The organism is Boudabousia liubingyangii, assembly GCF_001907245.1.
GTDB lineage: Bacteria > Actinomycetota > Actinomycetes > Actinomycetales > Actinomycetaceae > Boudabousia > Boudabousia liubingyangii.
Genome location: NZ_MQSU01000003.1, coordinates 287,713 through 344,455, shown reverse-complemented (window position 1 = coordinate 344,455; position 56,743 = coordinate 287,713). Strand labels below are relative to the sequence as shown.

Annotated in this window: 57 protein-coding genes, 1 tRNA gene and 1 pseudogene (2 of these 59 running past the window's edge); 6 read left to right on the top strand and 53 right to left on the bottom strand. The window is 56.0% G+C overall.

The annotated features are described in order from the left end of the window. From BSR28_RS06220 to BSR28_RS06200, 5 genes are all read right to left on the bottom strand, one after another. A protein-coding gene (locus BSR28_RS06220) for a phage head completion protein (protein WP_125899174.1) crosses the window boundary here: on the bottom strand, positions 1 to 279 show its 5' portion. It extends 54 nt beyond the left edge of the window; only the first 279 of its 333 coding nucleotides appear in the window; the start codon lies at positions 277 to 279; its stop codon lies beyond the left edge, outside the window. Positions 280 to 300: 21 nt separating this feature from the next. Continuing rightward, complete coding sequence (locus BSR28_RS06215; protein ID WP_083379139.1) at positions 301 to 630, bottom strand: head-tail connector protein; 330 nt, start codon at positions 628 to 630, stop codon at positions 301 to 303. 38 nt (positions 631 to 668) lie between these two features. Continuing rightward, complete coding sequence (locus BSR28_RS06210) at positions 669 to 1,886, bottom strand: phage major capsid protein (protein ID WP_073713655.1); 1,218 nt, start codon at positions 1,884 to 1,886, stop codon at positions 669 to 671. Positions 1,887 to 1,950: 64 nt separating this feature from the next. Continuing rightward, entirely contained in the window at positions 1,951 to 2,748 is a 798-nt protein-coding gene (locus BSR28_RS06205) for a head maturation protease, ClpP-related (RefSeq protein WP_407922461.1), read from the bottom strand. Beyond that, complete coding sequence (locus BSR28_RS06200) at positions 2,702 to 3,985, bottom strand: phage portal protein (RefSeq protein WP_233120620.1); 1,284 nt, start codon at positions 3,983 to 3,985, stop codon at positions 2,702 to 2,704. Before BSR28_RS06200 ends, BSR28_RS06205 begins: the two co-directional genes overlap by 47 nt. Before the next feature lie 389 nt (positions 3,986 to 4,374). Between BSR28_RS06200 and BSR28_RS08965 the strand changes: the two genes are divergently transcribed. Next, positions 4,375 to 4,575, top strand: a complete 201-nt coding sequence (locus BSR28_RS08965) for a hypothetical protein (RefSeq protein ID WP_125899173.1) — start codon at positions 4,375 to 4,377, stop codon at positions 4,573 to 4,575. On the opposite strand, the pseudogene BSR28_RS09285 reads toward BSR28_RS08965, so the two are convergent. The 22 genes and pseudogenes from BSR28_RS09285 to BSR28_RS08960 all read right to left on the bottom strand — a co-directional run. Then, positions 4,561 to 4,713: pseudogene (locus BSR28_RS09285) on the bottom strand (terminase); the annotation flags it as partial. The gene BSR28_RS08965 and the pseudogene BSR28_RS09285 sit on opposite strands and share 15 nt — an antisense overlap. A gap of 100 nt (positions 4,714 to 4,813) precedes the next feature. Beyond that, positions 4,814 to 5,485, bottom strand: coding sequence for a hypothetical protein (locus tag BSR28_RS06190; protein ID WP_073708840.1), 672 nt, complete (start codon positions 5,483 to 5,485; stop codon positions 4,814 to 4,816). Positions 5,486 to 5,497: 12 nt separating this feature from the next. Next, a complete protein-coding gene (locus BSR28_RS06185; RefSeq protein ID WP_073708839.1) occupies positions 5,498 to 6,832 on the bottom strand; it encodes a hypothetical protein in 1,335 nt (444 codons plus the stop codon). Positions 6,833 to 6,849: 17 nt separating this feature from the next. After that, positions 6,850 to 7,593 carry an ABC transporter ATP-binding protein gene (locus BSR28_RS06180; RefSeq protein ID WP_073708838.1) on the bottom strand — a complete coding sequence of 248 codons (744 nt, stop codon included), beginning with the start codon at positions 7,591 to 7,593 and terminating at the stop codon, positions 6,850 to 6,852. 13 nt (positions 7,594 to 7,606) lie between these two features. Then, on the bottom strand, positions 7,607 to 8,008 hold the full coding sequence (locus BSR28_RS06175) for a hypothetical protein (protein WP_071164557.1): 402 nt from the start codon (positions 8,006 to 8,008) through the stop codon (positions 7,607 to 7,609). A 102-nt stretch (positions 8,009 to 8,110) separates the two neighbouring features. After that, entirely contained in the window at positions 8,111 to 9,715 is a 1,605-nt protein-coding gene (locus BSR28_RS06170) for a terminase large subunit (protein WP_073713741.1), read from the bottom strand. Positions 9,716 to 9,897: 182 nt separating this feature from the next. Further along, a complete protein-coding gene (locus BSR28_RS06165; RefSeq protein WP_073713653.1) occupies positions 9,898 to 10,461 on the bottom strand; it encodes a DUF6900 domain-containing protein in 564 nt (187 codons plus the stop codon). A 231-nt stretch (positions 10,462 to 10,692) separates the two neighbouring features. After that, a complete protein-coding gene (locus BSR28_RS06160; protein WP_073713652.1) occupies positions 10,693 to 10,971 on the bottom strand; it encodes an Nmad4 family putative nucleotide modification protein in 279 nt (92 codons plus the stop codon). Between the two features lie 122 nt (positions 10,972 to 11,093). Next, positions 11,094 to 11,417, bottom strand: a complete 324-nt coding sequence (locus tag BSR28_RS06155; protein ID WP_073713651.1) for a hypothetical protein — start codon at positions 11,415 to 11,417, stop codon at positions 11,094 to 11,096. A gap of 185 nt (positions 11,418 to 11,602) precedes the next feature. Beyond that, positions 11,603 to 12,535 carry a DUF4314 domain-containing protein gene (locus BSR28_RS09190; RefSeq protein ID WP_073713650.1) on the bottom strand — a complete coding sequence of 311 codons (933 nt, stop codon included), beginning with the start codon at positions 12,533 to 12,535 and terminating at the stop codon, positions 11,603 to 11,605. A 208-nt stretch (positions 12,536 to 12,743) separates the two neighbouring features. Then, positions 12,744 to 14,000 (bottom strand): site-specific DNA-methyltransferase, encoded by a 1,257-nt coding sequence (locus tag BSR28_RS06145; RefSeq protein WP_456236387.1) that lies wholly within the window; start codon positions 13,998 to 14,000, stop codon positions 12,744 to 12,746. Then, positions 13,997 to 15,265, bottom strand: coding sequence for a methionine adenosyltransferase (gene metK / locus BSR28_RS06140; protein WP_073713649.1), 1,269 nt, complete (start codon positions 15,263 to 15,265; stop codon positions 13,997 to 13,999). The genes BSR28_RS06145 and metK overlap by 4 nt, the downstream gene beginning before the upstream one ends. An 88-nt stretch (positions 15,266 to 15,353) precedes the next feature. Then, complete coding sequence (locus tag BSR28_RS06135; protein ID WP_073713648.1) at positions 15,354 to 15,920, bottom strand: P27 family phage terminase small subunit; 567 nt, start codon at positions 15,918 to 15,920, stop codon at positions 15,354 to 15,356. A gap of 237 nt (positions 15,921 to 16,157) precedes the next feature. Beyond that, complete coding sequence (locus BSR28_RS06130) at positions 16,158 to 16,547, bottom strand: HNH endonuclease (protein WP_073713647.1); 390 nt, start codon at positions 16,545 to 16,547, stop codon at positions 16,158 to 16,160. Positions 16,548 to 16,688: 141 nt separating this feature from the next. Next, on the bottom strand, positions 16,689 to 17,150 hold the full coding sequence (locus BSR28_RS09040) for a Panacea domain-containing protein (protein WP_073713646.1): 462 nt from the start codon (positions 17,148 to 17,150) through the stop codon (positions 16,689 to 16,691). Further along, complete coding sequence (locus BSR28_RS09035; RefSeq protein ID WP_073713645.1) at positions 17,143 to 17,922, bottom strand: hypothetical protein; 780 nt, start codon at positions 17,920 to 17,922, stop codon at positions 17,143 to 17,145. Before BSR28_RS09035 ends, BSR28_RS09040 begins: the two co-directional genes overlap by 8 nt. 177 nt (positions 17,923 to 18,099) lie before the next feature. Further along, a complete protein-coding gene (locus BSR28_RS06115; RefSeq protein ID WP_073713644.1) occupies positions 18,100 to 18,579 on the bottom strand; it encodes a hypothetical protein in 480 nt (159 codons plus the stop codon). Then, positions 18,576 to 19,940, bottom strand: a complete 1,365-nt coding sequence (locus tag BSR28_RS06110) for a DEAD/DEAH box helicase (RefSeq protein ID WP_073713643.1) — start codon at positions 19,938 to 19,940, stop codon at positions 18,576 to 18,578. The genes BSR28_RS06115 and BSR28_RS06110 overlap by 4 nt, the downstream gene beginning before the upstream one ends. After that, positions 19,921 to 20,199 (bottom strand): VRR-NUC domain-containing protein, encoded by a 279-nt coding sequence (locus BSR28_RS06105; RefSeq protein ID WP_073713642.1) that lies wholly within the window; start codon positions 20,197 to 20,199, stop codon positions 19,921 to 19,923. Before BSR28_RS06105 ends, BSR28_RS06110 begins: the two co-directional genes overlap by 20 nt. A 237-nt stretch (positions 20,200 to 20,436) precedes the next feature. After that, positions 20,437 to 20,982, bottom strand: coding sequence for a YozE family protein (locus tag BSR28_RS06100; RefSeq protein WP_073713641.1), 546 nt, complete (start codon positions 20,980 to 20,982; stop codon positions 20,437 to 20,439). After that, positions 20,979 to 23,273 (bottom strand): phage/plasmid primase, P4 family, encoded by a 2,295-nt coding sequence (locus tag BSR28_RS06095; RefSeq protein WP_073713640.1) that lies wholly within the window; start codon positions 23,271 to 23,273, stop codon positions 20,979 to 20,981. Before BSR28_RS06095 ends, BSR28_RS06100 begins: the two co-directional genes overlap by 4 nt. Continuing rightward, positions 23,270 to 23,782 (bottom strand): DUF7768 domain-containing protein, encoded by a 513-nt coding sequence (locus BSR28_RS08960; protein ID WP_073713639.1) that lies wholly within the window; start codon positions 23,780 to 23,782, stop codon positions 23,270 to 23,272. Before BSR28_RS08960 ends, BSR28_RS06095 begins: the two co-directional genes overlap by 4 nt. A gap of 293 nt (positions 23,783 to 24,075) precedes the next feature. On the opposite strand from BSR28_RS08960, the gene BSR28_RS06085 reads away from it, so the two are divergent. After that, positions 24,076 to 24,921, top strand: a complete 846-nt coding sequence (locus tag BSR28_RS06085; RefSeq protein ID WP_073713638.1) for a DUF3800 domain-containing protein — start codon at positions 24,076 to 24,078, stop codon at positions 24,919 to 24,921. Here BSR28_RS06085 and BSR28_RS06080 read toward each other — a convergent pair. From BSR28_RS06080 to BSR28_RS06010, 15 genes are all read right to left on the bottom strand, one after another. Beyond that, positions 24,918 to 26,873 (bottom strand): DNA polymerase, encoded by a 1,956-nt coding sequence (locus BSR28_RS06080; protein ID WP_073713637.1) that lies wholly within the window; start codon positions 26,871 to 26,873, stop codon positions 24,918 to 24,920. The two genes, BSR28_RS06085 and BSR28_RS06080, sit on opposite strands and share 4 nt — an antisense overlap. A gap of 91 nt (positions 26,874 to 26,964) precedes the next feature. Beyond that, a complete protein-coding gene (locus BSR28_RS06075) occupies positions 26,965 to 27,534 on the bottom strand; it encodes a DUF2815 family protein (protein ID WP_073713636.1) in 570 nt (189 codons plus the stop codon). Between the two features lie 11 nt (positions 27,535 to 27,545). Beyond that, positions 27,546 to 28,700, bottom strand: coding sequence for a DUF2800 domain-containing protein (locus tag BSR28_RS06070; RefSeq protein ID WP_073713635.1), 1,155 nt, complete (start codon positions 28,698 to 28,700; stop codon positions 27,546 to 27,548). After that, entirely contained in the window at positions 28,687 to 29,088 is a 402-nt protein-coding gene (locus tag BSR28_RS08840; protein ID WP_073713634.1) for a hypothetical protein, read from the bottom strand. Before BSR28_RS08840 ends, BSR28_RS06070 begins: the two co-directional genes overlap by 14 nt. Beyond that, a complete protein-coding gene (locus BSR28_RS06060) occupies positions 29,085 to 29,354 on the bottom strand; it encodes a hypothetical protein (RefSeq protein ID WP_073713633.1) in 270 nt (89 codons plus the stop codon). The genes BSR28_RS08840 and BSR28_RS06060 overlap by 4 nt, the downstream gene beginning before the upstream one ends. Positions 29,355 to 29,464: 110 nt before the next feature. Beyond that, a complete protein-coding gene (locus BSR28_RS06055; RefSeq protein WP_073713632.1) occupies positions 29,465 to 30,052 on the bottom strand; it encodes an RNA polymerase sigma factor in 588 nt (195 codons plus the stop codon). A gap of 310 nt (positions 30,053 to 30,362) precedes the next feature. Next, a complete protein-coding gene (locus tag BSR28_RS06050) occupies positions 30,363 to 30,608 on the bottom strand; it encodes a hypothetical protein (protein ID WP_071164579.1) in 246 nt (81 codons plus the stop codon). Positions 30,609 to 30,800: 192 nt separating this feature from the next. Then, positions 30,801 to 31,481 carry an ImmA/IrrE family metallo-endopeptidase gene (locus BSR28_RS06045; protein ID WP_071164580.1) on the bottom strand — a complete coding sequence of 227 codons (681 nt, stop codon included), beginning with the start codon at positions 31,479 to 31,481 and terminating at the stop codon, positions 30,801 to 30,803. Further along, positions 31,482 to 31,883 (bottom strand): helix-turn-helix domain-containing protein, encoded by a 402-nt coding sequence (locus BSR28_RS06040; protein WP_071164581.1) that lies wholly within the window; start codon positions 31,881 to 31,883, stop codon positions 31,482 to 31,484. It abuts the gene before it with no gap. Between the two features lie 312 nt (positions 31,884 to 32,195). Beyond that, positions 32,196 to 33,503 carry a radical SAM/SPASM domain-containing protein gene (locus BSR28_RS06035; protein ID WP_071164582.1) on the bottom strand — a complete coding sequence of 436 codons (1,308 nt, stop codon included), beginning with the start codon at positions 33,501 to 33,503 and terminating at the stop codon, positions 32,196 to 32,198. Continuing rightward, the gene (locus tag BSR28_RS06030; RefSeq protein ID WP_073713631.1) at positions 33,469 to 34,146 is read right to left on the bottom strand and encodes a hypothetical protein; all 678 of its coding nucleotides are present in this window, start codon (positions 34,144 to 34,146) and stop codon (positions 33,469 to 33,471) included. Before BSR28_RS06030 ends, BSR28_RS06035 begins: the two co-directional genes overlap by 35 nt. Positions 34,147 to 34,280: 134 nt before the next feature. Then, positions 34,281 to 36,062, bottom strand: a complete 1,782-nt coding sequence (locus BSR28_RS06025) for an ATP-binding cassette domain-containing protein (RefSeq protein ID WP_083563130.1) — start codon at positions 36,060 to 36,062, stop codon at positions 34,281 to 34,283. A gap of 424 nt (positions 36,063 to 36,486) precedes the next feature. Next, positions 36,487 to 36,562, bottom strand: a tRNA-Thr gene (locus tag BSR28_RS06020). 154 nt (positions 36,563 to 36,716) lie between these two features. Further along, on the bottom strand, positions 36,717 to 37,544 hold the full coding sequence (locus tag BSR28_RS06015) for a DsbA family protein (protein ID WP_073713629.1): 828 nt from the start codon (positions 37,542 to 37,544) through the stop codon (positions 36,717 to 36,719). A gap of 34 nt (positions 37,545 to 37,578) precedes the next feature. Beyond that, positions 37,579 to 39,417: a serine/threonine-protein kinase gene (locus BSR28_RS06010; RefSeq protein WP_073713628.1), complete on the bottom strand. Its 1,839-nt coding sequence runs from the start codon at positions 39,415 to 39,417 to the stop codon at positions 37,579 to 37,581. 182 nt (positions 39,418 to 39,599) lie between these two features. On the opposite strand from BSR28_RS06010, the gene BSR28_RS06005 reads away from it, so the two are divergent. The 4 genes from BSR28_RS06005 (at position 39,600) to BSR28_RS05990 (ending at position 44,504) form a co-directional block, all read left to right on the top strand. Then, entirely contained in the window at positions 39,600 to 40,691 is a 1,092-nt protein-coding gene (locus BSR28_RS06005; RefSeq protein ID WP_073709282.1) for an ABC transporter ATP-binding protein, read from the top strand. Positions 40,692 to 40,770: 79 nt separating this feature from the next. Continuing rightward, positions 40,771 to 42,114: a DUF4032 domain-containing protein gene (locus BSR28_RS06000; RefSeq protein WP_073709283.1), complete on the top strand. Its 1,344-nt coding sequence runs from the start codon at positions 40,771 to 40,773 to the stop codon at positions 42,112 to 42,114. A gap of 186 nt (positions 42,115 to 42,300) precedes the next feature. Next, positions 42,301 to 43,059, top strand: coding sequence for a glycerophosphodiester phosphodiesterase family protein (locus BSR28_RS05995; protein ID WP_073713627.1), 759 nt, complete (start codon positions 42,301 to 42,303; stop codon positions 43,057 to 43,059). A gap of 59 nt (positions 43,060 to 43,118) precedes the next feature. Continuing rightward, positions 43,119 to 44,504: an MFS transporter gene (locus BSR28_RS05990; RefSeq protein WP_073709285.1), complete on the top strand. Its 1,386-nt coding sequence runs from the start codon at positions 43,119 to 43,121 to the stop codon at positions 44,502 to 44,504. 291 nt (positions 44,505 to 44,795) lie between these two features. Here BSR28_RS05990 and fbaA read toward each other — a convergent pair whose 3' ends face one another. The 11 genes from fbaA to BSR28_RS05935 all read right to left on the bottom strand — a co-directional run. Further along, positions 44,796 to 45,818: a class II fructose-bisphosphate aldolase gene (fbaA, locus tag BSR28_RS05985; protein ID WP_073709286.1), complete on the bottom strand. Its 1,023-nt coding sequence runs from the start codon at positions 45,816 to 45,818 to the stop codon at positions 44,796 to 44,798. A gap of 204 nt (positions 45,819 to 46,022) precedes the next feature. Then, positions 46,023 to 46,796, bottom strand: coding sequence for a TrmH family RNA methyltransferase (locus BSR28_RS05980; protein ID WP_233120619.1), 774 nt, complete (start codon positions 46,794 to 46,796; stop codon positions 46,023 to 46,025). Next, positions 46,789 to 47,361 carry an orotate phosphoribosyltransferase gene (gene pyrE, locus BSR28_RS05975; RefSeq protein ID WP_073709287.1) on the bottom strand — a complete coding sequence of 191 codons (573 nt, stop codon included), beginning with the start codon at positions 47,359 to 47,361 and terminating at the stop codon, positions 46,789 to 46,791. The genes BSR28_RS05980 and pyrE overlap by 8 nt, the downstream gene beginning before the upstream one ends. A gap of 196 nt (positions 47,362 to 47,557) precedes the next feature. Then, positions 47,558 to 48,334, bottom strand: a complete 777-nt coding sequence (locus tag BSR28_RS05970; RefSeq protein WP_073709288.1) for an SDR family NAD(P)-dependent oxidoreductase — start codon at positions 48,332 to 48,334, stop codon at positions 47,558 to 47,560. A gap of 23 nt (positions 48,335 to 48,357) precedes the next feature. Further along, a complete protein-coding gene (locus BSR28_RS05965; RefSeq protein ID WP_083563127.1) occupies positions 48,358 to 50,367 on the bottom strand; it encodes a dipeptide ABC transporter ATP-binding protein in 2,010 nt (669 codons plus the stop codon). Between the two features lie 23 nt (positions 50,368 to 50,390). Beyond that, complete coding sequence (locus tag BSR28_RS05960; RefSeq protein ID WP_073709289.1) at positions 50,391 to 52,085, bottom strand: ABC transporter substrate-binding protein; 1,695 nt, start codon at positions 52,083 to 52,085, stop codon at positions 50,391 to 50,393. An 8-nt stretch (positions 52,086 to 52,093) separates the two neighbouring features. Beyond that, positions 52,094 to 53,086 (bottom strand): ABC transporter permease, encoded by a 993-nt coding sequence (locus BSR28_RS05955; RefSeq protein WP_073709290.1) that lies wholly within the window; start codon positions 53,084 to 53,086, stop codon positions 52,094 to 52,096. Further along, a complete protein-coding gene (locus tag BSR28_RS05950; protein WP_073713626.1) occupies positions 53,083 to 54,207 on the bottom strand; it encodes an ABC transporter permease in 1,125 nt (374 codons plus the stop codon). Before BSR28_RS05950 ends, BSR28_RS05955 begins: the two co-directional genes overlap by 4 nt. Before the next feature lie 238 nt (positions 54,208 to 54,445). Continuing rightward, positions 54,446 to 55,363: a carbohydrate ABC transporter permease gene (locus BSR28_RS05945; protein ID WP_073709292.1), complete on the bottom strand. Its 918-nt coding sequence runs from the start codon at positions 55,361 to 55,363 to the stop codon at positions 54,446 to 54,448. Between the two features lies 1 nt (position 55,364). After that, a complete protein-coding gene (locus BSR28_RS05940) occupies positions 55,365 to 56,321 on the bottom strand; it encodes a carbohydrate ABC transporter permease (protein WP_073713625.1) in 957 nt (318 codons plus the stop codon). 124 nt (positions 56,322 to 56,445) lie between these two features. Next, positions 56,446 to 56,743, bottom strand: partial view of an ABC transporter substrate-binding protein gene (locus BSR28_RS05935; RefSeq protein ID WP_073713624.1) — the 3' end only. Its footprint extends 1,067 nt past the window's final position; the window shows 298 of its 1,365 coding nt (coding positions 1,068–1,365); its start codon lies off the right edge, out of view — the gene reads right to left on this strand; the stop codon is at positions 56,446 to 56,448.

Here is a 56,743-nt window from a genome sequence, read left to right as displayed (position 1 = left end):
TTTCACGTTCTCAATCCCCATGATCGTGAACGTGTTTCGTTCGATGAACACCTGCCCTCCGACCACTGGGGTGAACCCCTTGGGGGTGCGGATGGTTGCCATGGCATCGACTTGGTGAAAACCAGCAAGGTTCGCCCACCTAGTCGTAGCAGAACGCTCCTCAAACGCCCCACGCCACTCATGACCACTGCGCGAAGCCGGGCGGGCAAACCCCTCCCTATCGGCAATCATCTGCGAATCCAAGAAAAGCATGCGCGTACTTAAACGACCAACACCCATCACCACTCACCTCCCTCTTTTTTAGACTTTCCAATCGCGATCCAGAATCAGTAGCCGGTTGACGGTCTCCCACACCCGGGCGGCGGCATGCGTGTTATCAGCGAAAAACCCGCCGGTCGAGCCGTCCCTGGATTCGTAGAAGTGGGTGGCCAGCATGATCACCGCACGGTATGTCGACTCCGACAACGGGTGATGCTCGTAGTGGCCTGGGGGCAGGTGCTGGTAGGAGGTGGCGTAATCCAATCCCGCCTGAATCAGTTCACCCAGCAACTCATCATCCTGGGAATGCTCAAGCACCAGATTGGCCTTGAGCGCCGACAGGAACTCGCCTTGGTTAAACATGCGTGACATGGCTTTACGCCACCTCCCCTCCAACAACTGGCAGTGGGTTACTGCTTCTGAACAAGGACCTTGACGGCTTCAGGCAGAATCAACTTGCCGTCGACGCGTTGGGTTGCCATGAACCCCACCTGACCAGTGGTCGCAAACAGTTCATTGAGGCGCTTGAAAGAGCGGCCCGCACGGTCAGCAATCCAGTAGTAGGACAGGTCACCGAAGGCCACGGTCTTTGCCCCGGCCTTAATCTCCGGCACAAAGCTGGAGGTATAAATGGGGCGGCCTAGAATCATGTCCGGGGAACCTGCAGTCAAAGCGGGCTGCCACAGGTACTGGCCCTGATTGTCCTTCAGCTTGCGAATCGCCTTGACCGTGGAGTCGTTGGTCAGCCACACGGCGTTCTTCCGATACGGGCTACGCAGCGCATAGAACAAATCGATGAGTTCGTCTGCGGTGATCGCGGTCTGGCCGGCAGCCTTCAGGCCCTCCTGTGCACCATCAGTCTTGTGGAAGATACCGGTGGGCTTATTAGACCCATCCCCAACAAGGAACGCCTCTTCTTCAGCAGCGCCGATCCTGCGCCCGAACTCGTTTGCCAGGTAGGCCTCGATGTTGAACGCAGAGTCAGCCAAGAGCTCTTCACTGACCTTGATGAAGGTGGAGAGTTTATAAGCCCCCAGCGTGACTTGCTTGAAAGCCTCATCAGACTCGGTGACTGCTGCCCCTTCATCGAGCCAGTTAGCCTTCCCGTGGGTCGCCACGACAGGGATCTTACGATCACCCGATGTGGTGGTAATCCGCTTAGCCAGAGAACGAATAATGTTCTCCTCGTTGAGCGCTTCGACCAAAGTGCGTTCGAACTCGTCCGGTACTAGGTAGCCGCCTTCAGTGTCAGCACCTTCCTTCAAGTCGTTGCGTACTTCGAAGGGGTTGGTGGCCATGCGCATGGCGTTCCAAAAGTTCTCGCGGTATTCATCCGTAGCCCGGAACGGCACATGTTTATGCCCCTCAGGAGCCACGGACCCAGGGGTCATCGCCAAAGGCGCGGCCACCGGCTTAGAGAGCTGTGCGTCAAGCTCGGCGGCGCGTTCAGCGCGCGCGATCTCGCGACCGAAGGCTTCGATTTCGGCTTCCATACGAGCGTAAGTCTCATCATCCTCAGCCGTCAGGATCCCGTTATTGGCGCTTTGGCGTTCAGTGAGGAAGGCCTTGGCTTTCTCCCAGGTCTCGGCACGGCGGGTTCGCAGGTCATTAATCATCGTTGTAGTCATGATGTGTCCTTTCAAAACACAAAGGGGTGGATTGGGTATGAGAAAAGCCCCGGCGCATCGGGCGCTAGGGCTTCAAGTGATCGAGGGCGGATAACAGGTCGCTGACCGCGCGGCCAGCAGGTGGCGGTGGATCAGGCTCCGCTACTAGTGGGAGTGGTTCTTGGCCACCAGTGAGGTCTGCGTTGATGGCATCCAACAGTGAGTTGGTGACAGCGCGACGGGAAAACACCATCGCGGACACGGGCTTATCGGGCTGTGCGGCCGGGAACGGCGAGCCAGGAGTGATCAGTCCGTCTGCGAAACCAAGCTCAATAGCTTTGTTCACGTCCATCCAAGTCTCCGCATCCATCAACTCACTGAGCTCCGCGCGGCTAAGGTGGCTGCGCAGTTCGTAGGCGTTGAGGATGGATTCCTTGACCTCGGCCAACATGGACACCGCGCGGAGCATCTCCTCGCTGTCGCCGATGGCGGCGGTCATGGGGTTGTGAATCATCAACATCGCAACCGGCGACATGAGCACCTCGCTGCCTGCCATCGCGATGACGGATGCGGCTGATGCGGCGAGGCCGTCGATTTTGACGGTGACGTGTCCTGGGTAGTCCATGAGCATCGAATAAATCTCGGCAGCCGCCACTACATCCCCACCAGGGCTATTGATCCACACGATAATGTCACCATTACCGCTCATGAGTTCGTCGCGAAATTGCTGGGGTGTGGTTTCGTCCCCGAACCAAGACTCCGGCGCAATCGGCCCACGCAGTTCTAGTACGCGCTTGCCATCCGGGCTGGTGGTGTAATCCCAAAATCGCCTGGTGCTAGTGGGTGTCTTCATGTTCGGGTCGGCTCGTGTTGTCGCCGTCATCTGCATCCTCCTCGCTTTCACTATTGATGTCGTTTTCTTGTGCTGGTTGGCTATCCCGCATCTGGCGGTGGGTGTAGTAGCTACCCGCTTGGTTGAGTGGGAGCATGTTGCCGTTAACCAGGTAAAGGTCCCCGCCATCCTCGGTTGAGATGAGGTCGAGGTTCTCTAACTGGCGGATGTCGTTGGCGCTCATCCACCCGTTCTGGCGAGCAACCGCATACCCCTGCATCCGCGACGCGTAATCCCCACGCAACAGGCCCTCAAGATTGAAGGCGATTGAGTACTTCTCCCGGTCAGCCCCGGTGAGCAGGGTTTTGGTGAGGGCTTGTTCCCACCTGATCACCCAAGGGTCAAGCGTGTATTTCACGAACTCGAGGCTTTGTTGCTCAATGTTGGAAAAGCTGCTCTTTTCGAGGTCGCCGACCATGTGTGGTGGGATGCGGAAGATACGGGCGATTTCGTTGATCTGGAACTTGCGGGTCTCCAAGAACTGCGCCTGCTCCGGCGAAATGCCGATAGGCGTGTACTTCATCCCCTCCTCGAGCACCGCGATCTTGCCCGCATTCTCGCTGCCGCCGAAGGTGGACTGCCATGATTCGCGTACCCTTGCTGGGTCACGAATCGTGCCCGGATGCTCAAGCACCCCACCGGGCGCGGCACCGTTGGCAAAGAACCTAGCCCCGTATTCTTCACAGGCCAGCCCCATGCCAATCGCGTTACGGGCCATCTGAATCGGGCTGTAACCAACCAGCCCATCAAAACCGAGCCCGGGAATATGGAGGACGTCGGCTGGGGATAAAACAACCACCGGCGGCTTACCGGTGGTTTGAGGACGATAGGTGTAACGCAATAGGCCCGTGTCCGGATCCCTATCGACAATCATCTGCGATGGTAGTAGCGGGTATAGGCCGATGACCTCACCGCGCCCGTTCCTGATGACTTGGGCATAAGCGTTACCCCACAGCAGCAGGTGGGTCATGAGGGTCTCGCGGAACACAAACGAGGTCATCTCCGCGTTCGGCTCATCATGGAGCACCCGATACAACGGATGGGTGGTCGCTCGTTCGTTGCCACCCGTGCTGCCTTCGCGCTGCTGGTACAAGTGCAGCGGTAGGGATGCGACGGCCTCAGCCAAAATACGGACACAGGCGTAGACGGCAGTCATCTGCATAGCCGAGCGCTCCGTCACCGTCTTACCGCTACTAGTTGGAGATGCGAAGAACTCAGTATTGGTCAACGACCAACTGTTTGTCGGTTCGGGTGGTTTGAGGCCGAGCCAGGATAGGAAGCCCATGCGTTTGTTCCTTTCAGGGAGGACAATGGAAAAAGGAAGCAGCGTGTTTTAGAGAGGTGGTAAGTCTGCTGTGGTGGCTGGTAGGAGCCGTACTTGTGTTGTTCCTTTGGCATGAGGTCGAGGAATAACGAGTTTTGCTGCCATGGCTACACCGCAACCGTGAACACCTGCTCGCACTGATGAAGAATCTGAGGCTCCAACCGGTAGCGTTCACACGGATCGCCCTTGAAGAGTTGACACTCTTGAGCGTGATCGCACTGTTTTTGCCGCCGGTGTGGTTTACAGCCGCCACGATTGCTTACGGATTTCACCTAGCCGTTCATTGCGTCCAGATGCTTGTGACCTACCAGCGTGGCTGCTTCCTGCCTCAGTGGTCAGCCCCCATCCAGTTGCCGATCGTGGCACTACTGATATGGGGCATGTCCCATCACCACAGCAGCGGTCTGCTGACCGCCAGCCTCATCATGATCGGCGTCATGGTACTGAACCTGGTGCTCATGCATGCTCTGACCGTCCGCCTACAACAGCAGTAGCCCGCGCCTGTCGTAGACCGACTCGCTGGCTGGGCCTACTCCGCATCTGATGGCTCTGTCTAGGCCCATGATGGTGACGACAACGCCGTCAATCTTCTCAGTGGATTTTTCTTTGTCGGGTTTGATGTTGCCAGCTGGGCGTCAGTGCATACATAAAAATTTACAACAGATATTATTGCTATAAGGGTAGTTATTTCACTAGCAGTGTTCAGCGTAAGTATTAGAAGATTTACTCCCATTAGACGCTGGTCAAGATAGGTTTAATACCGCGGACAGTATACACATATGTGAATACGCAAACAGTCCACAAACAGGCCGTAAAAATAGCGGCATAGATTAGGGTTGATTCGAAATAATGTAGCGCGCCACTTGGCATCCAATACAACATACCGCTCGACTGTCCCAGCCAATAAAGTACCACCCACACCGGCAAACTTAGCCGCCCGTATTTGTGCCCAATTAGGGCTATGGTAAGCATCGTCAAGCTTAGGATAATAATCCCTTGTAGGCCGCTAAACATCTGAAACCCGACGCCATGTGAGAAGAATTCTTTATCAAATACCACCTGGCCGGGACGAAATTTAAATCTGGGAGCACTCCAGATACTCCACATCACCCCGAGCGGAGATACCAACAAAATCAGAACAGAAATAAACAAAATTTCGGTGAAAGCTCGCAGTCGCATTGGGCGAGGGCTATTCAACTCCACCCAGGGCATTCGCGGCAAAAAACAAAGCAAAGCTACCCATGTGAACACCAATACTGCGATGGTAGACGGCTTCACGGCAACAACAAAACCTGATGAGGGCAGATAAAATATAACCCCTACTAGGTGCGCCACGTAAACAGCTAATACCCATGCGCATACACTAACAATCACCGGATAGAGAAAGCCAGGTCTTGGTTTCATCTACTCAATCCCTTACCTGAAATTTTCCTTACTTAACTTGCAGGTGGCGATGGAGTCTCGATGCTTAAGTAACCATTGCTGATATTCGGCTGTGGACAATTTAGTCAGGAAGGCCAGTTGAGGGCTTGCATCAGCCGAAATCGTGTGTTCGCTTTCCTGCCCAGTTTCCTCGTTGACACCATAAACGAGATCCATCGGCAGCTTCGCACGCAACAGCAGGGAATTTCGCAAATCGTCATAAAACTGAGCTTGATTTGAGCAAGCATCGCTATGCCCGCCACTTGCGAAAATGTTGTAGGCAATATTGCTAAAAGTCACCTGCTCCCATTCTTGGCGAGTTTTGAAGTTACCAGGATTTTGCAGAGTAAGCGGGCCAATAATCGCACCTTCAGCAAAACCGATTGGGGTTTTAGGGTCAACCCAAGCGTTGGGTAACTGTGCAAATAATTGCTGGAAATGCTCCTTCAAACTAGGTATTAGTGTTGCTTGGGCAATAGGCAAGCACAAACGATACTCGCCTATTACCTCACACTTTTGACGATCGTCCTCGTACTTGGTTAGTACCGGAGACATCAAAATGCTGGACGCAAACACAAGCGCAGGCGCCAGAAGATATACTAAACCGACAATGGCAAAGCTCCTCCGCCCCGTAAGCGCATAAGAATTGAAACGCATCAGCGCATACACCCCGCAAACACTTAGCAGAACGAAGTAAACCAAACGAATCAGCTCAGTGGACATCACAAAATCAGTGGGGTAACTTACTAGGCTAGTACCCCACATAAACGCTAGCGAGAGGCTCGACTTACCGGTTCCTGCCAATAAAAATACGTTCATAATAACCGGCACAAAAACCACTAACGCAGACAAAAGTGGGGTAAGCACGAGCTTCCACTTCGGCGGCAACAGGTTAGCTAAAACCATCGCCAATGTTGCCGCAGCAAACAACGAGATTATCAAAACAAGAAAAGCTATCAAGTCTATGAGCCTAAACCTCACTGCTGCGCTGCGTACTAACATATAGCCCCAGCCGAGTATAGGTCCAACTACTGCTGCGCCCCATATCGTAAATGCAAAAGGAAGGATTCGACGGGTAGGCGAGAGCACTGTGAGCGGCCCAATCACCACTGACTTTTTACCTTGCGGGTCAAAAAATATGGCAGCTGCCAACCCGATAATCACCACAGGTACGATTAGCTGCTCTTGCAGCTGAGGAATTACCACTCGTAAATCTGGGTTCGGCCAGGTGGGAATGAGTGCCACCGATTGCACCAGACACACCAGAGCTAAAAAGGCAGTCAGACCCAATAGCCACCAGGTTTTTATAGGGAAAATCAGTCCACGCATCAGCCTTAGCCTTTCCCCTACTGCCTATTCGGAATACGCGCCAAAGCCGCCTGATACCCACATTCGAGGATGTTCAACCCTGGTGAAGGGTTGCGCTCGCCCAAAGCATTAAGGTCATCCACTGTACCGTCAAAAGTAATCAGTCCTGAGTTCATCACCAACACACGGCTGGCCACTGCCGCTAAATCCTCTACTAAATGCGTAGAAATCAAAATCACAGATTCACGCGACAATTCAAGCAGAAGGTTACGGATACCGGCCCGTTGTAGCGGATCTAAACCCACCGTCGGCTCGTCCAACAGAGCAACGCGAGGGCGATGCACCAACGCACAGGCAATACCTAGGCGCTGGCGCATCCCACCCGAAAGTGAACGAGCTAACACGTTAGCTTTCCCACCCAAATGGGTAATCTCAAGAATCTCACTAATGGCTCTACCGGCTTCATTCCTATCGATACCATGCGCCCACGCTGCATAAATGAGGTTGCGCTCGACTGTAACAAAATCCATCAAATCGAAATGCTGTGGTAAATAGCCTAGCCGCCGTTTTTCTGAGCGATCCATTCGAGTTAGAGACTTACCATTGATAAGGATTTCGCCTTTCTGCAAAGGTAACATTCCCACCACAGATTTCATCAACGTTGATTTGCCCGCACCGTTAGGTCCCAAAAGCCCGTAAACACCAGGCTCGGCGCGTAGCGAAACCCCTTTTAGTGCATGAAAATTGCGATAGGAAAAATGCAGATTGCGAATTTCAATCATGCGAAATCACGGCCTACAGTTGAATGTCAGGCGAATACTTCACTGCTCCAGTTGAAGACTCAACATAAGTATACACATATGCGCCTTTACCAGCAGTTGAAGTTTTCGCAGAGACATCGAGTTGAATCGTATTTACCGGGCCCTTCTGATTAACTGCCAAGCGAGTGTCTGGCCCCCAGTTGTTAGTCCACATGCTAACCCGGACCCAGTCCACCGTATTGATACACCCATGCCGTCCACCAATACCTTTTACGTAACTACCTGAAATGGTAGGACGGTAACTGTAAAGTTCACAAGGCACATGCGCCCTGCTGCGCTCGGCAGCATTAGCTATTGAAATACCACCCACAGTACCTATAGTCAACGCAGTAATCAATGCAAGTCCCGAGAACTTCCTAATTGCTGAATACTTCATTGTTAGCTCCTTTGCTATTCAAATTAATTGGAAGTATTTGCATTTTCATCATACTTTACATCATCTAATAAATCAATCATGATTAAATACTTTTCATGTTTTCTATATAACCAGCAATCCTCGCTTATCGTAGACGCTCTCGCTGGCTGGCCCGACCCCGCATCTGATTGCTCGGTCTAGCCCCATGATGGTGGCCACGACACCGTCGATTTTCTCGGTGGATTTTTCTTTGTCGGGTTTGATGTTCCCAGCCGGATCTTGGCGGATGAAGATGTTGTCCATCATCCACCGCAAAACCGGATGCCCATCATGAGCCAACTTGCCCTCCAGCACCAGCTTCATTAGCTCTTTGGTTGGTGGGGACATGTCTTTGAAGCCTTGGCCGAACGGGACGACGGTCAGACCCATGGCATCGAGGTTTTGGGTCATTTGGACAGCGCCCCACCTATCGAACGCCACCTCCCGCAAATCAAACTCCTCACTGATTTGCTCGATGGCTTGTTCAATCGCCGCGTAGTGGACGACGTTGCCCTCGGTGAGGTTGAGGTGGCCTTGGCGTGCCCAGAGGTCGTATGGAACCCGATCACGCAAGACACGGCGGTCAATGTTGTCCTCGGGAATCCAAAAGTGCGGGAGGACAAAGTATGGCTCATCAACGTCTTCTGGCGGGAAGACTTGGACGAACGCCGTGATATCCGTGGTGGATGAGAGGTCAAGCCCGCCGTAACAGACCCGGCCCCGCAGTTGGTCTGGGGTGAAATGGCGTTGGCAGTTATCCCAGGCGTGCATGGGCATCCACCGCACGGACTGTTTCACCCACTGGTTCAATCTGAGTTGGCGGAAGGAGTTTTCTTCGGCCGGGTTTTGCTTCGCACTCTCACAGGCGGCCCTCACTTTGTCGATGCCGACCGTGATGCCTAGGGATGGGTTGGCTTTCGCCCAAACGGTTTCGTCGGTCCAGTCATCGTCTTGGTCTGCTCCGTAAATGACTGGGTAGAAGGTGGGGTCGATCTTCCTGCCCTCAAGGATGTCTTGGGCTTTTTGGTGCGTCTCATAGCAAATGCTGTTCGTGTCTGACCCTGCCGTCGTAATCAAGAAGTAGAGGGGCTGGGTGCGGGCATCGCCGGAGCCTTTGGTCATGACGTCGAAGAGGCGGCGGTCGGGTTGGGTGTGCAGCTCGTCAAAGACCACGCCGTGAATGTTGAACCCATGCTTGGAATACGCCTCAGCCGAGAGAACTTGGTAGAAGCTGTTGGTGGGCTGGAACACGATGCGCTTCTGGGAGGCAAGAATCTTCACCCGGCGGGACAGTGCCGGTGAGTTGCGGACCATGTCGGCTGCGACCTCGAACACGATGGATGCTTGCTGTCGGTCTGCTGCGCACCCGTAGACCTCGGCCCGCTCTTCACCATCCCCACACGTGAGCAACAGTGCCACGGCGGCAGCGAGCTCGCTCTTGCCCATCTTTTTGGGGATTTCAACGTAGGCGGTGTTGAACTGCCGGAACCCATCCGCCTTGAGGGTGCCGAACAGGTCACGGATGATCTGCTCTTGCCAATCAATCAGTTCGAAGGGTTTACCGGCCCAGCGGCCTTTGGTGTGGGTTAGGGCCTGGATGAACGCAACCGCATAATCAGCAGCATTACGGTCGTAGTGGGAGCCGTCTGCCATGAAACGAGTCGGCTCATAACTACTCAGGCGACGCATCATGGTTTGCTCCCTTCCTGGTTTGGTGGTTTGCGGCAGTTCTCTGTACGGGAACCGACTGGACTGATGACGGCCGGTAAGTGATTGCGGGGCATAGAAAAGGCCCCACCGACTTGGCGGAGCATCAGCGTTGAAAAAGGCCAGGCCCCGGCGGTCGGCTCGGGGTGGCTTGCCTAGGAGGCCTAAGCGTTGTTGATTGCCCAGGTCAAGGCTTCTGGGTAGCCTTCGGCGCGCATGTAGTTGTTGTCGAAGCCTTCTTCGTTCCAGGTGGCTAGCTGGTAGGTGCCACCGGGTTGTTTGGTGTAGATGGCGGGGACTTTGCGCCACCCGGTCGCATTCGCCCAGGTGGTGTAGATCAGCGCGTATTTGCCTTCTCCGATTGGGATCCAGACGTTGTCGATGCCGTGGCTTCCCACCCGGGCTGCCTCATCCTCATCGTTGATGATTTGTGGGGCTGGGTGGATGACCTTGGTGTCGGCCTCGGTGTAGACCTCGTCCTCGGTCTTGACTACCTGGGTGATGCCTTCGGTGTGTGCGGCGTCTAGGCCGGCTTGGAAGGCCTGCTCCATCAGGCGGCGAAGCGACCCGATGGTCATTTCGGCCCAGTCGAAGCCATCGGAGCCCCTCGATAAGAGAGTGTCGATGCCGGCGTATTCGTCAGCCTTGGCAATGGCCTCGAGGCGGATGCGAAGCGCCCCGGTGGTGATGACTTCGGTTTCTTCCTTGGTGGTATTCTTGGTGTTCATTGTCGTTGTTCCTTTCGGCTTGCTGTGTTCCTGTGTTCCAGGTGTTACAAGTAAGCCTTAGAAACACACCTTTATCCAGTCATTTCCCCTTGAAAACAGAGGGAAAAGTAGCGGTGTACATCTCTAACCCAGCACCCCGGACAGGCTCTGGTTTTGGTGGTAAAAAAAAACCGCAGCCACCAAGCATTGGGTGGTGCGGTTTGGTCTCGCGGTTCTGCCTGTCTAGGCGGGTTAGTGGGTGATGGCCCAGGCGATCGCGCTGCCATTGTCCGCGAAGTACTCATCCGAGGAGGCTTCGAGGCTCAGGGCGCATTCGCTTACCGGTCTGGCGTCCTTGCCCCAGCCGGGGATCGGGACCTCGGCCAGGCGGTAGGTTTCGGCCTGCCAGCCGTTGTCCTTTCCGCTCAGGTAGCGGTAAGTGGCTACCAGGATGCGGTCCCCGTGTTGGAGGATGATGCGCTGTGCGGTGGTCTCGGCCAGGGTCTCCATCGTGGTCTTCGTGGTGTTCATTGTGCTTGCCCTTCCTTGCGGTGTAGGTGCTTTGTTCTTGTGTAACTATTAGTCACTTACACCGGCGGTTTTATCCAGTCGTTTCCCGCTTATTTGCAGGGGTTTTCTAGAGGTGTACATCTCTAGTTCACGGCCTGTGCGTGGGCGAAGCCGATACGGTAGGCATCAATGAGTATGGCACGCAACTCAACCGTGTCGATTTCGAACGGCCCGAGCTCCTCACACCTAGTTGGGGTCAGGGTGATGAAGTCTGGTTCGTAGTCCTCACAGACCACTTCTAGGGCGCGAATTACTTCAACGGGTGCTTGGCCCTGCTCGGCGGCGTACCAGGCGGTTGCCCACTCGGGCACTCCCAGGCAGGCCAGCCCCTCAGGCAGCCCACTGTCGGCCTGCATCGGGGTGTATTCCGTGGTCAGGGTGGGGGCGGGGATGGTTGCGGTGGTCATTGTTGTCTCCAGATTTCTCGGTGGTCAGCGGGTGCTGGCCGGTTACTTGTGTCAACAACAATCAACGCTTACTTCCACAGTTATATCCAGCCCAAAAGCCGCTTATTCACCGGTTAATAGTAGCGGTGTGCATCTCTTGCAAAACACCAACCAGCACCCCGGGGTGGGCGCTGGCCAGCGGTGCTTTAGAGGAGCGTGTAGGAGTCCTCCCCAGGCACCAGCCCCAAGGTGGAGCCGTTATCCCAGTTGACGTGGATGGTCCCTAGGTCGTCAACATTGTTGATAGTGCCCTCCGCACCTGGGGTGAGGCTGGTGTAAGGGTCACTCGTGTCATCGAGGCGGATCCTGCGCCCCACCAGCGAGCCTTCTTTTGTGTCTGCTTCTTTTGGTGGGGTTCGCCAGGCCGCCGACCCAGACAGGTCACCCATCAGCGTCTTGCGTAGCGCTTTGTGTTCGGGGCCGATGAAGCCCAGACGTAGCAGGAAGCAGCGCATCGCATACCTCGGGTTACTTTCCTCCTTAGGCTTGGCGGTCACACGTTTGGCCTCCATAGCCATGGTGAGCATCGCACCAATCAACTCGGTGAGGGCATGAGCCTGAGCTGGGGTGCAGGGGCGGGCAGTCCAGGGCATCCGCACTTCATCGTCAGTGACCTCGATAGGCAGGGCCTCAAGGTCCAGTGCAGCCTGAATCAGCGGACCCTTCGCACCCACCAGCGCCTGGAACCGCTCCAAGGCAGCGTCAGTGAGGGCGCTGCGTGGGATGGTGACAGTCACGCCGTCAGCCACCAGCTCCTCTGGCTCCGCCTCGCCGGGTGTGGCTTGGGGTTTGGTGGTGCGGGGTTGTTTGGTTTCGAGCCAGTGGCGTAGGTCGAAGAGGTTGTCTGGGTAGAAGTCATCCTCCCCAAGCAGCCCCAGCAGGTCGCGCACATCCTTCTTAGAAGGCCCCTTACCCTCCCACCTGATCGTGCCGTTACGGGCGACGGTGGCGGGGCCGACCTGGTACTCGTAGCTAGGTGCTCCCAGATACTGGGCTCTAAGCCCGTAGAGTGCTCGGAGGTTAGTGACGATGGTGCCGCGTTTACCGGCCGGCAGATCGTAATCGAAGGTGATGCTCATGGTTGTGTGTTCTCCCTTGTGGCTTGTCGGGTTTTTCTGTCAACAACATGAACCCTTAGAAACACAGGTTTATCCAGTCCAAACCGGCTTAAACGCCAAGGAATGTAGCGTTCTAGAGCACACCTCGAAGTAAGGTTTTGGCTGCCCCGGACAAGCGGTGGCATCACTTATCCGGGGCCAAAAAGCCAGCCAGTTCCCACACAGAGAACTACCCCTCACCCTCACTGTCGGAGTCGGGTTGGGCCTGTTCAAAGGACAACTCCTGCCCATCACGGATGACTTTGATTCCGGAGGTGGCTCCTGCGAGCTCGCGGTAGCGGTTGATGATGACATCGGCGTACTTCGGATCGAGTTCAACCAGGCGGGCTACGCGCCCGGTCTGCTCAGCCGCCACCAAAGTAGAACCAGACCCGCCGAAAGCATCAAGAACTATCTGATTCGACAGCGAGCTGTTCAAAATCGGGTATGCGATGAGCTCCACCGGCTTCATCGTGGGGTGGTCCGTGTTTTTGCGGGGCTTATCGAAGCGCCAGATCGTCGATTCTTTGCGTCCGGTGTACCACTGATGGCGTCCCTTCTTCTTCCACCCAAAAAGCACCGGCTCATGCTGCCACTGATAAGGCGAACGCCCCAGCACAATGGATTGCTTGACCCAAATACAACAACCAGACAGGTAGAACCCGGCGTCGTCGAAGGCCTTACGGAACGCATAACCCCCAGTATCGGAATGGAAGACGTAAATGGAGGCGTCATCAGCCATCACCGTCTCAAGGGCAGTGAAGGCTTTGGTGAGGAAAGCGACGAAGGAGTCGTTGTCCATGTGATCGTTCTGGATAGAACCAGCCGAGCCTTGATAGTTGACGTTGTAGGGCGGGTCAGTGACCACCAGATTCGCCTTCTCATCACCCATCAAGGCTGCGAAGGTGTCTGGGTTGGTGGAGTCTCCGACGATGAGGCGGTGGCGGCCGAGCTGCCAGATGTCGCCGGTGCGGGACATTGCGGGTTTGGCTAGTTCTGCCTCGACATCGAAATCATCCTCTTCGATTCCACCGGCTAACTGGTCACGGAAGAGGGCGTCGACTTCGGCGGGGTCGAAACCTGTCAGGGTCACATCGAAATCCTCAGCCTGAAGGTCAGCAATCAACAGGGCCAGTTTGGACTCATCCCACTCACCCTTGACCTTATTAAGCGCCACGTTCAACGCTTTTTCTTTGGCCTCGGGAAGATCAACGACCACGCATTCAATTTCGGTGTGTCCGAGTGCGGTGAGGACCTTGAGGCGCTGGTGGCCTCCCACCACACGCCCGGTCGCCTCGTTGAAAATGACCGGTTCGACGTAACCAAACTCCTCGACTGACCTCTTCAACTTTTCGAACTCGGGGTCGCCTGGTTGGAGGTCTTTGCGGGGGTTGTAGTCCGCCGCCTGCAACTTGTCCACGGGGATGGTTTTGATGTTCATGCTCATCGCTGCGCCTCCTCGTTGGTTTCGCAGTGGCGGGCCTTGGCGTGATCGATAACTTGGGTTTTGAGATCCCAAGCACCAATGGTGTCTTCCCATCCGGGGTAGGCACCGTTTATATATCCGAAGTGTCCGTATGCGCTGTAGCGAGCGTAACCATGGCGGCGCAGTTTGAAACGATCGATGATTGCGCCCGGCCGCAAACTGTAGAACTCCAACAGTGCTAGGCGAATATCCTCATCAGACACTTCTGGAATATTGGTGCCGTGGGTGTTGATGTCGAAGGCGACCGGGTCGGCCTTTCCAATCGCGTAACTAATCGAGACCGTGCAGCGCTTGGCAAGACGGCTCGCTACCACCTGCTTGGCGAGGAAGCGCGCCATGTAAGCACCCGTGCGGTCGACCTTGGTCGCATCCTTACCAGAAAACGCGCCACCACCATGGGGTGCATGACCACCATAGGTGTCAACCATGAGCTTGCGACCCGTCAGGCCTGTGTCTGCTCCCGGGCCACCTTTGACGAACCGGCCCGAAGGATTCACAAGGACGGTGGTGTACTGGAGAGTATCGATTCCGATCGCCTCTAAGCATGGGGCGACAATCTTAGAAATCACTTCCCGGCGCAGCTCCTCTAGGTCCTTGGCCGCATTGTGCTGGATGGATACGACGACGGTGGGTGCAGTAATCGGCGTGCCATCCTCATCAACGGTGAGGGTGACTTGGGCTTTGCCATCCGGGCCGATACCAGCAATGGTTCCTTGCTCACGCGCCTGGTCCAAGCGGGCGCAAATCTCATGCGCAGCAACAAGTGAGGCTGGCAAGAAATCCTTGGTAGCATCAGTGGCGTAACCATAGACGCTGCCCTGATCACCTGCGCCAAGATCCGAGAACGCCCCCGCGTGTTCCGCGCCACCTTCGCGGGTCTCCAACGCCGTGTCCACCCCACCGGCGATGTCACTGGACTGCTTCGTGACGTTGACACTGACGAGGTATTTCCAAGGCTGGTAGCCGAGCTGGGCTAGGGTCGAGCGCACTACTTGGCGAATCTTCACCTTGCCGTTGCAGGTGATTTGCCCGGCAACGGTGATGAGGTGGTTGGATGCCATAACCTCTACCGCGCAGCGTGAAGCGGGGTCTTCCCATAGACACTCATCGAGAATCTCATCAGCAATCCGATCACAGAGCTTGTCTGGGTGACCGGCACAAACAGACTCACTAGTCTCTAAACGGATAGCATGCGGGGTCTTTGAAGTTAGAGCAGTAGAAGTCATGGTTAGTCCTTTGAAGTAATCAGTAGGGAAAACAGGTAGACCCCCACCAAAAACGGTGGAGGCCAAAAAGAAAGAAGACAGACCCTAGTTAGCGGCTTTGCAGGAGCCTCTCCATCGGGTCCGAAGGTAGCGGGGTGTAATCGGTGGTGCAGTTGGCTTTGACGATGTCGAAAATCTCGTACCAGAGCACATTCGCCTGCTTCTGAAACGACTGCGACATGGCCACAAACGGGCTGGCGATCGCCGCCCCAGTGGTGGGGTGTTTGCCGAGCAGGCCGAAATCACTGATGGCTTTTTCGCATTGGATGAAGCGGGCGAACGACTGCGCATATGCTTCTAGCAAGCGTTTGGAGACGAATTGGGTGCAGCCCTTGTCGGCCAGCCACTCCCAGGTCTCCCGGTAAATCTCATCCGCACCCAAAGGCGAACCATCACGCTGCATCGCCGCTAGATATGCGGAGGGCTCTGGCATATCCACACCAGACAGAAGCGCGCCCTCGTCCGTGTCGCTCCCGGTGAAGTCATACGGCTCAGGCGGACCATCCACGCTCAGCACCCGCCCGGTGCGGCCATCGGCCAGGCGGTCTGCGAGGGGTTCTGGTTTGGTGCCTGCGCGGACGCGGCGTCCGCCCCTGTTCGTACCATCACGAGCCATACGATCATTCACCTCCAAACGGGTCAAATAAACGCGAAGTAACGAGCAAAAACCCGCACACAGGCGGGCCAGAAAAGTGCGGGTGGGAAAGTCGATGGGGGTAATACCCTGTCTGATTCGGGGAGTTTGTGCGCGAGGGGCCACGCCCGCTGAAACCCCAAGAGGCTGTAGAGATTGAGACCGCCCCTCCCCAGAGTGGGGCCAGGGTCCAAAGCCTGAGGTAGCCCTCGGGTTTCGTCAGTAGGTGTAGACCTGCGACCCGGCAGACCCGGTATTTCGCCACCGGTCACCATCTAGGGCCGTCTGCCTGGAGTGGCAGGGCTTGCACAGGCTCATGAGGTTGTTCTCGTCGTGGGTGCCGCCGTGTGAGAGGGGCCGGATGTGGTGGACCTCAGCTACCGGTGTCAGCCGTCCTTCCTTCTCGCATTGTTCACACAGCGGGTGCTTGGCAACGTACTGTGCGCGGATCTTGCGCCACGCACTGCCGTAGCGTTTGTTGATCTCGGGGTCACGCTCGTAGCGCCGGTAGTTGGTGTCGGCTTCCTTGGCGTGGGCTTCGCAGTAGCGAGCGTCGGTGAGGGCTGGGCAGCCAGGCCAACGGCACGGAGTCTTAGGACGCCTGGGCACTGGTGCTCACCACCCTCCTCAACGCGGGAACCCCAGCAACCAAACTGGCTACTGGGGCTCCGGATACATTTTCAAGTACTTACAGTATAGCGGGTCTGCAAGCACAAACGCGTCCGCATTTTGTCCACCTCGAAACTGACTTCACACGGGAATCCCGAGAATCTTTTGGAAGTAGATGCGAATTGACTCTTTCGGGATAACTTTGCGCGAGGTTTGTTCAGATGTCAGGTTCTCACGTGCACGCACGTCAGACCAAGGGCTCCCTTGGATATGCGTTATCTCGCTGAGTTCGTCTCCGGACAGTGAACCGTAGTTATTAATTACGGCACGTAGGATCGCAGACTCGGTTGCAGTCAGATTCTCCGCATTTCCCCTTGTAAGCATAGAGGAGGACACGCTGTAACAACCTCGATGGTATTGGTACAGCTCCATGTTCACCGGCCCAAACTGCCATGCCTCGAAATCTTCTTTGAAAAGGGGTTGACCCGTGAGCGCCAGAACCCACCCTTGAGCGAAGAAGTTCAACTTCTGTAGCTTTTGTGTCGAGATTCCGTTGCGATAGTGAGACAAAACGGCTTTCGAAACATCAAAAATATCAGCCATGGTCGACCTCCTTCCCTGACACCAGTCTACTCTCAAGGACGCCTTGAAGCTCCTCGACGCTCTCAAGCGAAGCGAGTTCTGGTTCCACATCATTGGCCGCGTCGGCCAATAGGTCAAGACCATGAGCGAGCAGTGTTGCGATTGTTTGGCCGATGGCTTGGTGTTCCTGATTCCAAGCCACGAAGTCTCTGGAGTCGACCATGAGGCTGCCAAGGTTACGTTGCCTGCGCGGCCCATAGAGAGGAAATTGCATATAACATGCCCAAACGGCTCCAGGTCTTCGATCGAAGCGAGGATCGTTCTCGACGAAACAGAAGGGAGCACTTGCGTTCTGCTGAGCGTTTTTAATTGCGTGATCCCCATGCGGAGTGCCTGGCTCAAAGGTGGGACGTGGCTGATCCTGCCGGCCTCGATGATCTAGAAGTTGAAGATAACGAGCTCGTTCTCCCCCTTCACCTTCAGGTGTTTCAAGCGCGTAAAGGCAAAGACGGAGTCCCTGTTCTGGGAAGAGATTCGCGCCTGCACCCAATACAGCATCGACGAAGGTCTCAGCTGCCTGCTGGCTTCTGTCTGAGGAAGCTAAAGCTAGTAACGGCTTGATAATCCCATCTAGATGATCATTGAAATTCGTAATGTGCGCACTGCGTCGTTTTTCATACTCCAAATTTGTCTTGTCGGTGTGATATTGAGTCCAGACGCTAGCAATTGCCGCAAAAACTACAATTGCTAACCCGAAAGCAAACTTATAGCCATACTCTTCAGTGGCGCTCATCAGATAAGCACCTAAAGCGCTTGAAATTATGCCGCCTACCTGAAGGAAATAAGAGAATATGCGACTCTGGGTTGATCGCTCCGTTTGATCCGCCCAGTCTTGTATACCGTTCTTCCTCCGCCGCATGGTTCGATTTTAGCGACCATTCGGCGGAGGAATATATACGACAGGCCGTTCTTACCGACCATAGAGAAGAAGAGCCAGATGCTCAAGCGCTTTAGCCCGACGCTTGTATGCACTCGACCGCTCGATGTGGAAGCGATCGCCAATCTGGATGATGGCATCGGTTTGCATTGTGTCTTCACCCAAGTAGCAGACTTCGAGCATCCACCGCTCGTCATCGGACAGGGCCGCCCAAGCCGGTAAGAACCAGTCCATGTAGTCGCGGGCTTGGAGGTAGCGGCGCTGGCGGTTATCAATCCGCTCCAGGTGAGCCATGATCCGATCCTCAGACCCGTGAGGATTGAACCCACCACCAGGCATCCCATCCAGCCTCGGTGAGCTGACAGTGGGGATGTCCTCAGCCAAGGCCTTCAAGTCGTCGTCGGTGGTGTCGATGATGGTTTGCATTGTCGAAAAGTCCCGCAGTGCGTTGATGGCTGCCGCGCGGCGGTCGACGTATTTCCAAGTGATGTCAGTACCGAGAACAGCAGTCATCGGCCTACTCCTTCCATAGTGATGGTTGCTTTGACCGCGTCAATCAACGCGGCCTGTGTTGTGTCCTTAACCGCCAGAGCGGAAAGGATCTTTTGATCAATCGAATCCTTGGCAGCAAGATGGTGGATGACCACCGGCTCCCGCTGTCCCTGCCGGTGTAAGCGGGCATTGGTCTGCTGGTAAAGCTCCAAAGACCAGGTGAGCGTGAACCAGATGAGCGTTGAGCCGCCAGCTTGTAGGTTCAGGCCGTGCCCAGCCGAGGCGGGGTGGATCAGAGCCAGCGGAATCTCGCCGTTGTTCCATGCGTCCATGTCCGCGCCTGTTTTGAGCAGGCGAGCCTGCGGGAACCTGTTTTGGATGCGTTCGAGGTCATGGGCGTACCAGTAAGCCACCAGCACCGGCTTACCGTTCGCCGCCTCCACCAAATCCTCCAACGCATCCAGCTTGGCTTCATGCACGAGGTGCCAGTTGCCGTCCTGGTCGTACAAGGCTCCGGAGGCCATCTGGGTGAGTTTCCCAGATAGCGCTGCCGCGTTAGCAGCCGTGACTTCTGTGCCCTCGAGCTCGAGGACTAGGTCACCCAGCATCCGCTCGTAGGCGCGTCGGCCCTTGTCACCCATGGCCACGTCGATGGTGTTGTAGGTGACTTCTGGCAGGGTGAGGTGGTCGCAGGTCCGCATCGAAATGGTGACGTCACTGATGCGCTTGTAGATCTCGTCTTCCGCACCCGGCTTGGGTTTGTAGGAGAAGACCTGCATGCCATTTCGCTTATCGGGGTCGAAGAACTCACGCCGGTAATGCGTGATGTAACGACCAAGACGCTCCCCCATATCCAGAAGCCGAAACTGTGCCCAAAGATCCTCCAGACCGTTAGCGGCCGGTGTCCCAGTGAGTCCCACGATCCTGCGAACCAGTGGGCGGGCTTTGAGTAGGGAGCGGAAGCGCTTGGCCTGATGATTCTTAAACGAGCTCAGCTCGTCGATGATCACCATGTCCCACTGCCACTGGACACCGGAGCGTTCAACAAGCCAAGTGACGTTCTCACGGTTAATCACCGTCACATCAGCCCCAGCCTGGAGCGCCTGGAGGCGTTTGGCTTCTGGTCCGACAGCCACTGCCATGGTGAGGCCAGCCAGGTGATCCCACTTCTGTTGTTCTGCTGGCCAGGTATCCCTTGCCACTCGAAGCGGTGCCACCACCAGCACGCGCTGGACTTCGAAGCGGTCGTACATGAGGTTCCAGATCGCCGTCAGAGCGATCGAGCTCTTGCCTAGTCCCATTTCGAGCAGGAGGGCTGCGATGGGGTGGGTTTCGACGAACTCAATAGCGGTGGCCTGGTAGTTATGCGGCTTGTAGAGCATCACACACCTCCTGAATTCCCTCTGGGTGGTCGAGGACAATGCAGGTAAAGCCCTGGCGCTCAAGCTCGCGCATGCGGGCGACTTGTAGAGGCCTTGGGTGTTTGCCGGTGGTTTTGACTTCGACGAACACTGCCCGTCCGTCTAGTAGGCAGATGCGGTCTGGGACGCCCGTCAAACCGGGGCTAGTGAATTTCCAGCAGATGCCGCCGATGCGGCGAATAGCCCGACATAGGCGGGTTTCGAGTTGTTGTTCTTTCATTGAGACTTTTCCTTGGAATCATGGGCCTTCCAAGGGGATGTGTCAGGTGTGGCTTATAGTGTTCTACCTTCTCTATAGACTTTTCATTTTTAACTTCCTATATAAAAGGGTTAGGAACACTTGACGTACCTGTCACACACCCCGCCGGGTGGGGGCTAGAAACGTTGATTTAACAGGCGAAACTAGCCCCCAGCAGGAGTGGGGAATGGCCCCTTTGGTGACGGCCCGGTTTACGGGTTAGTGGCCCTCAGGGTTGAACGCGGGCGAGAGCGGGTGCAGCCGGTAGCAGTGGTTCAATGCCTTGATGTTCTTTGGCTGGTAGCCGGCGATGATCATGGCGTCCTTGAACTGGGCGTTAGTCACGTAATGACCGGTGTCTCGCTCGAAGAGGTGCTTGAGCCCGTAACTGGTTTTGGAACACCAGTCCCGACCGTGGGTCAGGTCGGTGCGAATCCACTCCATGAGGGCTTGCTGACGCTCCTTATCGAGAGTGAGGAAGGTTCCTTGGTTGGAGTCTTCCCACCTGCCAATCAACGGCCTCGGCGCTTTCAATGGGCGGCGCTTGGAGCGTCGTTTCCGGGTGGGGCTGGTGAGGTATTCGCGCCAGCATTCCTCGAAGGTCTCGATGCACGCATCGATCGCCCCACAGGCGTGGAGGTGAGCCAGGATGGCTTTATGGGTGTAGGGGCCGGCGTAGAAATCAGCCTCCATGTCGGCGGCCAGGTGGCTTGCCGGTCCGGTGCCATCACGGTGGGTTTGGATCATCCAGTCGTAGAAGTTCACCGTTGCACCTCCCCAACAAACGCTTCCGCTTCGAGAGTGGGGGCGTCGTCGAAGTCGTTTTTCAGACGCAGCCCGGTAATCAGGCGCATGGTGCGGGTGCGTTTCTTCTCGAAGCCTGCCTTATCGAGGGCTGCGTAGAAGTCGGCAGCGTTTTTGACCCACTCGCGCTGGGATTCAGCCCACGCCCGATACGTGTCATAGAGCGCTTTGGAGCTTTCGGTGAATTCCTCACCGACTTGACAGCATTCTTCGAGGAAGTGAGCGAACCAGTCGTTTTGCCTGCGGTAATCCTCACTGGCTTTAACCACGCAAACTGGAGGAACCAGTTTGTAGTTCTCGGCGTGGATGAGCCTGGCGCCTTCCATGATCCAGGCTAGGACCGCGCCGCCAGCGTTCTCGAAGAGGTAGTCGGCGTAGTTCTTCACGTCATCACTACCCGTGATGGTGGCGTTGAACGGGATCACGATCAGCCGCCTCCAGATACCAGTGTCGCGGCCACGCACCTTGGGTAGGTGGTTGGTGTAGAGCACCAGGGTGTGGGAGGGGGTGAAGGAGAAGGGGTCTTTGTACTTCTTCTCTGCCGCGATCTTGTCCGTTGACGCGAGCTGCTTAGCCGAAGAGCTCGACAGCCTTACGCCCTCGTCGTTCTCACCCGCAATCAACAACCGGCGGCCTCGGGTTTGGGCCATGTCATTCTTCGCGTTGTTTTTCTTCCCCGCAATCAACACCTCAGCGCTGATGGTCTCAGCGTAGGAGCCAAGCACACGGGCGATGGTGTTCCAGAACGTGGACTTGCCGTTGCTCCCGTCCCCGTAGGCGATGATGAGCCCTTCGACCATGACTTTGCCGATAGCTGCCAGCCCGCACACGCGCTGGACGTAGTCGATGAGCTCGGTGTCGCCTTGGAAGATGGTGTTCAGACACTCAACCCAAATGCCCATCCCCTCGTCACTGGGGGTGACTTTGGTTTGTTTGGTGAGCAGGTCAAACGGGTCATGAGGACGCAGGCTGGACAGGCCCTCGCGCAGGTCGTAGGTGCCGCCGGGGGTGTTGAACATGTAGGGGTCTTTGTCCAGATCCTCCGGGTCGATCAGTACCAGGGAGCGTGCTTGGCGCATGGCGGCTTGGATTCCACGGTCGCCTCTAGCGCGGTATGCGAACTTCACCCACGCCTCGTCGGCCGCCAGCTGCTCGAACAGTTGGTGCTGGGCGGGGGTGAATGCGGAGAGGGCTTTGGCTTTGCTCATCACCCCAAGCATCTGCAACACACCCTCCTGCGAAGCTTGGGCTTTAGTGCTGGCGAGAGCTTTCTCGGCCTGTGCGAGCTGGCGGGTAGTGAAATCCTGGAACACCCGCTGGGCCTTGGGCTCGGACTCATCCCATACACCTTTGCCATACGCTGCCCACCCAGTCGAGGGAGAGAAGCACACCTTGTCCGCGCACTCCCCAGCGATGAGGGTGGCTTGTCCGACGTCGGTGAAATCCTCCGGCTTAAGGCTGGTCAACTCCGCATAGGCCTCCGGAGACACATAGTTCGGGTCCTCAGCTACCTTTTCCGCGAACCTTGTGGCTGATGCCCAGATCTGTTCCACCTCAAAACCTGGTAGGGGCGGGTCGCACAGTGCGGCTTTTTGGTTGAACAGTTCCCTGGCGCGCTCGGTGTTGCCGTAGCGGATGAGTACCCGTCCAGCGAAACGAGACAGGGTCGCGTTCCTACTGCCTTCACCGATGAGGGATGAGGCTTGGTCGAACTCAGCAAACAGGTCGCGGGCCAGCCATTCATCGACCAGACTCTCACCCTCGATAACGGTGGTCTTTGCCTCGGGGTTGCCGTAGATAAACCGGCCCGCATCCAACGCGTTCGAATCGAACACGGGCACCTGAGCTGCGAGCTGACGTTTGAGCGCAGCGTAGGCTTCCGCATCCGTCACTGGGTTGATGGGTAGGTAGACGTGGAACCTCGGCCGAGCAGTACTGGCGCCTTTGGGTTTCATGTGGTTGCGGGACGTGGCTGCCATGAACGGGACGCCGGGCATGAGGTCGGCCAGGCGGCTTGGGGTCACCCACTCCGTTTCGATCTCGGAGTGGTCGTTATCAACGTCCATCACCAGGCAATCCGAGGTTAGGAAGCGGGAGTTGCCGCGCTGTCCACCCTCGTACTCAGCGACCACGTGGTCGAAGGCCACAACACGCTTGAGATCATCAAGGCCGGTGACGGTGTGCTCATGTGGGTAGTGGGTGTTTTGGGCCTGGCCAACAGTGTTGGAGGCATGCATGGTCATGGGTTTCATTTGGCTTCACCACCCTTGAAGGCTGCGTTTGCCTGGCGTAGTGCGCGGCGGGCCTTGCGCTCACACGTCAAGGCAGTGAAACGTTCCTGGTCACACTTCCTCGATGGGGTGATACCCAGGTACTCTGTGCCATCTTCGGTCAGGTGAGTGACGGTGAAGGGTACGTTGGGGATGCCCATGGCTAGGGAGGCTTTGAACTCCGTCACCATTCCTTCTGTCAGGTTTCCAAATGCCCAGTATTCGTCGCACAACTCCAGCAGGCTGAGCGCCGCCTCAATGCCGGCCTCTCGCTCGGTTTCCTCATCCAAAAATTGTGGAAAGAGCAGGTGCGGGACGATGGGCACGTAACCACAATCGTGGACGAAACGGGCGTAGGCCTTAGCCAAATGGGTGTTGCGTTTAGTGTCGCCGGAGTAGGCCGAGGAGACGTAGATGAGTCTGCGGCCGGTCGCGGTGTTGATGAGGTGTTCAAGGTCGGGCTCGAACCAGGAATAGGTTTTGTCAGCCATCAGGGGCTACCTCCAGATCGGATGGTTATTCGCAAGGGAGGAAGCCGAGATTGGCTCCTCCTACCCCTATGGCGATGAGCATCAGTAAGTGTTAACCCCCTATCACAGGAACCAGGTTGAAGAAGTCGTGACGATCAGCTTGCCGCTCACTCCAGTACCCGTCCTTCAATAAGGTTTTATCTATTGCCCACAACGACTTTGACTGCTACCATCTTCATAGGACGCACTTCGGTGCTCCACTTCCGAGGCCCGTGGCGACACGGGCTTTCGTGTTTCTTCTGGAGGTTTAGTTCGTGTACATCGGCTACTTTGACGAGTTTGGTCATAACGGCCCGTACATCAGCAGACAAGACCCCAGTTACAAGACCCACCCCGTGTTCGGGCTTGGTGGGTTCATCATCCCCGCAGACAACGTACGCAAGCTCTCAGGCGCATTTAGAACAATCAAAGAAACCGGCCTTCAAGAAGAGATTGATGCGAAAGTCCTAGCGCGAGGCAAACGTGTCGAACATTGGGAGAAAAAAGGCGCAGCCCTGCTCACCACCCGGAATATTGAAACCTACCGGGAGACAAGGCGCATCATCGCGCGCACACTCAACGCTCTCGAGCGTCTAAATGCCCAAGTAGTCTTCTATGGCCAAGAAAAACCACGCGGCACCTTCGAACAGACCGGCGAGAGCAACCAAGACCGCTACGATCACGCAATCAAACAGCTCATTGCTCGCACGCAATGGTCCATCCCCGATGATGAGAACTTCCTGATGGTTCTCGATAAGCAGGGCATCAAAGAACGCATGGAAGTATTCGCTGGCGCTGCTGCCTTCATGTTTTCTAACCAGGACGCTACACGGCTGCTTGAACCACCAATGGAAGTCGAGAGTCACCTCTACCAAACCGTCCAGTGCGCCGACTGGATTTGCGCCCTGCTGGGAAGAATCGGCGCCTACAAGTTCGATCCAGACTTTGCCGAATTCTCCTGGGCACCTACCTATTTCGGGAAACGACTTGCCCAAGTGACAAGCTCGAAAAGTAAAATCCGCTCGTGCACAGGCGAGACCCTAGACATGTTCCCCCGACACTTAGGCTCACTCAAAACCTGTTACAACATCCAAGATCCCCTGCCGCCACAACAGTCTTAATCCTTCCGGTAGTAGTCACAGCGGTAACCATCCGCATCTAACGGAAAACCAGCAGCCCAATCGGGTGCTTCGCACATGGCCAACGCGACCTGCCCAACTGTCAAAGCACCCTTGGGAACCTCGATGATGATTTCGTCGTGGACATGCATGACTACCGGCCAGCCCTTGGCCTCCACATTCCGGATGGCATGGGCGAGGAGGTCGCGTGCGGTGGCTTGGACGATATTCTCCACCAATTTGGGTCCGTAGGTTTCGATCCAGTCCCAGCGTTTAGCAGTGTTTTGGCCTTGGTAGGTGATGACGTCGCGGCTGAACCTGCCGGTGGTGATGGTCGCTCCGGGGTATGCCAGGCGACGGCCTGATGGGAGTGTGCAGAAGAGGATTCCAGCCTCGCGGGTGAACGTGATCTCGTGCGTCGAAGCAGGCCTGCCAGTGGTAAGACAGCGTTGGGCAGCAGCATCGATTGCCCACCAGAAGTCCACGATGGCTGGGTTGGCTTCCCTCCACGCGTTCACTAGTCCCGGCAGCTCGTCGGCCTGTAAACCTATGCGGAGGGCTCCCATGTTCTCCAAGGCACCTACGGAGCCCCCGTATCCACATCCGAGCGTAGCTAATTTACCTTTTTGCCGAAGATGGCTGTTGACCCCGTGTTTCTCAACTGGGACACCGAACATTCTGGATGCTGTTTCGCAGTACAGGTCCCGGCCTTCCTTGAAGACTTGGAGGGTGCTTTCTTCTCCGGCGAGCCAGGCGATGACGCGGGCTTCGATGGCTGAGTAGTCGGCAACAATGAACTCGTATCCCTGTCGTGGGGTGAATGCAGTGCGGATGAGCTGCCTGAGGACATCGGGTACGGAGTCGTACAGCATTTCCAGTGCCGTCAGGTTGCGGTCCTTGACGAGGGCGCGTGCGGCGTCGAGGTCGGGTAGGTAGTTGCGGGGCAGGTTTTGGACTTGGATGAGGCGACCTGCCCAGCGTCCGGTTCTTGCTGCCCCGTGGAATTGCATGAGCCCCCGCGCGCGGTGGTCGGTTGGGTTGGCGCTGGTGGTCATCGCCTCGTACTTACGCACCGAAGACTTCGACAACTCGAGGCGCAGAGCGAGTACTTCTTTGACCACTGGGTCGGTGGTGGCGGTAAGGGTGTCTTGGACTTCTTGCTTGCCCATCGATCCCATGGTGATGCCACGTTGGTTGGCCCAGTCTTTGAGCTGCAACGGCGAATTGGGATTATCCAAGCCAGTGAGGTGGCTTGAGCGGGTGAGGTTCTTCTCCCGCACCTGCTTATCGAGCTCGATTGCCGCATTGGCTAGGTCGAGGTCAAGGTGGATGCCACGGTCGTTGATTGTCTGGTCATCCCAGTACTCGCGCCACACCTGCTCAGGCAACGGGAAGGGCGAGAGTTTGGCGTGCAGTTCTAGTTCTGTCTCTACGTCCCTGGCGTTGTAGGTCTTGAACTGGCCCCACTTGTCTGGTGCGTGACCGGGGAGGTTTCGGGTTAGGCCATTGTTCAGCAGCGAGGGCTTAGCGGGGACGGAGAAGAACCGGATGAGGTCTTTGCCGGTGGATAGTTTCCCGGTGTTCAACTTCAGGGCTTTGGAGACGCCGTCGAGCGAGAGTGGTAGTCCGAGGGCTGCGGCCCACACCATGTGACATCGCCACCCACGAGGAGACAGTTGCCGCCCCAAATGTGCGGAAAGGCAGGTGCGCTCGAAAGCAGCGTTAAACGCCCACTTCGTCACCGCCGGGTCATCAAGTGCAGCCAGTACGTCAGCGGGTATTGGCTCACCACTAGCAATGTCGATGGTTTGTACTGGTCCGGCGTCCCAGGAGTAGGACAAGAGGAGGAGTTCGAAGGTGGGGTCTGCCGCGTAGCGGTACATGCCCGCCTTACCAAGGTTGATTTCGCTGAAGGTTTCAATATCGAGGGTGAGGGATGTGTGGTGTGTGGTCATTGGTTGGCTCCAAGGGGCTGTGCACAGGTGAGGGGCACCAGAGGCTTGGCTGTCTCTTCTGATGCCCCTCACACTTGGGTTGGATTACCGGTTAGGACAGGAAGTCATCCCCACCAGATGGGGTGGCGAATGGGTCGGTGAACGGAGTGAACTCGCTCTCGGCACTCACGCGTCCACCCAGGGGTTCGCCATCGTGAATCTTTTGGATATTGCGCAACCCGCAGGCCACGCCCTTGTTCCCGTTGGTGTTGAATGCGTAGAAGCTCAGGGTGACGCGTGCGTAGACACCGGAGTACATCTCCGAGCGCTCCAGAATCGGGTTCACGTTGGCGTCCACAATGCCGGGCTGGGTGGTGGAGTTAGCGTTCACGAACATGGCACCTTGGTAGGCTTCGTCGTCGCGTTCAATATCCCCATCACGCAATGGAAGTTTGAGGGCTCCCTTGGGTGGGATTTTGCCGCCGAACTTACCCACGCCCTCCTTGATTGCGGCATCGATAGCCGCCTGAATCTTGTTCAGGGTGTCGGTGTCGGTTTTGGGGATGATGATCGAGGCCGAATACTTCGGCTTACTACCCTGGATGCTCTTGGGTTCGAAGCAGTTGAGGTAGCTGAGGCGGACGATACCGGTCATCACGATCTTGGGGTCATTGGTTGTCATTGTTGTTCTCCTTATTTCGAGTTGTCAGTGTTTACAGGGGTGAACTCTTCAGCCGCCGTAGCGACAGTGAGTTCGGGTCTTGGGTCAGTAGCCGGGACCAGGGATGGTTTGCCGGCTGGTTTGGTGATGAGTTCGGAGAGAATGTTGTTGAAGGTTTTCTTGCCCATGAGTTTTTCCATGGCGGTTACCGGCAACAGGCTCTGCTTGTAGATCTCGGTGTACCCGGCATCCTGGGCGGCTTTTGCTACGGCGTCTTCGTCGGTGTATTTGCGTACCGAGCGGCCAGCAACCACCTTGAAGCCCGGGTAGTGTTTGCCGTGATCCAGAGCCTGGCTCAGGGCGTGGGCTTGAACATCAGACGCCCATTTGGTGAGCTCGGGAATCCTTGCGAGCACGTCAGCGACTTCCGCATCGGTGAGGGTGGCTGCTTGCCTGAACTCATACTTCGCCAGCTCCAACTGATGTTTGGCGCGGGCGCGGCAGGTGGGTGCGAGTTTGCAAAACCTGCACCAACTACCGGGACAAAACTGCCCACCACCACTGGCTGCTAGTTCGGCCGCTGCTATGAGGTCGTTCTTTGCCCACCGGTACAACTCCGGGACACTGATGGTCCAGGTGGAGACGTTTTGGCGGCGGGGTTGGAAGATCGTCATCGCCACGCTCTTGATGTCCCACAGATGCGCGAACATGTGCAGGGCACCCAGTGCGTAGAGCTTCATCTGCGGGTTATCCCTAGCGTCTACTTGGACGCCTTGGCCGTATTTGAAGTCGATAACATGCAAGGTCGGTTCTGCGACGATGACGCAGTCGCCGGTGCCGAACCCGCCTGGCACCCAGGTCGAGTAGTCCAGGCGCTGCTCAATCATCACCTTGCTATCTGGACAGGACTGGCGAGCCTGGGCGAGTTGTTCAAGCACGAAACTGACGTAATCGTCCGTATGCTCTTCCATCTCACCGTCAACCAGATCTGAGCCAGGACGCAGGTTGGGCTTTTGATGGAGGGCTCGCCTGAGCTTGTGCTCAGCCAGAGCGTGCGCGACCGTACCCTCAGCAGCCGCAGCACTTTCCTGATCTGGCAGGTCTGCTTCCAAAAGTGCCGATGGGGTGCAATGAAGCCACCGGTGCGACGAAGACGCCGAAAGCAAAGCATGTTTACTTGGGGCCATCGCTCTTCAACCCCCTCGCCGCCTCTAGTAGCGCACCGAGGTCATGCTCAGCCACCTCAGACAAACGTGATGCGCCAAAGGACTCAATGAGTGCCTTGATCTGCGCGGTGAGCCCTGCGCGGGAGAGTTCGGCCAGAACCGCGCGCACTTCCTCGATCGGCACATAACCGGGTGGGTCCTCAACCACCGCGGTGGCCTGCTGGTCAGGTGCTGGCTTTGGTGCAGCTCCGTTTTCGGCTGCTACCTCAGGGCGGGTGCCGCTCATGCCGGCGTGGTCTTCGACGCCCTCCCACGCCAAATCACTCATGAGCTGCGCCAACTCGTGGGCGGCCTGGGAAATCTGGTTGAGGGCGTTGATTGCCGTGTTGAACTGACTGGTGCGGTTCATCGCGCCTCACCACCCTGGGCGGTGAGGTCGCGCAGCAGACGATCAACATCCACACGGCGCTCATGCGCACTGCCTGCGGCGTCGTCTTCTGTCACGGAGACCGATTTGATGTTCTTGGCAAGCACGCTCACCTGTGCTACCGGCATATCCGCACCCTCGTCACTATGGCCAAGCCAGGTGGCAAGACGGCGAAACCAGGGGATGCGCGGCGCGGCGCGGCGGGGTGTGTGGATCGTGATATCGATCCGGTCATTGTTCGTGCTCATCGCGAGCTTCCTTTCTTGGAAGCCAATCGATGAAAGGACGGGATTGTCACTTGGTGGCTTCCTACCCCATGGCGATAAGAGCAAGGTGGTGTTAACCCCTGGGTTTTGTTTCACCACTGGATCTGCCCCTCAAGTAGGGCAGCCAAAGCAGCCTTTGCCTTGGAAAGACGCTTGGACACCGCAGCGCGACTGACCCCATCTCGCCTGGCCACGTCCGCAGCAGACATTCCCGCGAAATAGATATCGCGGATGAGGGACTGTTGCGCTGGGGTCAGCTGACTGATGGCCCCGTGGAGTTTTGTTGCACGAGCCTTGGCCATGAGCTCATCAGTGAGGTGTTCATCGGGCATGGATTCTTGGCCGGGAGTTTCCACCCACCCATCTGACGTGCTGGCATGTTCAACCAGAGGCACGATGGCACCTTCAAGTTCAATCTGGGGGCTGTGCTTCTTGTGATACCAACGCCGCTCATCGTTGCGCTCGGTGTTGTTGAGCCAGTAGATGGTCGCCTGGATGCTGGGGCGCTGAACCTTTTCGGGGTCTTGTCCTGCTTTGCGTGCTTGATCTTTGAGTTCACCGTGGTAGGCGTCGATTAGGCCATCCATGCGTGTGATGTCTTCATCGGTGAGGGTCAGGGGGATGTAGGTGTAACCGGTGAGGGTTTTATCGCCGAAGCGAAGATTGATAGTGGTAGCCATGTGGGGCTCTCCTTTGCGAATCGAGTTGGGGTTCGATCCGCAAAGGGCCCTTTGGTCTCATCCGAGATAGAAAAAGACGGGCACGAAGAACACGACCCGTCCTCATCGCCCCCAGGTGGGGGTTTGAGGTGGTTTCGTGTTCATCCATGCCCGTCTTGCGGTTCTGCGGATGAGCCCCAAAAACTGCTGTTGTTTTTGGTGGTGAGTATTTAGTTGTGTTGTTGACCCACCCGTTTCGTGGTGGGCGGTTGTCGGGTAGGGGCCTGGCGCAGCTCTGGTCTGTCTCAAACCTCAGCCCCATATACCCGATTTACCGGCCGAGTGTCACCAGGGGTGGTGGCAGGCTGCGCACATCACTGACTTCTTTGGTGATGACCTGGTGGGTGTGCAGCATGCCTTGAGTGTCAAACCAGATTTGCATGATCTGACCCTGGTGGCTGATCTCGATTCGTTTAGAGACCATGTCCGCGCGGCAGATGAGTTTGCCTGCCGCGTTTTTGACCGGCACAAACACGCTCCCACCGGTGTTGATGCCAGTAGCGTTCTTTGAACCCATGAGCCTTTTCCTCCTTTCTTCTCCTAGCAAGGTGATTAGTGCTGCCATAAGCAGCGGACACCTGTAGTTCGCTGGATTGGCAGTATTCGTGAACTAGTGGGGTGTAAAAATAAGCGGTCACCCACGCTTGAGTGGGGTGCCACCAGGTAGGTCTGCCATCATTGGCAAACCAGTAAAGATGCTTGTGCTGTTTTATGCGACTGGCGCCAGGTCCCGAACTAGGTGAACGCCAAGGCCTTTGAGGCGCATGCCCATGGCTTGGTGGGAGACTTCAAAGATGTCGCACAGTGTAGCGATCCCATCAAAGTCCACGCACCCCCGACCTCGGTCGTATGCCATCACCTCACGCAGCGCGGCTTTAATAGCAGGGGTTGGCATGAGCAGGTAGGCGGCCATGTTGTCGGCCTGCCACTCGACCCACCAGTCCTCACCACGCGCGTCTCCATCACGCATCTCGACCGTATGTTTGGACTGACTATTGACCAGCATGCTAGGAAAATCTCCCAATATGGCTAGGGGCTTATGCAAGATCAGGTGGGAGCATTCGTGGGCTAGGGTGAAACGCTTCCGCCCATTACACGAGCCTTCCTCGGCGGTCTCGTCAAGGAAAATCATGTCCGCCAACCCCTGGCGCACTAACGGGGTGGTGCGGGTTTCATCCCACACCTGCACCTGCGTGTCCTCCAGGCAGGTTAAACCCAGAATGTCACCATCAGGTGAAAGCGGCTCATACTGCAGCGAGGCACCAAGATGAAACTCAGCAAAATGCTCCACATCCAACGCCCCAGGGGCTCTGAGTAGATCTGGATCGTAGTCACGGAGCACCGCTTGGGCTCGAGCATCGAGGGCGGGCTTGGAACAACGAGACACCATCTACACCCCACCACCTTCACCACCTTGGTCAGGATATTGCTCGTCTAGCATTTCAATGACCCGCTCCCACACATCATTGGGCACCCCACGCTTACGGGCTTTACGAAGTGCCACCCGAGCGAGGTCGGTTTTGCGCACATAGCCCACAATGTCAGGGGCTAACTGATTCTCACGCGCGCAGGCGGCAAGATCGATCATGCGCAAACGCCCAGCCTCATCCAACTGCAGGATCTCGGCTAGGGTGTCGAAATGCTTCTCGGGTGGGTAGCGGCGCCCGTTTTCAATATCTGACATGTACGGGGTGCCAACACCCATCGTGTCAGCCAGCTTCTTAGCCGTGAGCCCCAACTCCTTACGGCGGGTCTCAATGAACCGGCCAAAAGCCCGGTAGTCCTCATCCATGCAACATGCGCCTCCTTCAACAACCTCACACTGTTCGCTTCTTGTGCGAACAATGATAACCCAAGAGAGTTAAGTTGTCGAACGCATGTTCGGCACTCCTGTTTTCTAAAACTAATACATTTAAAACTTTACGCAACCCTGAAAATAATATTTCCCGCGCACACTTACATACAGGACATATGCAGAAAAGTATCCCCCAAAATCGCAATAGCAATTCAACCGAAAATAATCTCTTTAAAGCTAGCTTTACAAGCGAGGAATGAAACGATGTAACACTTTTCGCACATTCAAATGCCCAATTGGAGAACCACCTCAAAGTATCTCAGAATCTGACATTATATGCTCTTTAAGCACCTCTTTTTCGTTTCGCTCCCAAGATTTTTTAGGGCAATCAAAACCATTATTTTCGTTTAAATATGTACAATTTCCATGACAAATAGACAAATACTCACAATATCGACAGATTTTCATTGGAGTAGGATTGGCCTCAATTCTTTTCGCACGAAAATACCTAAATTCAGAAGAAAATGGATTAGAGAATAAGCCTGCTTTATAAGGAAAGCGGCCGATTCCATTTAGGCATGAATAAGTATATCCATCTGGCCCTACGATATAGTAATCATCTCCATACATAGGGCATGCGACATAACCAACTCTCCTGAAAGCCGGAGAATGATAACCGTATTTTTCAGCTTGCAGTACACAATCGCGCCACACTGTCCCTTTTTTCGCCAAGACTCCTTCAAAATCGGTTGAGCCAGCTTGAAAAACATAACTAAACACAAGATCGCCACGAAAGTTTTGACTTTGAAGCGCTTCTAATAAACCTGGAACTCCGTCAGTAGTGTACTCAGACAAGTTACAGTTAACAGTTACTCGGAATCTAGGATCTGCAGCTTCAATCATATGGATGTTTTTCATTATATCTGCAAACGAGGATTCGCCGGGATTTTCTAAATAGGGTCGCGATGCATCATGACTTTCCTTATCCCCGTCTAAAGTTATCTGCAAGTCCCAAATGCCCCGTCGCACTAATGACTCTATCGCTTCACGATCGAGCAGGGTTCCATTAGTAACTATCTGACACGAATAATTTTCAGGCTTTTGAATTGAGTCGAAAATCGTTTCATAGATATCTCTATACATCAACGGTTCCCCGCCGATGAAGCACAAGTCGAGCATTTTAACATGATTAGATAAAAGCATATTAATGCTCTTGATGATGGCTGCAGCATTCGACATTGTTAGCTGTTGCTTACGAGCAATTCCATTTTCATAACAGTAGGGACAGCCTAAATTACAGTCATAGCCCAAGTATATAACTACGGATAGTTTCTCTTCGTTATATCTGACCAGATCTCTCCTCGCCAAGTACTCTTCCCACGCATCTTCTGACGTTGGGACAAGGAGGCCTGCATCTACCAGATCTTGAATGGTTTCACTATCAACACTAAACTCAACGTTATCAATATAATTACGACTTGGAAATATCGCATATGCTGAATTTAGAGGATTAAATAGACCTATCTCATCGTCACCAAGCTCTAAAGTAATACAGTGTGGATTTAAACTCCATTGTGAATCACTAATATCTGTTAGTTGAGTTAATTTTCTTTGCATTAGCAATGCACCACCTTTCGACTTCTTCGTCTGAGGGTACTTTTTTGTCAATCACATAAGCCATGTTTATAAACTTTTCCTCCAAGACTCCAGCGGTCGAAACACCATTCTCCTGAAGAAAGCGCAAAACGCTAAAAGTAACTTTATCGGGCTTTAGAATCACCCTATTGACAGCTCCACAATCATCTCTTGGAACTAGTCCAAAAATAAGAGTTTCATATTGGGGAAAACATTTTACTATTAGACCTTCGTGTTTCAATTTTCGTTCTTTGTCATCTTTGAGATAAATCGTACATGAGGGCCATCGCAAGCGTAGTTCCGCTTCAAACGCTTTCACATTTTCAATATCAAACAGTAAGAACTTGGGTCGGGCAAAATTGCACAAATCGCGTTTTAGAAGGTATCTCACAAGCGCTTTCTGATCATAGTTTTCCTCAACAAAGAACTCGCCTAACGTATCGCTAGTTATTAATGAGGGGGGAATAAAATCGCCGACTTCTTTTTCGAGAGCCAGAATACTAGCGGTAAGAGTATTAAATATAATGTGGCGTTCATTATCGTATAACTTTATACAATACTCGGGAATTATATTTAGAAATATGTAACATACTAATCTAAACCTTGTCGTTTGGGTCTTGGGCATAGAATAAATTCACATGCCCAAGACCCTTTTAGTTAACGTTGTGTCCTGCAACAACAGCTTTCCATGCGCTTACGGTCGACTCCATTCGGCATGGATAGCCCCGGCTTTACAGTTACTGTTTTAATCATGACTACTCACTTCCTTTCGTCTTGATTCCAGTCTTGGCTTTCAAAGAGTTTTCTAAAGCGGCCATCTTGATTTTTAAGGTCTTTGAAGGTCCCGCTTTGGGCTAGTGTTCCGTTTTCTAGCAGGTAGATGTGATCTGCGTATTGCAAAGTCCAGGCGCGGTGACTGACCAGCAGAACAGCACGTTCCGGCGTCTCAGCTTTGAGCATTTTGAATAGTTTGCTTTCGCTTTCAGCATCCACTGACGAGGTCGGTTCGTCCAGTACTAACAACTTTGCGTCACTAAGCAAAGTGCGTGCAAGCGCCAATCGTTGCCATTGCCCCCCGGAAAGATCAGTTCCATCCCACTGTTCACCCAACTGGGCATCTAGCCCGTCCGATAAGGCTTTCACATGACTAGCTAGGTCAACTTTTTCGAGGGCTTGCCACAGTTCCTGGTCACTGGGTACACGGGTAGTGTAATAAGGCAAGGTTAGAAATTCACGAACCGTAAGCTCAAATTTTTCAATATCCTGTGGCATAATCGCCACTTCGTGTTTACCTAGACGGCTATAGATCTGCCCAGTTTGGGGTTTCAACTGCCCGGTAAGCACTTTAATCGCGGTAGATTTTCCGGCCCCATTAGCCCCAACAAGGGCGACAATCTTCCCCTGCTCAACCTCTAGGCAAAGGTTATTAAGGACATTTTCATCTGTTTGTGAGTAGGCGAAGTCTACATCCTCGCATTCCATGAGGATATTGGACGTGAGGGGTGCCAACAACTGCAAACGGGCAGCTTCGTCCTCGTTGTCAGTGGAGTCAAGTTTTGCACGCAATTTAAGATATCGCATGACGATGGGGGCCGAGGCCATGAGCTCGCCATAAGCACTTCCGGCACTCTTTGTAGCCAGCATTGCAGAGACTACCCCAAGGATCGCCGCGGCTAGAAGGCTAGTGGGGACTTGGGAACGCCAAATTAGAGAACTTAACGCACCAGCTATTAACAGTAGAGCAATAAAACCAGACACGAAAGCAGAAGTAAAACGGATCGACATGATTTTCATCCAGTATCCCCGCACAATCCCGTGTTTAACTTTAGCCCAGTGGGCAAACTGCTCTGCTCCATTAAGAACAGATAATTCTGTTCCAGAGCGCGCATAACGTAACTGATTTTCTAAATATTCTGCGCGGCGTGAAGTGGCTGCCTGTTTCGGCCAATAGAAGTTTTCCGCCTTTGCAACTAACGAGTAGCCAAATAGCTGAGGCAATAATGATACTGTCACTAAAGAGGCTGCGAGCAGATCGAAGTTAGCCAAAGAAGAAAAGAGTAGAACTGCAGTGGTAAACGCTCCGATAATATTCAAAGCACTGCTAGCTTGCCAAGATAGGTTAAACGGGATGGAATCATGCGCAGCTTGCACTTCGTCAATCGTGACACTATCGCGCCTCTGCGCCGGCGTCAACGAAGCATATATATCAATCACTTCATAGGTGTAGGCATAACGCAACATGAATTGTAAACGTAGATTTAACGCATCTACCATGGCCGATAGCGGCATAATCCCGCCGGTAACCACCACCAACAGCAAGACTTCCCAAATTGACATGTTCCCGCTTGGACGCCCAGCAATCAAATAGCCCACAATGAACACCTGCAAAGCCGGTAGAGCTGCCTCCACTAAACGAGCCACGCACAAGGCAATCGTCACTGGAAAAGAAAACTTCAACGCATCTTTAATGGCATACCAAGACGACGACAAAGCAGACCAAATGAACGAGCGAGACAACATATCTTTAGTGACGGAACTCATACTGTAAGAATAGACACCCAAGCATAGGGTGTCAACTCAAATAAACATGTGATGAGCCTAGTCTTACGCGTACGAAAATATTGTTACTCAAACCAATATCGTGAACTATTTTCCTCAGCGACCCACGTCTGGAACAATACGCACCCCGTACCTGATACTGCAAAACGCGAAGCCATACTGCTAAACGATTAGCAGTACTGTAAAACGTTTAGGCATACCGCTAAACGCTTACCCCCATGGCAACCCAAAACTGGATGAACTTCGCCTCGCCAGAGCACCCTCGCCCCGCCATCCGCCACCGCAGCCCTCACCAGCCAGCAGACACGAAAAAGCCGGGCACCCGCTTTCCCGCAATATCAAGGGAAAACAGGCCACCCGGCCAACGCCAGCCCAAAAACGGCGTGTATCCGTTTGGACTGGATAATGGAGCCCCCTACCGGGTTCGAACCGATGACCTGCTGTTTACAAGACAGCTGCTCTACCAGCTGAGCTAAGGAGGCGAACTGTTAAAGAATGACACAAAAGGCCACCCAAAGGCAACTTCTAAGACCAAAGTCACCCGGGTGGCCCCTGCGTGTATTGAAACGGCCCTAAAGGGCACTTCTCAAGACTAAAGTTTAAAAGCTAAAACCAGGTCTAAACCCTAGTAGCTTCTCACTTAGCAGCTTCCTGAACGGCCTTCATAATCAAGTCCACGTCAGCCGGACCGTTCTCAGGAAGAGCAGTAATCGGAATGTACTTACCGTTCACGACGAACATGGGGGTACCCATGCCCTTCTTCCTATCAAGGCCCTCATAGTTGCCGTCCGTCCAAGCCTGAGAAGACTTAGCTAGGTAAGCCTCGCCACCCTCGATTGAAAACTTGTTTACGACCGCATCAGAAACCCCAACCTGCTTAGCGATGCTCTTAACCTGTTCCACGGACTTAGTCGGATCCTGAACGATCGAACCATCATTCGCGTTCATCTGGGATTCGAAGAAAGCATCAAGGGCTTCGTTTAGTTTAATGAACTTCGCAGGTTCTTCATTGGCCACGATTACCGCCGCCGCAGAAGCTACGTAAGTGTACGGGTAAACCGCGGTTGCGACCGGGTGCAGTTCGAAAGTAATTTCGCCCGCCTGGGCCTTTTCGATTAGCGGCTTCTGCACGCTCTTACCCACATGGATGCAGTGAGGGCAGCTGTAAGAGAGGTATTCAGCTACGACCGGCTTACCTTCATTAGGCTTACCGACCTCTTTACCGATCACAATCGGATTACCGGCTGAAAGTGCCGGACTTGAATCAGCACCAGCCTCAGAAGAATTCTTATGCAATACGGCAAATACGATCAATGCCGCAGCAATGGCGACTACAACGCCTAAGACACTCCAAATAATGAGCTTAGAACGACGTTCTTTACGTTCTGCTTCTGCACGCATGGCAGCGGCCCGAGCCTGAATAGACTGCTTGCCGCCAGTGGGTTGAACACCCTGCTTAGCCATAAAAATTCCTCCTGGGAAAGTTACACAATCAGATCTAGAATACCCCGGCAGTCAAGGGCCACCACTGCGCAGCCCACCACCAAGAGCCAACAGCGAACAGAGCCAACAGGAAGATCACAATCCGAAGCAGCCACTGACCACCACTAGTGACCGCCACCCGGCCCACCAGTTCCCCCAAACCACGCGCCACCACGGCCGTGCCCGGGAACATCCAGAACACCCACAGTGAAACCCCGGCAAGTAGCACCATCAGGAACTCAATCTGCGGGCTAAACGGACCAAAACGACCACTCAAATCCCAAACCTGTACTAGGTCAGGCCACGGCAAGTCCGGAAGGCGTCCTCGTAAAACCCACCAGAGACCGGTGAAGGCCCCCGCGGAGCCAAGCAGCCCCAAAAGTGCCATCACAAAGACCTTCGGCAAAGAGAACAGGCCCCTCCAGGCCGCCCCGAAGAAAGACATCCGGTCCCCTACTAGGCGTGCCCGATAACGGGCCCGTGCGCCAGCACCCCAAATACCTAAGATCAAGGCATGAATCGCAAAAACTAGGACCACCAGCGGCGGGTAAATCGGTAACAGCGCACCCCAGCAAAAAGCCCCAAAAGTAACAATCAATCCCACCCCCACTGGAGCTGGTGGTTGGGGCATACTCAAGGGCTGTTCCGCTTGCAGTAGCTCAGACTCTGGGTCCCCGGTCAACTCATAGCTAGGTTCACCATTCAACGCCGGGGACTGAAGCTGCCCGTTAACGCTATACCCATCAGTGGCTGAAGCGTTCGGGTTCAGGCCACTACTACTTAGCCCATTACTGGTCGAAGCATCCGGGAAGTTCGCGGCCTGCGGTAAACGAGCCGTAGCACCCAGATTATGCTGCTCATCGTAGGCACCATAGGCATCCGGGCCCTCAAACTCATCGGTCAGATCCTCATCGGGGTCATAGTCGAAATCATCATCAAGCTCCCCCTGCGCATCAAAATCATCCTCATCATCAGCGGCAGGAAGATACTCCGTCTCACCCTCAACGCCAGCAGGCAAAACCGCCGTCGGGGAAGCAACCGGCAAAACCGTCGTGGCGGGCAAACCAGAACCCACGCGCTCATAATCAGCTAAAAGTTCAAAAGCATCCGGGAAATCCGCAATCGGCGCGCCCAGGTGGAAACGGAAGAACTCAGCCTCGGCAGCCGGCAAACCATCCGTATCAACCTGACCATCCATCACGCGCGACAAAACCTGCCCCGCCGCGCCCCGGCCATAAGGTAAGCGTCCTGTCCGCGCGTAAAGCAGCGTCGCCAGCCAAGCCCACCAGTCAGAAGTAGCCGAAGGATCCTGTCCCCGTAAAACTTCCGGAGGCACAAAACCAGCCGTCCCCGAAACCAAACCAGTAGCCGTCATGCGGGCGGCATCCTCGGCCTGAGCCACCCCAAAATCCAACAGAACCGGACCATTCGGAGAAAGCACCACGTTCGCCGGTTTTAAATCCCGGTGCACCACACCCGCCCGGTGGACCGCCTGCAAAGTCTTAGCCAAACGACGCCCCAAAGCCAGGACGCCCCGCGCGGACATCTGGCCACGCTGCTCCACCGCCACCTCAAGGGTCGGGCCGGCAATCAAGTCCGTAACGATAAAAGGCTGATCCGCATCCACCTCAAGGTCATAAACCCGAGCCACCCCCGGATCCCGAACCGAATTCAACAGGTGCGCTTCCCGGCGTAAACGGGCGCGAGCGCCCTCGTCCAAAGCCACGGAAGGATGCAGTAGCTTCAAGGCAAACTCATTGCCCGCTTCATCGCGCGCCAGGTACACCACGGAGGAACCTCCGCGGCCCAGTTCTTCTACCAGACGGTACCCGCCTACAAACGCTACTTCAGCCACCTCTCCAGACTAATGCAAAAAAATGCCAAAGATGACTAGGCAAGCCGCAATAAATGTGAGATACTCAATGTTGGCGGTTAAACCAAAGTAGGTTTAACTGTTGTGTCAGAGCGGACACGAACTGACACCTTCCACTACGGATCGTCCGGCACGTACCTGCCGGTGAAGGGAAAAATTAAACAATGGCAACAGTAACCTTTGATAAGGCCACCCGCGTCTACCCCGGTGCAGACAAGCCCGCTGTGGACCAGCTAGAACTAAAGATTGAGGACGGCGAATTCCTAGTCCTCGTTGGTCCTTCTGGCTGTGGTAAGTCCACCTCGCTACGTATGCTAGCCGGCCTAGAAGACGTAAACTCTGGCCGTATCTACATTGGCGACAAGGACGTCACTGACGTTCAGCCCAAGAACCGCGACATCGCAATGGTGTTCCAGAACTACGCGCTATACCCCCACATGTCAGTTCGTGACAACATGGGTTTCGCACTGAAGATCGCCGGTGTCCCGAAGGATGAAATCAAGCGTCGCGTGGAAGAAGCCGCCGAACGCCTAGACCTAACCCAGTACCTAGACCGTAAGCCTAAGGCACTATCTGGTGGTCAGCGTCAGCGTGTCGCCATGGGTCGCGCAATCGTCCGTAAGCCCCAGGTGTTCCTCATGGACGAACCGCTATCCAACTTGGATGCGAAACTCCGTGTGCAGACCCGTACCCAGATCGCTGCCCTACAGCGCTCCCTGGGCGTCACCACCGTCTACGTTACCCACGACCAGACCGAAGCTCTGACCATGGGTGACCGCATCGCCGTACTAAAGGATGGCCTCCTACAGCAGGTTGGCACTCCGGAAGAAATGTACGACAAGCCCGCTAACGAATTCGTTGCCGGCTTCATTGGCTCCCCCGCCATGAACATGGGCCGCTTCAGCGTTGAAGGAAACGTCGCCGTCCTAGGTGGCGCCAAGATTCCGCTCTCTGAAGCCACCCTAAAGGCCGTCACCGAAGCTGACAACGGTGAAATCACCATTGGCTTCCGCCCCGAATCCCTAGAGGTTGTCTCTAGCGACACCGCCGGCGCCATCCCCGTCAGCGTGGACTTCGTCGAAGAACTAGGCTCTGACTCCTACGTTTACGGCAAGCTACACGGCGGCACCACCGACCTGATCGTTCGCGTTCCCCCGCGTACCGCTCCGGAACCGGGTTCCGTCCTCAACGTACGAATCAAGGAAGGCCAGGCTCACCTGTTCTCTGCAGCAACCGGTGAACGTCTTCCCGCCTGAGCTTAATCACATAGATTTAGCTTCTTAACTGTGCCCCGGCTGGCTATCCAGTCGGGGCACAGCCCGTTAGAATAGAACTATGCCAAGCGCTTCATTACAAATCCGAGCTGCCAACGTCGACCCGGCCCTACTGGACCTGCCATGGGAACTACCCCTAGCGGACTGGCCCAGCGAATACCTAGCTGCGCTACCTCGTGGTATTTCAAGGCACGTGGTCCGTTTCGTAAACCTCTCCGGCCGGATTATCGCCATTAAAGAGATCGGCGAAAGCGTCGCCCACCACGAATACCAAATCCTGCGCGACCTGAACCGCTTGGACGCCCCCTGCGTACAACCCACCGCGGTCGTCACTGGTCGCACCGACAAAAACGGCGAAGAACTTAACTGTGCGCTCATTACCGAACACCTCCAGTTCTCACTGCCCTACCGCGCCCTGTTCGCCCAGTACATGCGCCCCGAAACTGCCACCCGTCTGATTGACTCCCTAGCCGTACTGCTAGTGCGCCTGCACCTACTGGGTTTCTACTGGGGTGACGTTTCGCTTTCAAACACCCTGTTCCGACGCGACGCCGGTGCCTTCGCCGCCTACCTAGTGGACGCGGAAACTGGCGAGCTCCACCATAAGCTCACCCCCGGCCAGCGAGAATACGATGTGGACCTGGCCCGCACCAATATCATTGGTGAACTAATGGACCTCCAGGCCGGCTCCTTCATGGCCGAAGACATTGACGTCATCGAAATCGGTAACCGGATCGCCGAACGTTACGATGCCCTCTGGGCCGAACTAACCGCGGCCGAATCCTTCAGCCGTGATGACCGCTGGCGCGTCACCGAACGCATTAAGCGACTCAACGAATTGGGCTTTGACGTGGGCGAACTGACCATGGAAACCGATATTTCCGGTGCCACCATGCGCATCCAGCCGAAGGTTGTAGATGCGGGACACTACCACCGTCAGATTATGCGCCTAACCGGTTTGGATGTGGGCGAACTACAGGCCCAACGTATGCTCAATGACCTTGAAACCTACCGCTGGTGGAAGGGTCGCCAAGACGAACCGATCGAAATGGTCGCCCACGCCTGGTTGGCAGAAATCTACGAACCCGTCATCGCAGCCATCCCCCGTGAGCTGCGCAGTAAGCTCGAACCCGCCCAGATCTTCCACGAGGTTTTGGAACACCGCTGGTTTATGGCCGAGCAACGCGGCCATGATGTGCCCCTCGAAGAGGCCACTGAGTCTTATATCCATGAGGTCTTGGAACACCGTCCGGATGAGGCCGCCTTCCTTGATCCCTACGAGGGTGAAGAATCCCTTAATGGGTACGCTACTTTCACTGACGACGACGATGACGAAGTCTTTGAACCGTCAATGATTCGTGGCGGTTTTACGCCCCCTTCAGCTGGGGATTCGCCCGCCTTCTAGGCTCGCGTTCCGCCGCATAGTTGTTCACTTGTTTATCCCATTGGTCTTCAGTGAGCACAATCGGCTTTTTGGGCATAGAGTAGTACTCAGTTAAGGCCAGATAACACAGGTAAACTGTGCGCACAGCACAGTTTGACTAGGCCTTTGTGACAATAATGGTCATTTCGCACCCGAAGGAGGGTACTGATGGTACAAGTTAACGCCACTAGGACCGCTGATCAGTTCTGGGCACACCGCGGCATTCCCAGCCGCTTCCCCGAAAACACCCTACCCTCCTTCCAAGCTGCCGCGGAAGGCGGAGCCAAATGGATCGAAACAGACGTAGATATCTGCCACGACGGTACCCTGCTGATCTGCCATGATGCCACCCTTGATCGCACCACAAACGCTTCAGGCCCATGTGCCGATCTTCGCCGGGAGGACCTTTCCCAGGTAGATGCCGGCGCTTGGTTTGGCCCCCAGTTCAAGAACACTCCCCTGCCAGTCCTTAGCGAGGTAGTGGATCTGTGCTTGGAGCACGGCCTAAACCTAAACTTGGAGCTTAAGCCCACCCCCAATGGGGCTCAGGCCGCACGTCATCTAGTGGAATCCGCCGTCAAGGAACTGACTCGCTTCGATGATCCGAACCGAGTAGTAATCTCATCCTTCAACCCCCTACTACTGGCCACCGCACAAGAGGTAGCACCACAGTTCCCCCGAGGTGCCCTATTTGAGCACCTCGCCCTAGAACTCGGCTGGAAGACCATCTGTGAGATGGTAGGAGCCACGGCGATTCACCCCGAAGCTGCCCACCTAACCGCTGAGCTAGTGGCCCAGTTCCGTAATGAAGGCCTAGAAGTTCGCCCCTGGACGGTTAATGGCAGCGCGCAGGCAAACCAGTTGTTCAACTGGGGTGTGACCGCTATCTTCACTGATCGGGCCGATTGGTTCATTGAAAACCTTTAAAATAGAACGAAACTTTTAACTTTTACCCATTTCTAGACTAGGATCCCAGAGCAACACTAATGAGTGAAACCACTTCCCAAAGTTCCACCGGAGCCCCTTCAGCCGCTTCAAGTCGCCCGCGTATCTTCGCAGCGACCTTCGTATCTGAATTAGCCGTTGGCGCTAACGTTGGTGGCGTTGGCTCCCTGATTGCCCTTTTGGCTCGCACCTTCGGAGTGGAGATCAACGACTTCGCTATCCTAGGTTCCTTCCTAGGCTTGGGCATGATGCTTTTCAGCTTGATCTCTCGTTGGCTGCTTGAGTTCACGGCCGGCACGATCCTACGCCTCGCTTCTTACATGGTGATCTTGGGTGCTACCGGCCTAGCCTTCGCACCCTTCCGCTGGTTGATCATTCTTTCCGGCCTCTTCACGGGCTTGGGTTCCTCTTTGGTGATTTTGATTGTGCCGGCGGTATTGGCTGGTCCGCGTCGTGCGCGCGATATTGCGCTGGCTAATGGGGCTTCCTCGGCAGCTTCCGTGGTGACCCCGCTGGTTTACGGTTTTATTGATTCGATCCCCGGTTTCCAGGGTCGTTGGGCCGCGCTCATTATGACCTTCCCGGCGATCTTCGTATTGGCCACTATTAAGAACGTGGACTTCGTGAATACGCCCTCTGCCTACGCAGAACGTTGGAAGGGCCGTCGAGGACGCAAGCGCCGTAAGGACTTCTCTGACACCTTCGGTGAGGTTGGTACCGTTCAGGCCTTCGGTGGCCCAGAAAACGTTGCTGACGACGAGCTAGCACGTGCGACCATGGCTACCTCGGCCTCTAACGTGCACATCCCCGACCTTACGGTCAGCGAGTACGTCCCGGCCAGCGAGGCCCCGAATATTAACCACTGGCTACAGTTCAACCGTATCTTTATTGGTTCCTTCCGGGTCTTCCTCAGTTTGCTTCCTGAGTTCGCCCTCTACACTTGGGGCGTGGCCCGCCTAGTACAGATTAACGTGCCTGTCGCGACCGCCGCGTCACTGGGCGCGGTCTTCCCGCTGGGCGTCGCTATTGGCCGTCTATCCGCTTCCTTCTTGATTCGTTGGCGCTATATTTTGTCTGCCTCTGTGGTTGCGACGATTGTGGGCACCGCGATCGTAAGTTTGGGCGTTAATACCCCGCAGCTGGTTGCGGGCTTGATTATTGCCGGCATGGGAACTGCTCTGCTTTACCCGATTACGGTGGACGACCTGGTTGCGCTTCCGGGTATTTCTGCCAACCAGGCGGCTGCTTATTCGTCCCTGGGTGGTGGCGCGGCGGTCTTCCTACTGCCGGTGATCTTGCCACTAGTCCAGAAGACGCTTTCGACCGGTCATTCGCTACTGTTGCTGATCCCCATGGTGATCCTCATGTATGCGCTGCCTAATGGCCGTAAGTATCAGCCGCTCCCGGATCGGGATGCTGAGCATTAAGAGCCGGTACTTATTCTTTTTCCGCCCCTGACGTCTTGGTTGGGGGCGGATTTTTGTACCTAGGCCGAGGTGGACCGCGACTGTTTTTTGCGGGGGGGGGGGGGGGAAAAAAAAGCGGGAAAGGCGGAAAAAAGGAGCGAGCACCGCTGGGATTGAGGGCGCTAAGCCGCGTGTGAGATGAAAAAGGGGTGGGGCCGGAAGGTTTCCCTTCCGGCCCCACCCGTAAGCTGTTTCGCTTGACTGTTAGTCGTTGCTGTCAGCTGTGGCTGTTAGCCGTTTAGATGGCTAGTTTCAGCGCATCTTCTTACCAACGGAGCCCAGACGCTCACAGGCTTCGACAACGCGGGCGGCCATGCCTTCTTCGGCAGCCTTGCCCCATGCGCGGGGGTCGTACTGCTTCTTGTTGCCAACTTCGCCGTCGACCTTTAGGACGCCGTCGTAGTTCTTTAGCATCCAGTCGGCGACCGGGCGGGTGAAGGCGTACTGGGTGTCGGTGTCGACGTTCATCTTGATGACGCCGTTGCGGACAGCGGTAGCGATTTCTTCAGCGGTGGAGCCGGAGCCACCGTGCATGACTAGGTCGAAGGGCTGTTCCTTACCAACCTTGGCAGCGACCTCTTCCTGGATCTGGCCCAGGATTTCGGGACGTAGCTTAACTGCACCGGGCTTGTAAACACCGTGTACGTTACCGAAGGTTAGAGCGGTAATGTAGCGGCCGTTTTCGCCTAGGCCTAGAGCCTCAACGGTCTTTAGAGCATCTTCGGTGGTGGTGTAGAGCTTTTCGTTGATTTCGGCCTTAACGCCGTCTTCTTCGCCACCAACAACGCCGATTTCGATTTCTAGGATGGTGTTAGCCTTAACGGATAGGGCTAGCAGTTCCTTAGCGATTTCTAGGTTTTCGTCCAACGGAACAGCGGAGCCGTCCCACATGTGGGACTGGAAGAAGGGTAGACGACCAGCCTTAACTTCTTCAGCTTCTAGTTCCATGATGGGGCGGATCCAAGAATCGATGTTCTGCTTGGCGCAGTGGTCGGTGTGTAGAGCGACGGTAACATCGTAGTTCTTGGCGATTTCACGGGCGTAAGCGGCCATCGCTAGGGAGCCAGCGACACGGTCCTTAACGGTGGAACCAGACCAGTATTCAGCGCCACCAACGGACACCTGGATGATGCCGTCAGACTCTGCTTCAGCGAAACCGCGGATAGCAGCGGTTAGGGTCTGGGAAGAGGTAACGTTGATGGCCGGGTAAGCGAACTTGCCGTCGCGGGCGCGGTCCAACATTTCGTTGTAAATCTCTGGGGTTGCGATTGCCACTTTTATGGGCCTCCTTATGTAGACGATTACACTATCGATTGTCCCACAACACAGGCCCTAAGTGCACCCCTAGGGACTGCTTTTATCAAAACTCGCCGGCAGTGAAATTATTAAATGGCCCCTCCCCACTTAGGGGAAGGGCCAAAAGTCTTAATTTGCCAACAACTACCTACTAGCTAAAGAGTCGTAAGCACGCCTTTTCAGCTACTTTGAGTGCGGGTTCGACGCTACCAGTTCACCGGCGTTACACTGCTGGTTCCAAGCCCACATGGCAATCGCCGCGGCATGCCCCACGTTCATGGAACGGGTCGAACCGTACTGCTGAATGTAGCGAACCTGCGGGCAGGCAGCCAGCATTTCCGCGCTCAAGCCTTCAGACTCCGTACCGAAGACCAACATGGCCTGTTCCGGTAGCGCTTCTGCCTCAATGGGCTTCGCGCCGGGCAGGATATCGATCCCCACTAGGTTCACGCCCGCGGCTTCACACCACTTCACGAAATCTTCCACCGTGGGGTGGTGGAATAGGTGCAGGTAGCGGTCGGTGACCATGGCTCCGCGTCGGTTAAAACGCTTACGTCCCACGATGTGTACCGTGGCCACGCCCTGCGAGTTAGCGGTGCGAATAATGGACCCGATATTGAAGTCGTGCCCCAGATTTTCAATGGCCACGTGGAATCCGCGACGCTTAGTGTCTAGGTCGGCGACAATCGCACTGAGTTTCCAGTAGCGGTATTCGTCGAGGACGTTCCGACGGTCCCCCTCAGCTAAGAGTTCCGGATCGTAGTGGTCTTCGGTGGGCCAGTTTTCGGGCCCGCCCGGCCAAGGACCGACTCCTACTTCAGCCTGCGGGGCGCCAGTTTCAGACTGGTTGTCAGCCTGAGTAGCGTCAGGTTCCGGCTGCGCCTCAACCTGGGTAGCTTCGGCTTCCACCTGTCCCTGAGCCTGGGTAGCGTCAGTTTCGGGCTGCAGTTCAGCCAAGGTTTAGATCCTCAAGTCCGAGGGCGTAGAGGTAACCAAAACCGGCTTCCTTAATGCGTTCAGCGGCACCGGTGTTGCGGTCCACAACCACCGCCACGGTCAGTACTTCCGCACCCGCGTCGCGCGCTGCCTGAGCAGCAGTCAGCGGGGAACCACCGGTGGTGGAGGTATCTTCTAGGATCACCACGCGACGACCCTTAATGTCCGGGCCTTCAATCTGGCGCTTCATGCCGTGGTCCTTAGCTTCTTTACGAACCACGAAAGCGTCAATGTTCAGGCCACGAGAGGCAGCAGCGTGCATGATGGCGGTAGCAACCGGGTCTGCACCCATGGTTAGGCCGCCCACGGCGTCAATATCGTCGGGGCCAAAACCGGCCTCTTCTAGCATGTCTAGCATGACGTGACCGATTAGCGGGGCGGCCTCGTGATGCAGGGTTGCGCGACGCATGTCAACGTAAAAATCTGACTTTAGGCCCGAAGCTAGGGTAACTTCCCCGCGGACGACGGCCAGTTCCTGGACTAGTTCAGCTAGGCGGCCTTTTTGCTGGTCATTGTATGAGTTCATGCGTTTCCTGCCTTTAGGGTTCGGGTCCCGGTTTTTTAGTTTTTGGTGGGGCGCACCCGGGTTTGGGGCCCTGCTTTTAGTGCCGAGGGCGCACCCGCCGCTGATCCGGTTAGCGCACCTTCCTATCAAGGAAAGATAGTACCCTCATTTGGGCGTTCAGGGGCCTAGAAATCGACGCTCCCTGACTACCTCACACTTAGACGATTGGTTCTTTGCCTTCCCGGACCTTACCGGTAAACATCTTCACCACCGGGCGTGGAGCGTGGTGTAGGACCGCGTCGACAATCTGGTAGCGGACGGAGGGCACGACCTCGGCCCGGCCACGACGAACAGCGGTAAGGGCATCACGGACTAGTTTTTCGACGTTAATCCAAGCCCACCAGGGCCAGATGGAATCGTCCAAGCCGGCCGCGTCGTGGAAGCCCGTGTGGACCCAGCCGGGCATGAGCGCGGTGACGGTCACGCCGTGGGGACGCAGGGCCTGATCTAGGCCTTCACTGAAGGAACGCAACCAGGCCTTGTGGGCGGCGTAGGTGCCGTACGCGGTGCGGGAGGCGATGGATGAGACGTTCAGGATGGCGCCGCGTCCTCGTTTGGACATGGCCTGTCCGGCCGCCTGGGAAAGCACCATGGGGGCCTTGACCATCAGGTCTAGGGCCAGTTCTTCGCGAGCCAGATCCCCGGTGACGAAGTGCTGCCCCAGGGCCATGCCGGCATTGTTGACCAGGAGGCCCACGGGACGTGCCGGGTCGGCTAGGCGGTCGGCGACCTTCTGCAACTGTTCACGGTCGGCCAGGTCCGCAGGTAGGACCTCCACGTTGACGTTGGCGGCATTGCGGATCTTTTCGGCCAGTTGCTCTAGGACTTCCGTGCGGCGAGCCACGATCACCAGGTCGTGCCCGGCGGCGGCTAGCTGCCACGCGAATTCCTCGCCAATCCCAGAGGTGGCGCCAGTAATAAGTGCTGTTCCCATACCTCTATGCTACCTCAGGTCCCCTATTCGGCCGAGGGCGCTACCGACTCCCCCACGGTCGCCACCTTTCCGGCGGCGGCAGCTTCCCGACGGGCGGCTTGCTCACGCGGGTCCGCGACGGGTACCGCGTTGATTAGGTCCTGGGTGTACTTGGTCTGCGGGTCCTGCAGGATCTGCTTGGTGGACCCGGCTTCCATCACTTCCCCGGACTTGAGCACAATGGTGCGGGAGGCTAGCTGTTCCACGACCGCTAGGTCGTGGGTGATTAGCAGGCAGGCGAAGCCCATGCGTTCCTGGAGGTCCGCTAGGGTTGCCAGCACCTGCGCCTGGACGGAAACGTCCAGTGCCGAGGTCGGCTCGTCGGCAATCACCAGGGTGGGTCGTAGGACAATCGCGCGGGCAATGGCCACGCGCTGACGCTGACCGCCAGAGAGCTCATGCGGGTAACGATAGGCCAACTGCGGGTCGAACCGGGCCGCCTTCAAAGCGTGCAGGGCTCGTTCCCGACGTTCTGCCGCAGAGAGTTTCGTGTGGGTACGCAGGGGTTCGGCCACCGATTCGATTACGGTCCGACGCGGGTTCAGGGAGGCCGCCGGGTTCTGGAAGACCACGCCCACGCGGGCTAAGGCGCGACGGCGAGCCCCACCACGTAGGGCACTGACCTTTTCGCCGGCTAGGCGAACTTCACCTTCAGTGGCTTTAACCTGACCGTAGATGGTGGCGCCTAGGGTGGATTTACCGGAACCGGACTGGCCCACTAGGGCTAGGATTTCACCGGCTGGCAGGTCAAAAGACACGTCAGAGAGGGCCTTGGTGCCGCCCGGGTAGACGACGCTCAGGTTCTTGACCTCAACCGCTAGGGGCTGTTCGTCTGCCCCCTTACGCTTGAGTTTCGGTTCGGGCAGGACCGGGTCCAGCAGGGCGTTAACGGAAGCGCGGGCTTCCTCGTCAGAGACTTCCCCGTCAGAAACCTGGGCCTGCAGGGTGTGGCCCAGACGCGGCACGGATGCCAGTAGTTTCTGCGTGTAGGGGGCCTGCGGGTGGTAGAAGACCTGCTCGACTGGGCCGGCTTCCTCGACCTGACCGCGACGAAGGACGATCACGCGATCAGCTAGGTCCGCGACTACACCCATATCGTGGGTGATCAGCAGGATGCCAATGCGGCGTTCGCGGCAGAGGCGACGTAGGAGGTCCAGAATCTGCTTCTGGGCCAGCATGTCTAGGGCGGTGGTGGGTTCGTCCGCGATCACCACGCAGGGGCGGCAAGCGATGGCCATGGCGATGCAGGCACGCTGCAACTGGCCGCCAGAGACCTGGTGCGGGTAGGAGCGGTAGACGCGCTGCGGGTCTTGTAGGCCGACCTCGCCCAGTAGCTCGAGGCTGCGTTCGCGGGCTTCCTTCCGGTCCGCGTCCTTATGGATCAACATGACTTCATCGATCTGATCACCGATGGTCATGAGGGGGTTCATCGCAGTGGTGGGTTCCTGGAAGACCATGGCGATGCGGGCCCCACGGACCTCACGCATGATCTGGCTACCGGCACCGATCAGCTGCAGGTTCGGGTTGTCTTTACGGCCAGAGAGGACGGCGCTGCCGCCTACCTCCACGCGCTTGCCTAGCAGTCCCATGATGGCGCGGGCGGTCACGGATTTACCGGAGCCGGACTCCCCCACTAGGGCGGTGACTTCACCGTGTTTGATTTCCAGGTCGGCGTCCTTCACGGCTGCTTGCGCGCTGCCGGGGAAGCGCACGGAAATGTCCTGGGCTAGCAGGATGGTGTGCTCGGGTAGCGAGCGTGGCTGGGTTTCTGGGGCCGGTTCCGGCTTGGCTTCCGCCTGAGGTTCCGTTGCTGCTTCGGCTTCGGCTTCCACTACAGCTTCAGCTTCAGGCGCAGGTTCCGTAACGGGTTCAGCTTTCGCGACGGCCTCTTCTGCCGCGTCACGAACGCGGGTGCGGGTCGGGGCCGAGGCTGCGATACGGTCACGCGCAGCTTCCGTAAGCTGCCCGTTTTCCAACTCGTTTTGGTTATCCATGTTCACTGTTTCCTTATCGTGGCTCACGGCTTTACCCCCACAATCAGGTAGTTCGGGTAGGATGGGAAGGAACCTACATAGAAGTTGGTGACGTTGCGACCTCGGAGGTAAGAGAAACGCTGGTAAACCAACGGCACCGAGGGCGCCAGTTCCATAATCGCGCGGTCCGTCGCCGCCCACATCTGCTTAGCCTTTTCCGGATCCAATTCCGCACTAGCGGCCGAGATCATCTCATCGATCTTCGGGTCCTCAAAACGCGAACGGTTAGAACCGCCGCCACCAGACTCACTGGAGGCATACAGGGGCTGAATATTGGAGTTAGCAGCCGGGAAGTCCGGGTTCCAAGAAGCAATCGCCATATCGTAGGTATCGCCCGGGCCCTGGGTGGTGCGCTCAGAGTAGACCGAGGACTCCACCGGTTCGATGCGGACCTTCAGGCCCAACTGGCTGATCGAGCGGGCCACGGCCTCGGCACGCAGGACGTCCTCGTTCTTATTCTTGGTAATCAAGACGAGGGGGCGCTTGGGCACATCCTGCGCCTGCTTTAGTTCCTCACGGGCCTTATCTAGGTCGCCCGTGGGCGGGGCGGGGTACAGGTCGAACTTCTCACGGCCCGGAATACCGGGAGTAATCAGGGTGGTCGCGATAGCGCCAGCTAGCTGACCGCCGGCCGCCTTGTTAACCGCGCTCTTATCGATCGCATAGTTGAAGGCGCGACGAACGTGAACGTCCTTAACCTGCTTAGTGTTAATCGCCAAGTACAGGAGCGGACCGGGATCCGGGATCTGTAGACGCTGGCCGACGACCTCGGACTGGGCGGCCGTAATCAACTGGGCAGCCGGGACCTTAGAAGAGCTGAAAGTATCCTCATACTGGGCCTGACCGTAAATCAGCTTTTGGGCCGAAACCACCGGGTCATTACCCAGGGAGAACTTGATGTGGTCGGGGCCAGCTAGGCGGACGTCATCATTGCTCCAGTAGGGGTTACGTTCCATCTGCACGAACACGCCAGTGCGGTATTCGGCAATGCGGTACGGGCCAGAGGCGATCGGGGCACGGGCGTATCCTTCCGGGTTATCCTTCGCCTTGGGGACGGGCGCGAAAGCCGGCAGGGAGGTAATCCAGGGCCAGTCACCGTAAGGGATGCGCAGGTGGAAGCGGATGGTCTTCTCATCGGGGGTTTCGATGGAGTCTAGGTGTGCACCCTCGTAAGGTCCCTTGTAGCCATCAGTATTAGCCAGCAGGGTCTTGTGGTAGCCCAAGCCGCCAGAGAGGGTCGGGGCGAAAGATCGCTCCAGACCGTACTTAATGTCGGCACTGGTAATGGGAGTGCCGTCTTCGAACTTCAGGTCATCCTTAAGAGTGAACTCCCAGGTTTTACCGTCCGGGCTGACGCGACCAGTGTCGGTTGCTAGGTCGGGCACGACCTTGGGTTCCTGGCCGGGCAGGATCTGCCAGGTGGTCAAGCGTCGGTGCACTAGACCAGCTGAGGTGACCGCTAGGGACTGCGAACGCGCCGGGTCGAAACCGGGGTCTTTCGCAGAGTCCAGAATGGTCAGGGTGCCGCCCTTGTGGACCGGCTCAATGGTGGGCAGAATCTGTTTTTCTAGCGCGGTGGGACCATCAACGCCCAGACCGGTATTCGCGCAGGCGCTCAGGGATAGGGCTAGGGCCGCGAAGGCCGCGATTTTCTTCTTTCGGGAAGCTAGTTTTCTCATGATTTTCCTTAGCGGGCCACGCGCGGGTCAAGGATCGTGTGCAGGGCATCAACGATCAGATTCGCCACGATCACGAAGGTCGCAGATAGTAGGACAAGGCCGGTGATTAGGTGCAGGTCAGTGCCCGAAACGGCATCCATGAGCAGGCCACCTAGGCCCGGTAGTGAGAACACGGATTCGGTGATTACCGCACCACCCAGTAGACCGCCAAGGTCCAAACCGAAGAGGGTCACGACGGGCAGTAGCACACCGGGTAGCGCGTGACGCCAGATGACGCGCTTTTCGCTGGCACCCTTTGCGCGGGCGGTGATGATGTAGTCCTGTCCTAGCTGTTCGATCATATTGCCGCGCACGAGGCGGGCGTAAACAGCCATGTAAAGCAAGGCCAGTACGGTCGCGGGCATGATCAGGTGGGTGAACCACTGGGCGGGACTCTTGCTGAAGGCCACGTAGTCACTGACCGGCAGCCAGCCTAGGGTGAAGCCGAAGAGCAAAATGCCAGCCAGACCGAATAGGTATGCCGGGGTGGAAACACCCAGGACGGCCCCGGTCATGATGACACGGTCCAGCGGACGGCCCCGGTAAAGGGCGGCAAAAACGCCGGCAATGATACCGATGGTGACCCAGAGGATTGCCGCGAAGATAGCTAGTGAGGCGGTCACGGGCAGTCGGGAAGCGATTAGCGGAGTGACGGCCTCGCCCATCCGGAAGGAGTATCCCAGGCAGGGGGCGGAGCAGTGGATCGCAGCCGCGCCGGAACCGAAGGTGCGGCCGGTAAAGATGCCCGCTAGGTACATCCAGAACTGCTGGTACCACGGGTAGCCGGTGCCCATAACTTCTTCCGCTAGGGCGCGACGTTCCGGGGTACAGGGCTTACCGCAGATGGCTAGGGCCGGGTCTGAGGGCCAGAGGTTGAAGATCGCGAAGGTAATGAAGGCAACCAGGATGAGGACCAGGATGCCGCCTAGGAAGCGTCGGATCCAGTAAAGTGCCGGTTTCATAGTCGCTCTCCTTCCTCTTCGATCTGGGCGGCATCTGTTTCAGTTGCCACGGGGCTTTCTGCCGCAACCATTTGCTGGGCTTCTAGTTGGTCTTGGGTTTCGGCCTGTGCGGCCTCGGCAGCGTTAAGGTCGCCGGGGGCAGCCGCCTGGGCAGAGGCGTCGGAAGCAGCATCCGCGGTGGCAGCTGAACTGTCAACGCGGGCCTGGGTGCGCGGGTCTAGGGCGTCACGCAGAGCATCACCGGCAGTGTTGAAAGCCAGGGTGAGCAGCACTAGTGCCAGGGCCGGGAAGGTGATGTACATGGGGTCTACCTGGATCCAATCCGCGGCTGAGCGGATGGTGCGACCCCAGGAGGGCGTGGGCGGGGGTACGCCTACGCCTAGGAAGGATAGCGCGGCCTCGGCCCCAATCTTGCCGGGGACGGACATGGTGGTCAGCACGATAATGGTGGCCATCAGGTTGGGCAGGATTTCACGGATGATAGTGCGTAGCGGGCTGGTCCCTACGGCACGGGCCGCGACCACGAAGGGTCGGTTTTTCAGCGAGAGGGTCTCTGCGCGAATCACGCGCGCCATGGAGGCCCAACCGAAGAGGCCAATGATCACGGTGATCAGTAGTGGCCGGGGAACGGAGGCGGGGATGATGGCCCCCAGGGCGATCATGAAGATCAGGGACGGGAAGCCCAGCAGGATGTCAATGAATCGCGAAATGATGGTGTCGTAGATGCCGCCTACGTAGCCAGCGGAAATACCTAGGATGAGCGCGATGATGGTCGCGATGATGGTGGCACCGATACCAATGAGGACGGAGGTGCGGGTACCGGCGATGACGATTGCGAACATGTCGCGGCCGGTTAGGGGTTCCACGCCGAAGGGGTGTGCCCAGCTCATGCCACCGCCGAAGCCGGCGGGCTGTGCTAGGTCGTCGAGGGCGTCGAGGTTGTATTTTTGGGGGTCCCGACCGAATAGGTTTAGTAATTCGGGTCCGATTAGGGCGATTAGTAAAACGATTCCAATCCAGATGATGGAGATCATGGCTAGCCGGTCTTGTTTGAGGCTGAGCATGACTCGCTGGAACCTGGTGTTTTGGTTCTTTTTTCGGGTGCGGGTCGTGGTCGACATCCGTCCTCCTGATAGTCAGACCTTGCTGACGTCATCGCGATTTTTTGTCTTTTAGAGTCTACCCGAATTCAACAATCCGGTTAGGGTGAGTATTCCCTAACCGGATTGTTTGTGGCTTGTCACTCTGCTATCTAGAGCGAGTGTTGTTCAATGTCGACTATTCGCAGGTGTTTTGCCTGCAATCTGGTCATTTCTGAACCATTGAACAGTATTTAGTTATGGTCGTTTCCGTGACCTATCAGCCCTTGACGGAACCGGCGGCTAGGCCAGCCTGCCAGAAGCGCTGCAGGAAGAGGAAGATGACGATCAGCGGGATAACACCGAATAGTGCACCCATGATCACGGCGCCCTTTTGAGCGTCGAAGTAGGACATCATGCCATAGAGGCCCAGGGTAACGGGCATCTTCGATTCGGTCTGAATCATCATCAAGGGCAGTAGGAAGTTGTTCCAGGTGGCCACGAAGATGAATAGGAAGATGGTTACCATCGCGGGGGCTAGTAGGCGTAGCACCATGGTGAAGAAGGTGCGGAATTCGCCTGAGCCATCAATGCGGGCGGCTTCTAGCAGTTCATCCGGGACTGAGGTTTCGGCGTACATGCGACCTAGGAAGACACCGAAGGGGCTGACGCAGGAGGGGATGATCACGGCCCACATGGTGTTGTTTAGGTGCAGGTAGGTCATAACCGTGTACAGCGGAATGGTTAGTAGCGCGATGGGCAGTAGTAGCCCGGCTAGGATCATAAGCTGGACCGTGCCGGAACCGCGGAACTTGAACTTAGCTAGACCGTATCCGGCAGCTACCGAAATGAAGGTGCCTACGACGCCAGCGATACCTGAGTAGAGGACCGAGTTGAAGACCCACCACCAGAAGTTGTTGTGCGACCAGCCGATTAGTTCCTTGTAGTTGGCGGCGACGTTGTTTTCATCCGCGAACCAGAAGGCGAAGGAGTTCTGCATCGCCACGTTGCTCTTGGTGGAGGCGAAAAGAATCCAGATTAGCGGCAGGATGAAGTAGAGTGCGACGATGATCAGCACGATCTTCGTGATGCTGCGCTTTAGCAGGCTGGGTTCTAGCGAGCGGGGGTGCTTACCGACCGAGGGAGTGTAGGTGCGACCGTCGGGTAGGGTGGCAACTTTGGGGGTAAAGAGACTCATTTCAGTCCACCTTCTTCTGGACGTAGGTGTACAGGAATGCAAGTGCTGCGGCGAAGACTGCCATTAGTAGTGAGACAGCGTTTGCCGGGCCGGCACCTGATGGCGAGATATTTCCCATCATGGCGTTGTAGGCCATCATCATGGGGGTGTATTTACCGCCCATATCGGGGTTGGTAACGCTTAGTGCTGCCGGTTCATTGAACAGCTGGACGGTACCGATGATGGAGAGCAGGATGGCTAGTAGTGCGGCACCCTTTAGCATGGGGATCTTGATCTTGGTGACGATCTTGAATTCGCTGGCACCATCTAGTCGGGCTGCTTCGTATAGATCCGTGGGGATGGCCTGTAGGGCAGCCAGGAAGATCAGCATGTTGTAACCGGTGAAGGTCCAGGTGGTCATGTTCGCCATAGAGAAGAGCATGACGTGACGGTCAAACATGGAGAAGGGCATGATCTTGCCAACCGGACCGAAGTTGGGGTTGTACATGAAGATCCACATCATGGCTGCGATGATGCCGGGGACTGCGTAGGGCAGGAAGTAGGAGAGCCGGAAGAAGGTGACTCGCTTGACGAATAGTGAGTCTAGGAGCAGGGCTAGGGCTAGGGCTCCACCGATCATTACCGGAATCTGGATAACACCGAATAGTAGGACGCGGCCCATGCCGACCCAGAAGTCGGTGTCTTTGATTACGGTGATGAAGTTGTCGAACCAGACGAAGGTGAGGGTTTTTTCGCCGCCACCGTAGAGGCCACCACCAGAGGCGGTTTCCTTGTAGAAGGCGGAGATGACGGAGACAATGATGGGAATTAGGAAGCTAACTACGAAGAATAGGATGAAGGGCGCTAAAAAGGCCCAGCCGTATAAAGCATTACGCCGTTGACGGGCTTTAATGCTCTTTAGATTTTCTTCGTCCCCGATCAGTTCATCTGCGGCGATGGGGACCGGTGTTGTTGCCATCTAGGAAACCTCCCTTGGTCAAAGTCCCGATTTTGTTTTGTTCGTGGCCGTGGCCCGGCCCTCAAGCTTGAGGCACCGGGCCACGGAACATTTAGTTATGTTGTTGAATCTGCGATTCAGCGGATCATTCCGCGACCGGCAGGTTCTTGTCCTTCATGGACTTCACAGCTTCTTCCTGTGCAGCCTTGAAGACATCAGCAACCTTTGCTTCGCCCTTGGCGACCTCACCGGTTACTTCACCAATCTTGGTGTAGACGGCCGGCCAGGTGGGTAGGTACGGGAAGTTCGGGTTCATGCTCTTAGCAATGTCGGCGATTTCCTTCATGACGTCCTGGCCACCGAAGAGGGCCTTGACTTCAGCCGGGGTTTCCGGAACACCAACGTTGGTAGCGATGATTAGACCCTGGGAGCCTAGGTCCTTA

Bases quoted from the DNA above. Each gene is read 5' to 3' on its own strand.
- BSR28_RS06215 (WP_083379139.1), bottom strand. From the start codon at position 630: ATGTCACGCATGTTTAACCAAGGCGAGTTCCTGTCGGCGCTCAAGGCC.
- BSR28_RS06210 (WP_073713655.1), bottom strand. From the start codon at position 1,886: ATGACTACAACGATGATTAATGACCTGCGAACCCGCCGTGCCGAGACC.
- BSR28_RS06205 (WP_407922461.1), bottom strand. From the start codon at position 2,748: ATGACGGCGACAACACGAGCCGACCCGAACATGAAGACACCCACTAGC.
- BSR28_RS08965 (WP_125899173.1), top strand. From the start codon at position 4,375: ATGCTTGTGACCTACCAGCGTGGCTGCTTCCTGCCTCAGTGGTCAGCC.
- BSR28_RS06190 (WP_073708840.1), bottom strand. From the start codon at position 5,485: ATGAAACCAAGACCTGGCTTTCTCTATCCGGTGATTGTTAGTGTATGC.
- BSR28_RS06185 (WP_073708839.1), bottom strand. From the start codon at position 6,832: ATGCGTGGACTGATTTTCCCTATAAAAACCTGGTGGCTATTGGGTCTG.
- BSR28_RS06180 (WP_073708838.1), bottom strand. From the start codon at position 7,593: ATGATTGAAATTCGCAATCTGCATTTTTCCTATCGCAATTTTCATGCA.
- BSR28_RS06175 (WP_071164557.1), bottom strand. From the start codon at position 8,008: ATGAAGTATTCAGCAATTAGGAAGTTCTCGGGACTTGCATTGATTACT.
- BSR28_RS06170 (WP_073713741.1), bottom strand. From the start codon at position 9,715: ATGCGTCGCCTGAGTAGTTATGAGCCGACTCGTTTCATGGCAGACGGC.
- BSR28_RS06165 (WP_073713653.1), bottom strand. From the start codon at position 10,461: ATGAACACCAAGAATACCACCAAGGAAGAAACCGAAGTCATCACCACC.
- BSR28_RS06160 (WP_073713652.1), bottom strand. From the start codon at position 10,971: ATGAACACCACGAAGACCACGATGGAGACCCTGGCCGAGACCACCGCA.
- BSR28_RS06155 (WP_073713651.1), bottom strand. From the start codon at position 11,417: ATGACCACCGCAACCATCCCCGCCCCCACCCTGACCACGGAATACACC.
- BSR28_RS09190 (WP_073713650.1), bottom strand. From the start codon at position 12,535: ATGAGCATCACCTTCGATTACGATCTGCCGGCCGGTAAACGCGGCACC.
- BSR28_RS06145 (WP_456236387.1), bottom strand. From the start codon at position 14,000: ATGAGCATGAACATCAAAACCATCCCCGTGGACAAGTTGCAGGCGGCG.
- metK (WP_073713649.1), bottom strand. From the start codon at position 15,265: ATGACTTCTACTGCTCTAACTTCAAAGACCCCGCATGCTATCCGTTTA.
- BSR28_RS06135 (WP_073713648.1), bottom strand. From the start codon at position 15,920: ATGGCTCGTGATGGTACGAACAGGGGCGGACGCCGCGTCCGCGCAGGC.
- BSR28_RS09040 (WP_073713646.1), bottom strand. From the start codon at position 17,150: ATGGCTGATATTTTTGATGTTTCGAAAGCCGTTTTGTCTCACTATCGC.
- BSR28_RS09035 (WP_073713645.1), bottom strand. From the start codon at position 17,922: ATGAGCGCCACTGAAGAGTATGGCTATAAGTTTGCTTTCGGGTTAGCA.
- BSR28_RS06115 (WP_073713644.1), bottom strand. From the start codon at position 18,579: ATGACTGCTGTTCTCGGTACTGACATCACTTGGAAATACGTCGACCGC.
- BSR28_RS06110 (WP_073713643.1), bottom strand. From the start codon at position 19,940: ATGCTCTACAAGCCGCATAACTACCAGGCCACCGCTATTGAGTTCGTC.
- BSR28_RS06105 (WP_073713642.1), bottom strand. From the start codon at position 20,199: ATGAAAGAACAACAACTCGAAACCCGCCTATGTCGGGCTATTCGCCGC.
- BSR28_RS06095 (WP_073713640.1), bottom strand. From the start codon at position 23,273: ATGAAACCCATGACCATGCATGCCTCCAACACTGTTGGCCAGGCCCAA.
- BSR28_RS08960 (WP_073713639.1), bottom strand. From the start codon at position 23,782: ATGGCTGACAAAACCTATTCCTGGTTCGAGCCCGACCTTGAACACCTC.
- BSR28_RS06080 (WP_073713637.1), bottom strand. From the start codon at position 26,873: ATGACCACACACCACACATCCCTCACCCTCGATATTGAAACCTTCAGC.
- BSR28_RS06075 (WP_073713636.1), bottom strand. From the start codon at position 27,534: ATGACAACCAATGACCCCAAGATCGTGATGACCGGTATCGTCCGCCTC.
- BSR28_RS06070 (WP_073713635.1), bottom strand. From the start codon at position 28,700: ATGGCCCCAAGTAAACATGCTTTGCTTTCGGCGTCTTCGTCGCACCGG.
- BSR28_RS08840 (WP_073713634.1), bottom strand. From the start codon at position 29,088: ATGAACCGCACCAGTCAGTTCAACACGGCAATCAACGCCCTCAACCAG.
- BSR28_RS06060 (WP_073713633.1), bottom strand. From the start codon at position 29,354: ATGAGCACGAACAATGACCGGATCGATATCACGATCCACACACCCCGC.
- BSR28_RS06055 (WP_073713632.1), bottom strand. From the start codon at position 30,052: ATGGCTACCACTATCAATCTTCGCTTCGGCGATAAAACCCTCACCGGT.
- BSR28_RS06050 (WP_071164579.1), bottom strand. From the start codon at position 30,608: ATGGGTTCAAAGAACGCTACTGGCATCAACACCGGTGGGAGCGTGTTT.
- BSR28_RS06045 (WP_071164580.1), bottom strand. From the start codon at position 31,481: ATGGTGTCTCGTTGTTCCAAGCCCGCCCTCGATGCTCGAGCCCAAGCG.
- BSR28_RS06040 (WP_071164581.1), bottom strand. From the start codon at position 31,883: ATGGATGAGGACTACCGGGCTTTTGGCCGGTTCATTGAGACCCGCCGT.
- BSR28_RS06035 (WP_071164582.1), bottom strand. From the start codon at position 33,503: ATGCAAAGAAAATTAACTCAACTAACAGATATTAGTGATTCACAATGG.
- BSR28_RS06030 (WP_073713631.1), bottom strand. From the start codon at position 34,146: ATGCCCAAGACCCAAACGACAAGGTTTAGATTAGTATGTTACATATTT.
- BSR28_RS06025 (WP_083563130.1), bottom strand. From the start codon at position 36,062: ATGAGTTCCGTCACTAAAGATATGTTGTCTCGCTCGTTCATTTGGTCT.
- BSR28_RS06015 (WP_073713629.1), bottom strand. From the start codon at position 37,544: ATGGCTAAGCAGGGTGTTCAACCCACTGGCGGCAAGCAGTCTATTCAG.
- BSR28_RS06005 (WP_073709282.1), top strand. From the start codon at position 39,600: ATGGCAACAGTAACCTTTGATAAGGCCACCCGCGTCTACCCCGGTGCA.
- BSR28_RS06000 (WP_073709283.1), top strand. From the start codon at position 40,771: ATGCCAAGCGCTTCATTACAAATCCGAGCTGCCAACGTCGACCCGGCC.
- BSR28_RS05995 (WP_073713627.1), top strand. From the start codon at position 42,301: ATGGTACAAGTTAACGCCACTAGGACCGCTGATCAGTTCTGGGCACAC.
- BSR28_RS05990 (WP_073709285.1), top strand. From the start codon at position 43,119: ATGAGTGAAACCACTTCCCAAAGTTCCACCGGAGCCCCTTCAGCCGCT.
- pyrE (WP_073709287.1), bottom strand. From the start codon at position 47,361: ATGAACTCATACAATGACCAGCAAAAAGGCCGCCTAGCTGAACTAGTC.
- BSR28_RS05970 (WP_073709288.1), bottom strand. From the start codon at position 48,334: ATGGGAACAGCACTTATTACTGGCGCCACCTCTGGGATTGGCGAGGAA.
- BSR28_RS05965 (WP_083563127.1), bottom strand. From the start codon at position 50,367: ATGGATAACCAAAACGAGTTGGAAAACGGGCAGCTTACGGAAGCTGCG.
- BSR28_RS05960 (WP_073709289.1), bottom strand. From the start codon at position 52,085: ATGAGAAAACTAGCTTCCCGAAAGAAGAAAATCGCGGCCTTCGCGGCC.
- BSR28_RS05955 (WP_073709290.1), bottom strand. From the start codon at position 53,086: ATGAAACCGGCACTTTACTGGATCCGACGCTTCCTAGGCGGCATCCTG.
- BSR28_RS05950 (WP_073713626.1), bottom strand. From the start codon at position 54,207: ATGTCGACCACGACCCGCACCCGAAAAAAGAACCAAAACACCAGGTTC.
- BSR28_RS05945 (WP_073709292.1), bottom strand. From the start codon at position 55,363: ATGAGTCTCTTTACCCCCAAAGTTGCCACCCTACCCGACGGTCGCACC.
- BSR28_RS05940 (WP_073713625.1), bottom strand. From the start codon at position 56,321: ATGGCAACAACACCGGTCCCCATCGCCGCAGATGAACTGATCGGGGAC.